The sequence below is a fragment of the Blastomonas sp. AAP25 genome, assembly GCF_001295965.1.
GTDB lineage: Bacteria > Pseudomonadota > Alphaproteobacteria > Sphingomonadales > Sphingomonadaceae > Blastomonas > Blastomonas fulva.
Map to the genome: position 1 here is coordinate 1 of NZ_LJHP01000038.1, position 57,069 is coordinate 57,069.

A 57,069-nucleotide genomic window follows, 5' to 3' on the forward strand; every position below is an offset into this window, starting at 1 on the left:
CAGCGGGGTCGCGCCACCTTCACCTGCACACTATCTCGCCTCCCCTCCACCACCGACCTCCGGTCGGCGGTCCCCCTCCCCGAGACAAGCTCGGGGAGGATTTTTGAGTCGGCTTTACCCCAACACCTCGCTGACCCATTGCGGCACCAGCAGCGACGCCGGGCCATGGCGTGATTCGTGGAAGAAATGGCTGCCCTGGCTGGGCTCTAGGTTGAGCTCGAGTGTCCGGGCGCCGCGCGCGCGCGCCTCGCGGACCAGCCCGGCGGCGGGATAGACCGCGCCCGAGGTGCCGATCGAGACGAACAGGTCGCAAGCGCCCACCGCCTCGTAGATCCGCTCCATCTCGTAGGGCATCTCGCCGAACCAGACGATGTCGGGCCGCAGCTGCCCCGGCGTGCCGCATGCGGGGCAGGTAGGCCGGTCGATCAGCGTTCCGCGCCAGCCTGGCCGCGCGTCGCACGCCAGACACCAGGCGGTGAGGTGCGTGCCGTGCATGTGCAGCAGCCGGCTCGCGCCCGCGCGCTCGTGCAGGTCGTCGACATTCTGCGTCACGATCAGCAGCTCGCCCGGCCATGCCGCATCGAGCCGGGCCAGCGCCTCGTGCGCAGGATTGGGCTGCTTGGTCTGGATCGATTCGCGGCGCATGTCATAGAAGCGCAGCACCAAATCGGGGTCGCGCGCGAACGCCTCGGGGGTGGCGACATCCTCCACCCGGTGCTGCTCCCACAACCCGCCTTCCGCGCGGAAGGTATCGATGCCGCTCTCGGCGCTCACGCCGGCGCCGGTGAGGATGACGATGCTGGGAATCTTTGCCATAGCGGGCGCAATACGGCATGGACCGGCCTGGATACAAGCAAGAGCAGGAACGCGATGACGCGCATCGGAATTATCGGCAATGCAGGCCGCATGGGACAGGCGCTGGCGACGGCGATTGCGGATGCAGGTGCCAGCGTCTCGGGCGGGATCGACAAGGGCGGCGATCCGCTCAGCCTGGCGGCAGAAAGCGACATCCTTGTCGATTTCTCCTCTCCGCAAGCGCTGGAAGCCAATCTGGAGGCAGCGGTCGCTGCGAACATCCCGATCGTCATCGGCACCACCGGCCTCGTGGAACGCCACCACTGGCTGATCGACACCGCCGCCGACCGGATCGCGGTGCTGCAGACCGGGAACACCTCGCTCGGCGTCACTTTGCTCGCGCATCTGGTGCACGAGGCGGCGTTGAGGCTGGGCGAGGACTGGGACATCGAGATCGCCGAGATGCACCACCGCCACAAGGTCGATGCCCCCTCGGGCACCGCGTTGCTGCTGGGCGAGGCGGCGGCCAAGGCGCGGGGCATCGATCTGGCCCGCGACAGCGAGCGCGGCCGCGACGGCGTCACCGGCGCGCGGGCGCGCGGCGCGATCGGCTTTGCCAGCTTGCGCGGCGGATCGGTGGCGGGCGACCACACCGTCTACCTTGCCAGCGACGACGAGCGCATCGAACTGACCCATCGCGCCGAAAACCGCATGGTGTTTGCGCGCGGCGCGGTGAAGGCGTGCCTGTGGCTGCACGACAAGCCCGCCGGGCGCTATACCATGCCGCAGGTGCTGGGGCTGGCTTGACGGCACGCCAAGGCCCGACTAAGCCTGTATTATATACACAATACAGCGGGGAACGGCATGGCATTCAATCCGGAAGCGGCGACCAAGGCCTATATCGACGGGCTGGGGGCAGAGGCGCTCGCCAAGTCTGCGGCCTATACCATGGATGGCCACTGGATGATCCTGTGGGGGCTGCTGGTCTCGGCGCTGGCGACCGTCATTCTGGTCAAGCTGGGTATCACCGACCGGATCTGGGCGAAGCTCGAAAAGCGCGGCTGGGCGCTGCGCACCTTTGCCACCGCCGCAGGGCTGTTCATCGTCTCGGCGATCATCACCCTGCCCTGGAACATCTGGGCCGAATGGGGCCACGAGCGGATGTATGACCGCACCCAGCAGCCGCTGTCCGATTTCCTGATGCAGGATGCCATCGGCATGACCATCGCCACCATCGGCGGCGGGCTGTTCTTCCTGGGCATCTATGCGCTGATCCGCCGTACCGGCAAGCGCTGGTGGCTGTGGTCGGGCGGCTTTTCGGCGGTGGTCGTGTCGGTCATGCTGCTGCTCTCGCCGACGCTGATCGAACCGCTGTTCAACGATTACAAGCCGATCCCCGCCGGCCCGGTGCGCGATGCCGTGCTGGAAATGGCCAAGCAGGTCGATATCCCCGAGGACCGCATCTTCATCTATGACGGTTCGCGCCAGTCGAACAATTTCACCGCCAATGTCTCGGGCGTGGGTAGCGCGGCGCGGATCGCGATCTCGGATGTCGCGCTCAAGCAGGCCTCATTGGACGAGGTCCGCGCGGTCACGGGGCATGAGATCGGTCATTACGTGCTCGGCCATGTCTGGCGCTCGGTGCTGGTGCTGAGCGTGCTGGCGGTGATCTTCTTCTTCCTGGCCGACCGGCTGTTTGCACGGTTCGCACGGGCATTCGGCAGCAAAGTGACCGAGATCGGCGATCCGCGCGGCTTGCCGGTGTTCCTGTTCGTGCTGTCGTTCCTCGGCGTGTTCGCGGTGCCGGTGGCCAACAGCCTCACCCGGATCAGCGAGAGCGAGGCCGACGCCTATTCGCTGCAGATGGTCAACCTGCCCGACGCGCTCTCCGGCGCGCTCGTCAAGACCGCCGAGTACCGCTATCCGCGCCCGCACCCGGTGCAGGAGGCTTTGTTCTACTCGCACCCCTCGGTCGAACGCCGCGTGGCGCGCGCGATGGAGTGGAAGGCCAAGAATCCGCCGGGACCCCCGCCTGCGGCTTCCGCCAACCCCTGATGCGCACCATCGGGCTGCTGGGCGGGATGAGCTGGGAGAGCTCGGCGCAGTATTACCGGCTGATCAACCAGGAAACACGGCGGCGGCTGGGCGGAACGCACAGCGCGCCCAGCGTGATGGTGTCGGTGGACTTCGCCGAGATCGAGGCGCTGCAGCATGCGGGCGAATGGGACGCGCTGACCGACGCGATGATCGACGCCGCGCTGCAGGCCGAGCGCGGCGGCGCGCAGCTGCTGGTGATCTGCACCAACACCATGCACCGGATGGCCGATGCGGTGCAGGACGCGGTTGCCATTCCGCTGCTGCACATCGCCGATCCCGTTGGCCGCGCGATCGCCGCGCAGGGTCTGACAAAGGTCGGCCTGCTGGGCACCGCCTTCACCATGGAGCAGCCGTTCCTGCGCGACAGGTTGCAGCGCAACTTCGGCCTCGAGGTGATCACCCCGGACAGCGGTGATCGCAGCGACGTGCACCGCATCATCTATGACGAGCTGGTGCGCGGGGTGGTCACCGAGCCATCGCGCGCACTCTATCGCACGATCATGCAACGGCTGGCCGATCAGGGGGCGCAGGCGATCATCCTGGGCTGTACCGAGATCATGCTGCTGGTCGACCAGAGCGACAGCCCGGTTCCGCTGTTCGACACCACCACGCTGCATGCGCTTGCAGCGGTGGAGGCAGCTCTGGCACAAGGCGGCGCATGAACAAGGCCGATACCTTCGAATTCTACCGCCGCCTCGCCGAAGCCAACCCCGCGCCGGTGACCGAGCTGGAATATGGCAACCATTTCCAGCTGCTGGTCGCAGTCGTGCTCTCGGCGCAGGCGACCGATGTCGGGGTCAACAAGGCGACGCGCGCGCTGTTCGAGGGGATCAAGACGCCGCAGCAGATGGTCGATCTCGGCGAAGTCGGGCTCAAGGGGCACATCAAGACCATCGGGCTGTTCAACGCCAAGGCCAGGAACGTGATCGCACTGTCCGAAGCGCTGATCGCGCGGCACGCCAGCGAGGTGCCCAATGATCGCGACGCGCTCACCGCCTTGCCCGGGGTCGGGCGCAAGACCGCCAATGTCGTGCTCAACGCCGCGTTCGGGGCGGAGACCTTCGCGGTCGACACCCACATCTTCCGCGTCGGCAACCGCACCGGGCTGGCGCCGGGGCGCAATGTGCTCGATGTCGAACGCGCGCTCGACAAGGGCACGCCGGGGCCGTTCCGCGTCCATGGCCATCACTGGCTGATCCTCCACGGCCGCTATATCTGCAAGGCGCGCTGCCCCGAATGCTGGCGCTGCCCGGTCGCCGATCTGTGCCGCTTCAAGCCCAAGCCCGACGGGCCGGACGCGCCTGTGCCCAAAGCCGCGCTCAAGCACCGCGCCAACAAGCCCGCGCCGGCGCGCAAGAAGCGGGTGAAGGTGGTGAAGCCGGTCGAGATCATCGATCCCCAAGCGTGAACCGGTTCCCCTGCGCAGGCAGGGGCCCATCTCCCGACGGTACCTTTGCAAAGCCACCGTTTGACGAGACGCACCAGCAGGAGATGGGCCCCTGCCTTCGCAGGGGAACAACTTGGTGGCGCTTCGGCTCGACAACACCGCCTCAATGAGCCAGCGTGGCGCAATGACCCGCTTGAACACCCCGCTCGCCCTTGCTCCGCTGCTGTTCGCGCTCGCCGGTTGCACCACCACCCCGCCCGCCGATGATCCGCAGGCCGCGTTCCTCGCCAATCTGGCGCAGCATTGCGGCAAGGCCTATCCCGGCAAGCTGGTGAGCAACGACGCCGCCGATGCCGATCTGGCAGGCAAGCCGATGATCGTCCATTTCCGCTCGTGCAGCGCCGACCGGATGGAAATCCCCTTCCATGTCGGCACCGCAAACGGCGGCTGGAACCGCTCGCGAACCTGGATCATCACCCGGACAGGGACGGGTCTCCGCCTCAAGCACGACCACCGCCACGAGGACGGCAGCATCGACAAGGTCACCCAGTACGGCGGCGACACCGCCACCCCCGGCACACCCGGCCAGCAGACGTTCCCGGTCGATGCCGAAAGCATCGCGATGTTCCGCGCGCAGGGTCTCACCGGGTCGGTGACCAACAGCTGGATCGTCGAGATCGACGCAGACACCTATGCCTATGCCCTACGCCGCCCCGACGGACCCAATGCGCGCAACTTCCGCGTCGAGTTCGATCTGAGCCAGCCGATCGCCCCGCCGCCGACCCCTTGGGGCTGGTAGAAGTGGCGGCGGGAATGCGGGCATAAGCGCAAATTCTTTTGCCGACCCCGTTGCGGCTGTTCGCTGCAACTCATCCAAGGCTCGACATTCACCTCATTTGGATGCTCTAGCAAGTGCTAGATAGGTAAAAAGAGCTCCACTAACGATCCATACCGTTAGCAAGCCTATCGCCCAAGGAAAGTCTGCGACCGGACTTTTCCAGTGATAATTCAAAAGCGCGGTGGAGATTGACAATGCTGGAACAACACCAAGCGCATTCCATTTTGGGGCATTCTTGAAAAAGCCGCCCCAAACTAACAATCCGAGTACGGATAGGAAAACCGTTGAGACAAACGTGCCTATGCCCGCACCCAAGCGGGTGGCGAGGAGAGGGAGTGCAGATAATGCGCAGCTCATAAACATGAACTTCCCTAACTCCTTAATAAATTTATTATAAATTGAAGCCACCGCTCACGACCTTTGACCATACTGACTCAAGCCAGTGTATAGTCTCATACGTCGGCCATCCACCGAATTGCTGCCATTCGCGCTGTTTGAAATTTTCCCCAATAGTAGACATCAGCAAAAATCTCGCAAAACTGCGCTGCCGGATGGCTTCACTGGCATAACGCGCTGGCAAACCGGGCGCATGCAAGCCACGCGAATTGACGCGCTTTGCACGGCATTTAGCGCTATAGCCGCGCTCCGGGCGCTGCGCCTGGACAAGGAAATGACCATGGCAAAAGGCCAGAAGAAGACCAATCGCGAGACCCGCAAGCCCAAGGCCGAAAAGCCCAAGCCGCAGAACGCATCGAACCCGTCGACCAAGCCCGGCGGCCTGTCCATCGTCACGCTCAAGAGCTGAACCGACCGATGCACAGCGGCGACAGCGACGATTATGTCTATGACGAAGCGACCGGCGAATGGGCCGCCCCCGGCGATCTGACTATCGCGCCGTCCGAAGACGAGGCGGTCGAGGTGCGCGATTCGGCAGGCACCCTGCTCGCCGATGGCGACCAGGTGACGCTGATCAAGGACCTCAAGGTCAAGGGTGCGGGCCAGACATTGAAGCGCGGCACCGTGATCAAGTCGATCCGGCTGACCGGCGACGCGCAGGAGATCGATTGCCGGTTCGACGGCATCAAGGGTCTGGTGCTGCGCGCCGAGTTCGTCCGCAAGCGCTGACGCTGATGCCGCGCCAGTCCGCTGTCCGCACCGGATTTCGCTGGCTGCTGGCGCTGATCTATTTTGCCGCAGGCGTCATCCACATCCGCTCACCCGGCGGCTTCCTGGCGATTACGCCCGCCTGGGTACCGTTTCCCGACGAAGTGGTCTTCCTGACCGGCGTTGCCGAGATTGCAGGCGCGATCGGGCTGATGGTACCGCGGCTCCGCTTTGCCGCAGGGATCGGGCTTGCGCTTTATGCCTTGTGCGTGTGGCCCGCCAACATCAACCACGCGGTCAATGACATCGCGGTGGGCGGGCGGACTCTGCCTTGGGCCTATCACGCCCCGCGCCTGCTGCTGCAGCCGGTGATCATCTGGTGGGCGCTTTGGGTGGCCGGTGTAACCGACTGGCCGTTCCGGCGCGAACAAAACATGCCGTAACGGCAATTGATCTGCCCCGCACTTTGCGCCACTAGGCGAATCCAGTGACAGCGGCGCCCGGCCATCATGCCGGGCAAGAGCCCTGCATCAAGGTGTGGGGACGGATGATGAACGCGAGCGAGCCTGTGCCTTCCCCGTCGCGCGAGCCTTCGACCGCGCATCTTGGCTGGGCCGCGCGCGCGCTGTATGCGCTGATGATGTTCATCTATCGCCGTCACCGCTTCCAGGCGACCGGCACGCCGCCGCCCGAGCGCCGCTACATCATCATCGCGGTGCCGCACACCAGCAACTGGGACTTCCCCAACTATATGGGCGTCACCCGCGAATTGGGGCTCGAGACGCATTTCATGGCCAAGACCTCGCTGTTCCGCTGGCCGTTCCACAATTTCATGCGGCAGATGGGCGGAGTTCCGGTCGATCGCAGCGCAGCCGGCGACATGGTGCAGCAGATGATCGCCGAGTTTGCCGCGCGCGAGGACTTCATCCTGACGATCGCGCCCGAAGGCACGCGCAAGGCGGTGACCGCGTGGCGCACCGGCTTCTACCGCATTGCCTATGGCGCGGGCGTGCCGATCGTCTGCGGGTTCATGGATTATGGCAACCGCCGCGCAGGGCTTGGTCCGGTGATCCACCCGACCGGCGATTACGAGAAGGACATGGCGCCCGCCTTCGCCTTCTACGCGGCGATGGCGGGGCGCAATGCGGTGCATTCAGCCCCGAAGGGCTGAGCGCCCCAAGCCTGATGTGTCAGGCGTCAGGCCAGACGCATCAGTCCTGATGCGCCAGATCGGGGCGGCCAAGATCACCCTGCCCCACGGTGCTGCTCGCCATTTCGAGCATCCGGTCGAGCGACTTCTTCGCGTCGAGGCGCAGCGCCTCGTCGAGCTCGATCCGCGGCTCCAGATCGCGCAGCGCGACGTAGAGCTTTTCCATCGTGTTGAGCGCCATGTACGGGCAGATGTTGCAGTTGCAGTTGCCGTCCGCACCCGGCGCGCCGATGAAGGTCTTTTCCGGAACCGCTTTTTCCATCTGGTGGATGATGTGCGGCTCGGTCGCGACGATCACGGTGTCGCTTGTGGTTTCCTTGGCGAATTTCAGGATCGCGCTGGTCGATCCCACCATGTCGGCATGATCGAGGATGTGCGCGGGGCATTCGGGGTGCGCGGCGACAGGCGCATCGGGATGTTGCGCCTTGAGCTTCAACAGCTCGGTCTCGCTGAATGCCTCGTGGACGATGCACACGCCGGGCCACAGCAGCATCTCGCGGCCCAATTTGCGCACCAGATAGCCGCCCAGATGCTTGTCGGGGCCGAAGATGATCTTCTGGTCCGCCGGGATCTGGCTGAGGATCTTTTCCGCAGACGACGAGGTCACGATGATGTCGCTCAATGCCTTCACCGCCGCCGAGCAGTTGATATAGGTGAGCGCAATGTGATCGGGGTGCTCGGCACGGAACGCGGCGAACTTGTCGGGCGGGCAGCTGTCTTCCAGACTGCAACCGGCATCCATATCGGGAAGGATGACGATCTTGTCGGGGCTCAGGATCTTGGCGGTTTCGGCCATGAACTTCACGCCGCAGAACGCGATCACATCGGCGTCGGTCTCCGCCGCGATCCGCGACAGCTCGAGCGAATCGCCGACGAAATCGGCGATGTCCTGGATTTCGGGCTTCTGGTAGTAATGCGCCAGAATGACCGCGTTCCTCTCCTTGCGCAGCCGGTCGATTTCGGCGCGCAGATCCAGGCCGGACAGGTTCTCACGGGGTTGGGCGGTCATTGCAGATTGGCTCCCTGGTTGGCAATTCGCACGGTCACTACAGCATCTTGTATGCCTGCGCCGCTCAAATACGCACGCGCGTTGCGCTCGACGGCATCGCGCGCGCTGGCGCGGGCGATCGCCACCAGCGATTCGTTGCGCGCCAGCGTCTGCGCCTGTTTGAGCGCGGCGGCGGAGTTGGCCTTGAACAGGCGCTCCACGCTCGCCCCAGTGACCCACAGCCCGTCGCGATAATAGCGCGCCTGCTGCTCCTGAAGGTTGGGCGGCTGGATCATCACCGGCGGCACGGTGATTGTCATCTGCCGCTCGGTCTCGTTCCATGCGACAGAATCGGGGCCCATCTTCGCCATGTTCACCGAATAGCTCACGGTGGCCGGGATGATCGCGGTCTGCTCGGCATCGAACATGCCGATAAAGCCGGGGTCCTTGTTGGTGACCACGGGCACCACCTGCGCGACCAGCACGACCAGCTGGTTGCGCCGCTCGAACCCGGCGAGCATCGCTTCGGCCGACACCACATTGTCGTCCTCGATCAGCCCCGACGCCAGCCAGGTGCCGCCAGCGCCTAGCGCGAGCGCGCCTGCTAACAGCAGGCCGGCAGTACTGCCCTTAATCGCCATGGATCAGCGCCCAGACGTCGCCTTCGAGGCGGACCGCGCCGCGGTTTTTCAGATCGATCAGATGCGCGAGCACCGAACGGCCCGCCGCGCCGTACAGGCGTTCATCGATGCCCTTGTACATCTGCGGTACCATGTCGGGGATGGCCTGCGGGCCTGCCTCGAGCTGGCGCAGCACCTGCCGCTCGCGCTGCTTGCGGTGGCCCATCATGCCGCGCACCAATTGGGCCGGGTTCTCGACCGCAGGACCGTGCGCGGGATAATAGACGCGGTCGGAGCGCTCCTGCAATTTGGCGAGGCTCGCCATATAATCGGCCATGTCGCCATCAGGCGGCGAGATCACGCTGGTCGACCAGCCCATGACATGGTCGCCGGTGAACAGCGCGCCGCTTTCGACCAGAGCCAGGCACAGATGGTTGCTGGTGTGCCCCGGGGTCGCAACCGCCTGCAATGTCCAGCCATCGCCCGACACGCTCTCGCCATCGGCGAGCACCCGGTCGGGCGCGTAGGTGGTATCGAACGCCTCGTCGGAGCGCGGGCCGTCGTCGCTGAGAATCAGCGCTGCGCAGCCGATGATCGGCGCGCCGGTGCGCGCCGCGAGCGGCGCTGCGGCGGGGCTGTGGTCGCGATGAGTGTGGGTGCACATGATTGCGGCGATGCGCGCATCGCCGACGGTCGCCAGGATCGCCTCGATATGCGCAGGGTCCGCCGGACCCGGATCGATCACCGCGACATCTGCGCCCTTGCCCACGACATAGGTCTGGGTGCCGGTATAGGTGAACGCGGACGGGTTGCCCGCGAGCACGCGGCGCACCAGCGGTTCGATGGTTTCGGCAAGGCCGGTCGGAAGATCAGCAGGCAGTTCCATCGCGCCTAAGTGGCATTGATCGCCCCAAAGCGAAAGGGGCGGCGCAATATTTGCGCTGCCCCCGCTCGCCGCAACGGGCTGCGATCAGTTGCGTTCGGCAGGCGGCGCCGGCGGAACAGGCGGCGCAGGCATGGCGCGCATGTCGCGGCGGGCGTCTTCGAGATCCCGGTGCAGATCGCGCCGCGCCTCGGCAAGATCGGCGCGCAGCTCGCGCATTCCTTCGTCCAGGCCGCGCAATGCCTCGGCACGGTCCTCGTCGCTCAGCCATTTGTTGCTGCGAACTTCGGCACGAGCCACTTCCATGCTGCGGCGCGCCTCGGCCATTCCCTTTTCGATATTGGCTAGAATTTCCGCCTCGTTGGGCATCACCTGTCCACAGGTGACGACCTTGGTACGGGTGACGTTGCCGTTCCTGGTTTCGGTATGGGTCATGAACGCGGCGGACTTGGGCTTGCCGTTGCAGTCGTTGGTCCGGACGCGCAATTTGTGGCCCTTGCCCATCTCGATGACGTAATTCTCGGGCGATCCGGTGCGCACGATCATGCGCTGTGCGCGGTCCATGGAGTGCGCGCGGTTACGCTCGGCCCTGTCCATTGCCGTGGCGCGGGCCTCGGTGGCTGCAGACATGGCGTCTGCGGCAGCAATTGCGCGATCGGATTGCGCAACCGCCAAATCGGCTTCTGCCATCGCGCGCGACGCTTCGGCTTCGGCAACCCTGCTGTCTATCTCGGCGCGGCTGGTGGGGCCATCAAGACGCAGCGTGACGGTGTTGTCACCGCGTTTGACGGTGTAGATGTACACGCCATCCTTGATCACCGGAGGGATGGGTGCGTCGGGGGCCTCGGGTGCCGCCCAGGCGTCTGCCGCATCCGGTGCTTCGGGCGCAAGCGGCGCTTGCGGCGCCCGGGGCGCGTCCGGCGGCGAGACCGGCTGCACGGCATAGCTGACCGTGGCGGTCATCGCCATCGCGGTAATCAGACCGCCGCCGATCAGCGTGCCGCCCAGCCATTTGCGGGTGCGCGATGTGTCCTGCTGCTTCATGATCTTGAGACGCTCGACGATCTTTTCCTTGGGGTTGAGCGGGCTGGCAAAGGCCAATGTGTGGCCGGTCGCCGCCTTGGCGATGGCGCGGGCATAAGCGGTGCGCTCGGCCGACGAGCGGCGGCGCAGCACACGGGCATCGCAGGCAGCTTCCTGATCGAAGCGGAACGCGCGCCATGCCATCCACGCGACGGGGTTGAACCAGTGCAGCGACAGCATCGCGAGCGCGGCAAAGTTCGCCCACAGGTCGCCCGCCCGGTGATGCGAGCGCTCATGCGCCAGCGCCAGTTCGCGCTCCATCGGGTTGTACGCCTGGGTAAAGCCGATCGGCAGCGCGATGTACCGCCGCCACAGCCCGAAGGCGAAGGGTCCGGCGATCCCGGCGATCTCGATCACGCGAATGTCGTCCATCCGCGAGACCTCGACAGCGTCCTCGAGCAGTTCGCGCCGGTTCTGCAGATAGGCGGACAGCTGCGCGATCAGGAATATCGCCGCACCGCATAGCCAGATGGTGACACCGATCGCAAACCAGTCGGCATCGACCAGCAAGCCATTGGCGAACGCTGGCTCGGGCATCGCATCGACCGGGCTTGCGATGTCGGCGACCGGCATCGCCATCGCGGCGGTGCCCGGCACGTCCTGCGCAGATGGCGCGCTCACCGGAACCTCGATCGTCTGCACCACCGGCGGCATGAACAGCCGCGCAAGCGGGATCGCCCACAGCAGATAGGCGATCTCCGCGCCGAAATGCCGCGCGACGGGTCGCCGCAGCACCAGCACCAGCGCCATCAGCGCTGCGGTGACGATCAACGTTTCGACCAGCCACTGCCCGGTCACGCCATGCGCGAAATCCTGCAGCCACGCACTCACCTGTCCATCCCCGATCATGACTTCAACTCCCCGATCAGCCGCTCGATTTCGGCCAAATCCTCCGCCGTGAATTTCTGCTGTTCGGCCAGATGCGCAATAAGCGGGGCGGCACGGCCGCCAAAAAGCCGATCGACCAACCGCCGTGATTCATCGCCGACATAATCCTCGCGCGCCAGAATCGGGCTGTAGAGATAGCGGCGGCCGTCCTGTTCGTAGGAAACCGCACCCTTGTTCGCGAGCCGCGAGAGCAATGTCTTGACCGTCTGCAGCGTCCAGTCGCGCGCATCGGCGAGCGCTTCGGCAACATCGGCTGCGGTCAAGGGGGATCGCTGCCACAGCACCTCCATCACCGCATGTTCGGCATCGCTGATACGTTCGGGGGCCATGAATCGGGTCTCTCTGCAACAGTTCGACCACGGGTGTAATCGATTCGACTACGCCTGTAAACGGCAAAGTGCGATTTCTCCCCGATCGCGCCGGGTCTTTTGGGCCGGGGCGGAACATTTCCGTGGCTGAGGGTTTTCTGTCTTCTGGAGCTTCACGGGCTTTGGGGTCGCACCGAAGGCTTAGGGGGATAATGACAACTATGGACTCCCCGACAACAGAGCCGCTGCTGATGCAGCCGGTCGGCGCGTTCGATTTCAGCTCGGACATCATCATCGGGCTGGCCGAGGACGGGACCATCCGCGCCTGGAACGCCGCTGCCGCCGATTCGCTGGGATACTCGCCGGCGGATATCATCGGCCAACCGGTGACCGAGGTGCTGCCCGAGCTTGATGCGGCCTCATTGCGGGCATGCCTCGAGCGAGGAATCGCCAACGGCACGGGCGGTTGCGACATGGTCGCGCATCATCGCAACGGCGTTCCCACCAGCCTGAGCCTCAGCATTTCCCCCGCTTCGACCCAGGGTGATGGCTCGGACGGATTCTGGATCGTGGCCAAGGACATGTCGCGCAAGCTGCGGATGCGCAACATCCAGCAGCCGCTCATCGATTGCGCTCGGCTGGTGGGCGAGCCTTTCCTGGAAAAGGCGGTGGAGGTGCTCGCCGGCGCGCTGAGGGTGCGATGGGTGACGATCGCCGAGATCGACCCCGACAACCCCGTCACCGCGCGCACCGTCCGCTTCTGGGCGGACGGCAGCCTGCAGCCCAGCACCGATTACGCCCTGCGCGGAACGCCTTGCGAAGATGTCGCGCAGAACCGGATCTGCTTCGTGCGATCGGACGCGATAGCGCAGTATCCCGATGACCACATGCTGGTGGAGATGGGCGTGGAGAGCTATCTCGGCGTCCCGCTGCATTCGAGCACCGGCAAGCTGATCGGCCTGCTGTCGGTGATGCACGATGCCCCGATCGACGAGCATATCCAGCCCGCACTAATCCTCGAACTGTTCGCCGGTCGCTCCGCCGCCGAACTCGAACGGCTCAAATCCTCCTCCAGCGTCGAGCGGCTGGGGCGGATTGTCGAGGATGCGGTCAGCGAGGCGTTCCTGTTCGATGCGGACACGCTCAACTTCATCCTGGTCAACCGCGGCGCACGGGACAATCTGGGCTATTCGATGGAAGAGCTCCGGTCGCTGACCCCGATCGACATCAAGCCGATGATCGATGCGGACACCTTCCGCGCGCTGATCGCACCGCTGCTCGCGGGCGAACAGCAGATGCTGACCTTCGAGACGGTGCACCGCCGCAAGGATGGCACCGACTACAACGTCGCGGTCCGCCTGCAATTGCTTGTCGATCAGCAGCAGCGGCTGTTCTACGCCGCGATCGAGGACATCACCGAACGCGACCGCACGATGCGCGAGCTGCAAAGCGTCACCAACCGCCTCAACACCGTGCTGGGCAACACATCAATGGCGGTGTTCCTGATGGATGACCAGCAGCAGTGCGTTTACCTCAACGATGCGGCCGAGCGACTGACAGGCTACCGCTTCGCCGAAATCGAAGGCCGCATTCTCCACGATGTCATCCACCACACCCGGCCCAGCGGGCAGCCATTTCCGTTGGCCGAATGTGCGATCGACCGAGCATTGCCCGAGGTTAATCAGGTGCAGGGCGAAGAAGTGTTCATCCACAAGGATGGCAGCTTCTACCCGGTCTCCTATTCCGCCAGCCCCATCCAGGACGGCTCGGGCATTGCCATCGGGACCGTTCTGGAGGTCAAGAACATCACCGCCGAGCTAGAGGCGCGGATGGCGCGCGAGAATTTCAACGCCGAACTCAAGGCACAGGTTGAAAAGGCGCTGGCCGAGCGCGATGCCGCCGAGGCGCAGCTGCGCCATGCCCAGAAGATGGAAGCGGTGGGCAAGCTGACCGGCGGTGTCGCGCACGACTTCAACAATCTGCTACAGATCATCGGCGGCAGCCTGGAGCTGCTCGGCCGCGATGTCGCGGGCAACGAGCGCGCGCGCCAGCGGCTTGACCTGGCGCTGTCGGGCGTGGCGCGGGGCACGAGGCTGGCGCAGCAGCTGCTCGCCTTCAGCCGCAAGCAGCCGCTGGCGCCCAAGCCGGTCAACCTGCCGCGCCTGGTCGGCAATCTGGAAGACATGCTGCGCCGCGCACTGGGTGAACACATCGGCCTCAAGACCACCGCTCAGACCGGATTGTGGGATTGCTTCGTCGACGATGGCCAGCTGGAAAACGCGATCCTGAACCTGGCGATCAACGCGCGCGATGCGATGCCCGGCGGCGGACTGTTCACCATAGAGATGGCCAATGCCGCAGTGGACAACCTGTTCGCCTGCAAATACCCGGACATGCAGGCGGGCGACTATGTCATGGTCTCGGTAACCGACACCGGCAGCGGAATGCCGCCCGATGTGCGCGACCGGATCTTCGAGCCGTTCTTCACCACCAAGGAGGTGGGCAAGGGCACAGGGCTCGGCCTCAGCATGGTCTATGGCCTGATCAAGCAATCGGGCGGGCATGTCACGGTGTACAGCGAACCGGGAATCGGCACGACCTTCCGCATCTATCTGCCGCGATCAACCACCCCCGACACCGCAGCGCTTGAGCGGCGCTCCGACACCATATCGGGCGGCAGCGAGACGATCCTGGTGGTCGAGGACGATGACGATGTCCGCACCACCGTCACCGCATTGCTGGGCGAGCTGGGCTATACCACCCTCACCGCGCGCGATGCCGCCGCCGGCCTCGCCATCGTCGAGAGCGGCACCGCGCTCGACATGCTGTTCAGCGATGTCGTGATGCCGGGACCGGTGCAGAGCCACGAGCTTGCCAAGCGTGCGGTGCAGCTGATCCCGCAACTCGCGGTGCTGTTCACCTCGGGCTATGCCGAAAAGGGCATCGTCCATGGCGGCACTTTGGAAGCAGGCGTCAGGCTGCTGAGCAAGCCCTACACCCGCGAGATGCTGGCGCGCAAAGTGCGCGAGGCGCTCGACGCGCGCGCAACGGCCTGAGCCTTACCAGTAGCGTGCGCTGGCGATGGCGGCACCTTGTGACAGCGCGGCGAGCTTGGCCCAGACGATCTCGGGGTCGAGGCTGTTGCTGCCGGCATGGACCGAAAAGCCGCAGTCCACGCCCGCCATCACCCGCTCGCGGCCCAGCAGATCGGCATAGCGGCCGATGCGCTGCGCGATGAGCTCGGGATGCTCGATATACGGGCTCTGCGGTTCGACCATTCCGGGGCACAGGATCTTGCCTTCGGGGAGTGGGTGCTCCTCGAAAAAGGCGAACTCATGCGCGTGGCGAGGGTTCGCGCCCTCGATCAGCACGGTCTGCGGCTTGGCGGTCCAGACGATATCGGCAATCTCGCCCAGCGCTACGTCGCAATGGTGCGGACCCGGGTAATTGCCCCAGCACAGGTGCATCCGCAGCTGCTCTGCCGGGATGTTCTGCACCGCGTGGTTGAGCGCCGCGATGTTCATGCCGATCCGCTTGCGGAAGTCCTCGAGGCTCAGGTGCGTGAACTGCACGTGGCGGCCCATCGCAAGGTCCGGACAATCGACCTGCAAGGTGATCCCGGCAGCGGCAATCGTCTCGTATTCGTGCCGCAGTCCCTCGGCGAGCGCGAAGACATACTCCTCGTCGCTGGCATAATATTGGTTGGGGAAGAACAGGGCGGTCACCCCTGGCGAAGCCGCCGACATGAAGGTGGCGTGGCCGTTTGCGAGCCGCTTCAGCCGCTCGGCATCGATCCGCGGGGCTTCCATGTCGATCACGGTGATCGGCGCGGTGCACGCCGGGGCCGACCTTTTGGCGCGGCCCGTGTTGCCGAAAACCTGCGCCTTTGCGCCAGGAAAGGCTTCGAGATCGGCGAATTCATACTGCCCCGCCTCGCCGCCGAAGCCCGAGAGCCGGTGCTTGATATAAGTCGCATAGCTGGGCTTGGACTGCTCGCCATCGTTGACGATGCTCACCCCCGCCTCGATCTGGCGCTTGATGACATAAGCGGTCGCATGCTCGACCGCGGCATCGAAGTCCGCCTCGGACACCTGCTCCCCGCCCTCGCGCGCGAACACCAGATCGAGCAGGGCTTCGGGCCGCGGCAGGCTGCCGACATGGGTGGTGCAGAAACGGTCAGGCGCGGCCATCGGCGGGATACTCCATTGCAAGGTCAGTCGTTCACGGCATCGGGCACCGGCATCAGCGGCCGGGCAAGAAAGGCGCACAGCGCGGCGTTGTATTCCAGCCCGTGCGAGAGGTTGCACAGATGGCCTGCGCCGCGCACGAAGCGCGCCTGGCCCAGCGGCGCACTGCGCGCCAGCGCCTGGGTCACGGTGCGCCGCCAGGGGGTGTCGGCATCACCGGTGATCGCCAGCACCGGCACGGAGAGCGCGGCCATGCTGTCCAGCCGCGCCGAAGGTCCTGCGGGACCTGCGAGCAGGTCGCTGCCGTCATAATCGGCCAGCATGGCGGCGCCGATGTCCGCCGCCTCGCCCGTCAGGCCCGCCATCAGCGGATGATCGGCCCAGTGCCGCTTCATCTCGGCGAGCCGCCCGGCCCGCACCATGTCGGCATAATCGGCGAGCGGTATGGTGTCCGATGCGTTCGAATGATCGGGGATTCCGGCCAGCGAGATGCCCTGCAGCACCAGGGTGGCGATGCGGTCGCGGTGCGCCATCGCATACGCGATCGCGGTCGCGCCCGCCTGAGACATGCCCACCAGATGGAAGCTTGCCAGCTGCAGACGGTCGGCAAGCCTGGCCAGATCTTCGACCTCGCGCGCGCGGCAGGGCGACAGGGCCGACTGGCCGAACCCCCGCCGGTCGATCGCGATCAGCGTGAACCGGTCGGCCAGCGCGCGGGCCTGCAGCGTCCACATCCGTCGGTCGAGCGTCCAGCCGTGCAGCAGAACGACCGCAGGCCCGCGCCCGATCGTCTCGACCGCCAGCCGGCCGTCACCGACATCGAGCCAGAACGTCTCTCCGCCCAGCACGGCGGCAGGCGGGATCGTCGCAAATGCGGCGCCCAGCCTGCCAACCGGGCCAGCCATCAATCAGGCCGCTTCGACGCTGCGGAAGGTATTGTTGTTGCTGTGGTCGCCCGCCAGCCAGCGTGCGAGCTCGGTCCGCGCCTTGGCGCGCACATCGGCCTCGATCGCCAGCGCCTCGGGCGCATCGCAGGTGAACTCGATGATCATGCCGTTGGGGTCCTTGACATAGACCGAGCGGCAATAGCCGTGCTCAAGGATGTAGGTCTGCGGCTCGACGATGCCGGCAGCAGCAATGCGCCGCTCGAGCTCGATCTGCGCATCCTGATCGACATGCAGCGCGATGTGATGGAACGGCGATTCGGGGATTGGCGGGCTGAATTCGGCCTGGTCGTCCTCGTTGGCGAACTGGAAGAAGGCAAGCGCGCTGCCATCCTTCATCGCGAAGAAGCAGTGGCAATAGGTCCGCTCCTTGCCGAACAGCTCGTCCATCTCGCAATAGGTCGCGACCAGAGGAAAGCCCAGCACGTCCTCGTAGAACGCGCGTGTCGCCTCGAGATCGCGGGTGGTGTAGGCAGTGTGGTGCAAACGGTTGACCAATACGCTCATCGCATCCTCCTCAATATCTCTCACACCGCCGGCAGGCCGCGGTCAGGCCGCCAGCTTCAGCGTGATGCGGGCGACATGCTCGCCCTGGAAGCGCGCGCCTGCAAGCTCGTTTTCAGATGGCATGCGCGATCCGTCGCCGCCTGCGATCGTGCTCGCGCCATAAGGCGTGCCGCCGCTGATCTCGCTCATGATGGTGTTGCCGGCAAAGCTGTAGGGCAGGCCGATGACGATCATGCCATGGTGGAGCAACGTGGTGTGGAACGAGGTGATCGTGGTCTCCTGCCCGCCATGCTGGCTGGCGGTCGAGACAAAGACGCTGCCCGGCTTGCCGACCAGCGCGCCCTTGGCCCACAGCCCGCCGGTCTGGTCGAGGAAGTTGCGCATCTGCGCGGCCATGTTGCCGAAACGGGTGGGCGTGCCGAAAATGATGCCGTCATAATCGGCAAGCTCATCCGGGCTGGCGAACGCAGCTGCCTGATCGATCTTCATGTGCACGGCCGCAGCAACCTCGTCCGACACCAGTTCGGGCACGCGCTTGACCACTGCCTCGCAGCCCGCAACCGCATTGACGCCATCAGCGACGGCACCCGCCATCACCTCGGTGTGACCATAGCCCGAATAGTAGAGGATGAGGATGCGTGCCACTGGTGGTTTCCCGTTATCGTGAGGATCAGAACTTGTAGAGCGCTTCGAGTCCAAAGACGCGCGGGCGGCCCTTGAACACGAAGCCGCCGGGCGAGAACTCGGCATTGTAGCGCTTGTTGAACAGGTTGTCGGCAAAGCCTGTCAGCGACCAGGCGCCGCCATCGAGCGTCAGCCGCGCGTTGACGAGGTCCACCGGCCGCCGCACGGTCGAGTTGGGCACATCGAACCAGGTCTTGCCGGTGCGGTTGTAATCCACCCGGATACGGCCCTTGAGGTCGCTGTCGCCCAGGTTGCTCTCGTACTGGGTGCCCAGGTTGATCGTGTAGCGCGAGATGAACGGGGCTTCGTTGCCGATCACGGTGGGGTCGGGGAATTCCTTGATCTCGCTGTAGGTGACGCCGAGGCCGAAGTTGATGTCCAGCCCGCGCGCGGGACGCAGCGTGCCATCGATCTCGAAGCCCTGCAGCTGCACCTCGGGCACATTGCCCAGGTTCTGCGTCGAGTTGGCGGCGAGGAAGACGAAGAAATAGCCGTTTTCAGACTTGGTGGTGTAGGCGCTGGCGTTGAGCGTCAGCATCCGGTCGAACAAAGTGGTCTTGACGCCGATCTCGAAGGTGTCGGCGACCTCGGCCTCATAGATGTCCGCGACACCCACCACGCCGGTGCCCGCCGCCACTGCGCCGACGCCGGTCTGGTTGAACCCGCCCGAGCGGAAGCCTCGGCTGTAGCCGCCATAGATCGTGACATTGTCGACCGGCTTGTAGGTCAGCGTGATCTTGGGCTGCCATTCGTCAAAGGTCTCGCGGCGCACTTCGCCGGTGCGACCAGTGGGGAAGCCCGGGACCACCGGGATGAACGCGGTCGGGGTCAAAGTCCGGTTGCGACGCTTGTCGCGGTCATAACGCAGCGAGGCATCGACGCGGAAGGCTTCGGAGAATTCATAGCCGACATTGGCGTAGAGCGCCCAGGCGAAATTGCTCTGCGAATCCGCCAGGAAGGTCGCCTGCGGATTGAGCGGATTGGTGCTGGGGGTGCGGAACACCGGGAACACGCCCGCGCCGGTATCGACCATGTTGCCGGTCGAGATATAGCGGTTGGTGTCGATGAAATAGCCGCCCACCGACCAATTGAACTTCTGCCCGTCCGCCGACTGGATGCGCAGATCCTGGCTGATCGCCTCGACATCGAGGAACTGGCTCTGGTTGAGATCGAAGCCGAAGATCGCGAAGAAAAGCGATTCCTGGATCGGAAGGAAGTTGAACGCGTCGCCGGTCAGAATTTCGGACAGCGTGTCGTACGAGGTGACCGAGGTGATCGATCCCCAGTCGGCCTTGTAATCGATCTTGGCAGACACGTTGTAAATGTCGCGGTCGTTCTGCCCGGCATTGTTGACGCGCACCGGCAGGCTGGTGTCGTTCACGTCGGCGACGATGTTGTAGTACAGCGCCTGGGTGCGCAGCAGCGACATCGAGGCGCGCAGATCGACGGTCAGCTTATCGGTCGGGATCCACAGCAGTTTGCCGCGCAGCGAGATGTCCTCGAGCGGATCGGCATCCTCGCCCAGGAAGGTGTTGGGGATATAGCCGTTGGTGTCGCGGTACGATCCCGACAGCCGGAACTTGAGCGTGTCGCTGATCGGGCCTGAAACGCCTGCGCGCAGCGTGTAGCCGAAGCCGTTGTCGATCCCGGCGAACACCCGGCCCTCGAACTGGTCGCTGGGCTGCTTGGTGTTGATGATGATCGCGCCGCCGATGGCGTTGCGTCCATACAGGCCGCCCTGCGGACCTTTGAGGATTTCGATCTGCTCGATATCGAACAATTCCTGGCTGAACTGGGCAGCATTGACCTGCTGCACTCCGTCAACCACCACGGCGACCGAGGGCTCGGAATTGCGGTTCTGGGTGATCCCGCGGATGATGACGAAGGCGTTGCCCGCGTTCTGCGTCTCGATCAGTTGGACGTTCGAGGTCAGGCCGATGAAGTCCGCGGCCTTGTCGATCCCGGCATTCTCGATCGTCTCGGCGTTGAACGCGGTGATCGCGGCGGGGGTGTCCTGCAGATTGGTGTCGCGGCGCAGAGCGGTGACAACGATCTCGCCTTCGTCGTCAGCCGGGGCAGCCTGGCTCTGCGCCAGGGCCGGCGTTGCACATGCCAGCGCCAGCGCCGACGTCGATCCTGCCAGAAGCAGCCTGTTCCACAATCCGGACATATCCACCAGTACCCCTCATCCTGTGATGTCCCGCCACGGTCGCTGCCGCGGCCCTTGAGGGCTCTGCGCGCGGGTTATGATTTGAGGTAAATTGTTCGTATTACGAAGTCAAGTTCGATATGCGAAGTTTCCTGCCACTGTGCGAAGCAGGCAACACCAGCCCGCCCGCCCCGCCGGGGCAGCCTCTTGCGTCCATCGATTTTCAGAAGATCAGTTGTGTTGCAGCGAGTGCATCAGGGTCGGCCAGCGCTGCAGCGCGTTGCCGATTTCGGCCGAGGCCTCGCGCAGCATCGGCAGCCGCGTGCGGACCAGTTCGTCCTGCGAGATGCGGGTGGTCGAGGTCGAGCAGTTGATCGAGGCGATCGCCTTGCGATTGGCATCGAACACCGGCACCGCGACCGAGACGATGCCATAATCGAGCTCGTCGAGCGCCGAATCATAGCCGGTCTCGCGCGCGCCCTGCAGCCGCTGTTCCAGCGCCGCGTGGCTGGTCACGGTCCGCTCGGTGAAGCGCTGGAGATCGACCGCGGCCATATACTGCGCGATCACCGCTTCGGGCTGGAACGCCAGAAGCACCTTGCCCAGCGACGTCGCATGTACCGGAAAGCGCGTGCCGACATTCGCGCCCAGCCGGATCCGGCGGTTGGTCGAGACGTGCGCGACATAGAGGATATCGGTGCCCGACAGCACCGCCATGGAAGCGCTGTCGCCGGTATCGTCGCGCAATTTCTGCAGCGGCGGCAGGATCACCTGCTCGACGTTCATCGAGGAGAGATAGGCGGTACCGAACGACAGCACCTCGGGCCGCAGCAGGAACTTGCGCCCGAATTGTGCGACATAGCCCAGTTGCACCAAGGTGTTGAGGCAGCGCCGCGCCACTGCCGGGCTCAAGCCGGTGACCTGCGCGACTTCGCTCAGCTGCATTTCGGGATGCGTCGCATCGAACGCGCGCAGCACCTTGAGCCCGCGTTCGAGGGTCGAGAGATACTCGCTGTCTTTGCCGGGCTTTGCCGCGTCTTCCATCGCTCCACCGCTAGCCTGTGCCAGGGCTACAGGCAAGGCGGTGCTGTCGATGGGGGTCAGCAGGCTCACTCGGCCGCAGCGGACGTATCGGCCAGCCCCAGCACCTCTTCATTGTGCTGACCCAGCACCGGCGGCGCGGTAACCGAAGTCGCGCGCTCGCCATCGAAGCTCACCGGCGAGCGGATGGTGCGGAAGCGGCCATGCGGGCCATCGGGGTCCTCGACGGTAAGGCCCAGATGCTGCGCCTGCGGGGTCTCGACGACTTCTGGCGCGGAATAGACCGGCGAATGTGGCACTTCGAGCTGCTCGAGCGTCGCGCACCATTCGGCGCGGCTGCGCGCGGCGAACAGCGGGGCGAGAAAGGCTGCGACCTTTTCGTAATTGGCGATCCGCGCATCGCGGCTGGCGAATTCGGGCCGCTGCAGCATATCGGGCTGGCCGACAGCGGTTGCCAGATTCTCCCAGAACTTGGGCGGTGACGACATATGCAGCGCCAGCCAGTCGCCGCCGGCGCACTGGAAGACATAGGATTGCGATACATTGGGCCGGCTGTACGGGCCCATGACCTCGCCTTCCGAGAAATAGTGCGTGAAATCGTCGAGGTTGAAATGCGCCATCGCCTCGAACATCGAGACCTCGACCAGGCGCCCCTTGCCCGTGCTTTCCCGCTCGTGCAGCGCCGCGAGCACGCCATAAGCGCCGTAGAAGCCGGTGATCGCATCGGCGAGCGCCGGGCCGACGACGCGGGGGTTCTCGGGGTTGACCAGCAGTCGCAGAAAGCCGCTGGCTGCTTGCGCGACGGTGTCGAAGGCGGGGCGGTCGCGGTCGGGGCCGGTCGCGCCGAAGCCCGAGATCGACAGATAGATCAGCCGGGGATTGATGCCGCGCAGCCGTTCGGGGTCGACATTGAGCTTGTCGGCGACGCCGGGGCGGAAATTCTGGATGAAGACATCGGCGCTGGCGATCAGCCGGTCGAACGCCTCGAGATCGGCACCGCCGCGGGTATCGAGCGTGACCGAGCGCTTGTTGCGGTTGTAGGTCTGGAAATGGGGGCTGTAGAGCCCGCCGCGAAACGCGCGGAACGGATCGCCGCCATCGGGCCGCTCGACCTTGATGACATCCGCACCCATGTCGGCGAGCATCATGCCAGCGGCGGGCCCGGTGATGAACGTGCCCATTTCGAGCACGGTGACATTGGCAAGCGGCTTGGCCATATTGACTTCTCCCTGACACGCACCCATAGAAAATTCGATATACGAAATCAACTTCGTAAATCGAATTTATCTAACCCGGGGCCCCGGCCCGGCAGCAGAGCAACGCAAAGGACTCTTTTCATGCGCATCGGCAAGCAGGACGCTCCCTACACCGCCATCTGCACATCGGATGCCAGCAGCATCACCGTGCGCGGGCGCGATCTGTGCGACGACATCATCGGCAAGATGGACTTCACCAGCTATTTCTGGCTGCTGGTAACGGGCAGCGAACCGACCGAGGTGCAGAAGCTGTTCGCCAACGCCGTGCTGGCCGCGATCGCCGAACACGGGCTGGTGCCCAGCGTCGTCGCCGCCCGGATGACTTACGCCGCCGCGCCCGAAGCGTTTCACGGTGCGGTCGCTTCAGGCCTGCTGGGCTGCGGATCGGTGGTGCTGGGCAGCGCGGAGGTTGCCGGGCGCTTCTATGCCGATCTGGTGGCCAAGGTGCGCAGCGGCGAGGGAACGCCGGCCGAGATCGCATCGGAAGGCGTCCGCACGCTGCGTGCGACCAGACAGGCGATCCCCGGCTTCGGCCACCCGCAGCACTCCGCAGGCGATCCGCGTGCGCTGCTGCTGCTGAAAATGGCCGAGGAGCACGGCATCGTCGGCGAGCATATCGGCATGCTGTATGCGCTGCGCGATTGTCTTCCCGAAAGCCTGGGGCGTCCGCTGCCGATCAACGTCAACGGCGCGATCCCCGCGGTGATGCTCGATGTCGGCTTTCCGGTCGGAGCCCTGAAGGGCATCTCGCTGCTCGCGCGCACCGCAAGCCTGATCGGGCATCTGCACGAGGAAATCGACCGGCCGATCGGCTTCATCATGTCCGGCGCAGCGGCCGCAGCGATCGATTATGACGGCCCGCAAAGCACCGCTTCTTCCGAAGGCTGATCAGTTACCGCGTGCAGGCGTCGAGCCCGTCGCGCTGGACGATCCGGATGCGCCGCGCGATGTTGTTGCCATAGCGCCGCACAAAGCCGCTCGGGCTCTTGACCGACCGCTTCTTGGGGAGCGGCAGCGCTGCGGCCATGCGCGCGGCCTCGTCGCGGCTGAGCGAGCCTGCGCCCTTGCCGAAATAGCGCTGCGCGCCCGCCTCGACCCCATAGGTGCCGATTCCTGTCTCGGCGACGTTGAGATACACCTCCATGATCCGGCGCTTGCCCCAGATCGTCTCGATCAGCACCGTGAACCAGGCTTCCAGCCCCTTGCGGAAGAAGCCGCCATTCTGCCAGAGGAACACGTTCTTTGCGGTCTGCTGGCTGATCGTCGATCCACCGCGGATGCGGCCGCCCTGCGCGTTGCGCCGCACCGCAGCCTCGATCGCCTCACGGTCGAACCCGCTATGGGTGCAGAACTTGCCGTCCTCCGCCGCGATCGCGGCTGCCACCATGTTGCGGTCGATCCGCTCGATCGGAGTCCAGTCGCGGGTCGCACCATTGCTGTCGGTCAGCATGGTAATCGTGGTCGGCGGCGGCACGAACCGGTAGATCACCACCATCAGCAGCGACAGCGCGACGAAGCCGAAGATCAGCTTGAACACCAGTGCGATCAACCGGGCCAGAAACCCGCGTTTGCGTGCGGCCATGATGCGGTGCTCAGCGCCTGGTTTGCCATTTGACGATATCGCCGGGCTTGATCCCCAGCTGTGCTGCGCGGCCGCCGGCAAGCTCCAGCACCGCAGCCACCGGTCCCTGCGAACTCACCGCATCGAGCGAATAGGGCGTGGTGTTGTCCGCGATGCTCTCGATGCTGCCATCGGCACGCACGAAGATGATGTCGAGCGGGATCACGGTGTTCTTCATCCAGAAGCTGGCGGGCTTGAGGGTGGGGAACGGGAAGATCATCCCCGCATCTGGCGCGAGTTCGGTGCGGAACATGAGCCCTTGCGCCTGTTCCTGCGAGGTGCCTGCGACCTCGACCGTGAAGGTGTGGCGCTTGCCCTTGCTATCAATGGTCAACGGTACGAGCTGCAGCCCGGCGGGCGACAGCGCGGAAGCGTCGGCCGCGGGCCGCTGCGCGATCGCATCGCTGGGGGCGGTGGCGTTGCAGGCGACCAGTGCGAGTGTCGCAATCGTGGTCGCACACCATTTCATGACCATCATTCTCTCCCAAAGTCCTCTTCCAGCCCCGCAATCTCTTCCATGCTATCGGCGAAAACGATGCGCCGGGCGAGTGCAAAATCATGTCCCGCCCTGATAAATGCCTGCAGCTGCTTGCGGCGTTTGTCCGGATCGGCGGGCTGGTCGGCAAAGGCGCCGACCCGCTTGCGTTTGGCGAAGGCCAGCGCGGCGCTCACCGCCTGGTCCCTGCCCGCGCTGCGCATTTCGTCGCGATCGGGCTCCTTGACGCCTGCCGCCTGCAGCGCCTGCTCCACCCGCCGCGCGCCATAGCCCCGGCGCAGCAGCGCCCCGCCCTTCATCGCGGCATAGGCAGCATCGTCGACATAGCCCAGTTCCGCGCACCGGTCGGCCAGCGCCACCAGATCGGGCGGGGTATCGCCATCCCAGCCGCGCTCGCGCAGCTTGCGCTCAAGATACTGCACCAGTTTCGCGCGGGTCGAGGCAAAGCGCCCCAGATAATGCAGAGCAAGATCCTTCAGGCTCGTCTCGTTGAGCGGCTTGGGCGGGCGGCGTTCGGCCCGGTCGGATCGCGATCTGGAAAACATGCGCCTTTTTTGTGCCACAGTCGGGCCGAAATTAGAACGCCTGTCGTCGGCTAGAGCGGCGGCTGGAGTATTTTGGGGATGGACCTGCGCGCGCCGCGCCCTGTTCATCGCCGAGCCATTGAACACGGGGCAGACCGCACACGATCTGCCCATCATGCGTGAGATGCAGGACAACAGGCACCGCGCACAGGAAAGCAACGGGTTAAAACGCATGACTGAATTGCAGCCGACACCGACCGCCGATACTCTGGCGCGACGCTTTGCCGATTTCGCGACACTGGGCGAAGCGCTCGATTATGCGGCGGGCGGGACACGCGGCTTCAACTTCCACGATCCGCGCGGCACCCTGGTGCGGCCCTACCCGTTCAGCGAGCTGCGCAGCGATGCGTTGGCGCATGCGCGGCGGCTGATCGCGCGCGGCGTGGTGCCGGGCGATCGCATCGCCATCGTCGCCGAAACCAGCGCGGAGTTTGCCGCCTTGTTCTTCGGCGCGGTCTATGCCGGTGCCTGGCCGGTGCCGCTGCCTTTGCCGACCAGCTTCGGCGGCAAGGAAAGCTATGTCGAGCAGCTGGGCGTGCAATTGCGCTCCAGCGACCCCAAGTTCCTGTTCTATCCGGCCGAACTTGCCGAGATGGGCGGCGAGGCGGCCCAGCGCTGCGGCGTTGCGGGGATCGACTGGGAAGGCTTTACCACTGACGCCGTCACGGATGTCGCGCTGCCGCAGGCAAGCTCGAACGATATCTGCTATCTGCAATATTCCAGCGGATCGACCCGCTTCCCGCACGGCGTTGCGGTCACCCATGCCGCGCTGCTGAGCAATCTGGCGGCGCACGCGCACGGCATGCACATCGCGCAGAGCGACCGCTGCATCTCGTGGTTGCCCTGGTATCACGACATGGGGCTGGTCGGCTGCATGCTCTCGATGGTCGCCAACCAGGTCTCGACCGATTACCTCAAGACCGAGGATTTCGCGCGGCGTCCCCTCGCCTGGCTCGATCTGATCAGCCGCAACCCCGGCACCTCGTGCAGCTACTCCCCGACCTTCGGCTATGACATCTGCGCGCGTCGCATCGGTAGCCAGTCGCGGGTCGAGGAACGCTTCGACCTGTCGCGCTGGCGGCTGGCGGGCAACGGCGCGGACATGATCCGCCCCGATGTGATGCAGAGCTTCGTCAACGCGTTCGCGCCCGCAGGCTTCAAGGCCAGCGCCTTCCTGCCCAGCTATGGCCTCGCCGAAGCGACGCTTGCGGTCACTTTGATGCCGCCGGGCGAAGGCATCGTCGTCGATCTGGTCGAGGAACAGCGCCTGTCGGGCGCGCCGGTCGATGCGAGCAAGCCCAAGCGCTACCGCTCGATCGTCAATTGCGGCAAGGCCTGCCGCGGCATGTCGATCGAGATCCGCAATCCCGATGGCGTGGTGCTGGCAGATCGCGAGATCGGCAAGGTTTGGACCGCAGGCCCCTCGATCATGCACAGCTATTTTCGCGATCCCGAGGCGACCGAAGCGTGCCTGATCGACGGCTGGCTCGACACCGGCGACATGGGCTACATGGTCGATGGCTATCTGTATATCGTCGGCCGCGCCAAGGACATGATCATCATCAACGGCAAGAACCACTGGCCGCAGGACATCGAATGGGCGGTGGAGCAGCTGCCCGGCTTCAAGTCCGGCGACATTGCCGCGTTCTCGATCACCACGCCCGCAGGCGAAGAGGCGCCCGCGGTGCTGGTGCAGTGCCGCACCACCGACGAAGGCGAACGCCGCCGCCTGCGCGACGAGATCCGCGAAAAGGTGCGCTCGATCACCGGCATGAACTGCGTGATCGAGCTGGTGCCGCCGCGCACGTTGCCGCGCACCTCCTCGGGCAAATTGAGCCGCGCCAAGGCGCGCAACCTCTACCTCTCGGGCGAAATCCAGCCCTACGAACTGGCGGCCTGACCGCCGGTCCCACAGCCCGGCCCGGGCTGCACGGGTTTACCGCCGGTGCCCACGGGCCTATAGGTCTGGCCATGCCCGAGCCCCAGTCTCCGATGCGCCGCGTCGCGCCTGAGCCGGATTCTCCGCTCGCGCGGCACCGCGCCTGGGCGAGCGGGCTTATCGTTGCGCTGTTCGTCGCGCTTGCCAGCGCCTTGCTGCCCGGCGCGCTGCCCGCAAGCCAGATGGTGGGCTCGGCGTTCAACCCGGCCACGACCCAGGTTGCGCTCAACCGCGATGAAAACGAGCAGGCCTTTGCCAGCGCTTCGCAAGAGGCCCGCCAGCGGTCGGCGCTGACCGGCGGCAATGGGCTGGCAACGCTGCCGCCGACACCGTTCGGCCCGCTGCCTCGACTGCATTTCGCACCGGCAGACCCCGCGTTCGACCGGCCGCAGGCGGCGATGCCTGCCTTTGTCCGTGCAGGATCCGGCCCGCGCGCGCCTCCTGCGCTCAGCTGACCTCAGGCGCTTCCCGCTTCTGAACGACGAACCCCCGCGACACTGGTCCGGGGTTCTGGCGCCTGCGCGTCCCGCGCGGGGTGGCGCGCGCCTTTCGCATTTTCACGACATTTTCATCCCGAAAGACACGACATGATCGATCAACAATCCGTGCCCGCTCTGCCCGGCACCCCCGACGAGCAGGACGACACCGCCCGCAAGCAGCGGGTCAAGGCGCTGTTCAGACGCTACCCCGATATCACCAGCGAGGAGCGGCGCGAGCTGACGGACTATCTGAAATCGGGCCCACTGCTCGAGATCGGCCTGCTCAAGGGCGACGAGACCATCCGCTACAAGATCGCGGCGTTCGAACAGGAGCAGGCAAAGGCGCTGTCGCATGCTCCCAAGGAGATCGCCGTGCTGCTGGTGATCTTCGTGCTGCTTGCGGTGGCGTGTTCCGCATTGTGGGACATGGGCGCCTGACGGATATGCGGGGTGCGCGCCCTTTGAGGTGCGCACCCCGCAGCCCCTGTGACGCCTGCGCCAAGGCACCTGGAGCGCTTGTGGAACCGGTTGCGCCACCAGCTGTTGGATGTGGCGCAAAATTGGTGATCAAACCGGAGGAAACATGTTAGCTGTCAATCCGTGACATCGATTGCGCCGCCCGACCGCAGCCCGCCCCCCGGTTGGACCGAGTCCGACCGGCTGGCTGCGCTGTTGCGATACGGCATTCTCGACACGCCGCGCGAGCCCGAGTTCGAGGACATAGTCCGGCTGGCCAGCGATGTGTTCGACGCCCCCATTTCAGTGGTCAACCTGATCGCGTCGGACCGGCAATGGTTCAAGGCGGAGATCGGTATCGGCGCGCGCGAACTGCCGCTGGATGTCTCGATCTGCGCGCATGCGCTTCTGCAGGACGACATGTTCATCGTCCCCGACACGCTGCTCGATTCGCGCTTCGACAGCAATCCGCTGGTTCAGGCCGAAGGCGGCCTGCGCTTTTATGCCGGCGCGCTCCTCAGGACCGAGGAAGGCCTGCCGCTGGGTACGGTGTGCGTGCTCGACAGCAAGCCGAGACCCGAGGGCATCACCGCGCGGCAGAGGCTGACGCTTGAGGTGCTGGCGCGGCAGGTGATGACGCAGCTGGATTTGCGCCGTGCGATCGTCCAGCGCGACGAGCGCTCGGCCGTTCTGGAAGCGGAAATCGCCAGCCGGATTGCCGCCGAAACCGCGCGCACCGCCAGCGAGGAGCATTATCGGCACCTGTTCAATGCCGTCGATGCCGGCATCTCCGTGCTCCAGATGCGCTATGACGATGATGGTCGCGCCGCCGATTATCGCTTTGTCGAGGTCAACCGGGCATTTTCCACCCATACCGGCCTGAGCGACGTCGAAGACCGGTGGGTTCGCGATGCGTTGCCCGGTGTCGAACAGTACTGGCTGGATCTGTACGGAGAGGTCGACCTGACCGGGCAGTCCAGGCGGGTGCAGCACATCGCCAGCGCGCTGGACAACAGGTGGTTCGATGTCCACGCGTTCCGCATCGGCGATCCTGCCGATCATCACGTCGCTGCGCTGTTCACGGATATCACGGACCGACGCCGTTCCGAGCAGGAACTGCACCAGCTGAACGAGACGCTCGAGCAGCGCATCACTCAGGCGTTGACGGAGCGCGAGGCGACCGCAGAGGCACTTAGGCAGGCGCAGAAGATGGAGGCGATTGGCCAGCTGACCGGCGGGCTGGCGCACGATTTCAACAATATGCTGACCGGGGTGATCGGCAGCATCGACCTGATCCGCCGCTTCCTCGAATCGGGACGGATGGATCAGGTCCATCGCTATCTCGAGGCGGCGGAGACTTCGGCGCAGCGCGCCGCAGCGCTGACCGCGCGGCTGCTGGCCTTCGGGCGGCGGCAATCGCTCGATATCCGCCCCACCGACGTCAACCAGCTGGTGCGCGGGATGGAAGACTTTCTGCGGCGGACGCTGGGGGAGCAGGTGAGCCTCGCGGTGGCGCTCGTCCCGGGGCTGCCGCCTGCCAGCACCGATGCCAACCAGCTCGAAAATGCGCTGCTCAACCTGTGCATCAACGCGCGCGATGCGATGCCCGATGGCGGGCACCTGACCATCGAGACGACCACGATGCAGCTGGATCCCGGCTTTGCCCAGACCGGCGAGGACCTGCAGCCGGGCGACTATGTCGTGCTCAGCGTCTCCGACGACGGCCAGGGGATGAGCGCGCAGACCATCACCAAGGTATTCGAGCCGTTCTTCACCACCAAGCCGATCGGCCAGGGTACCGGGCTGGGGCTGTCGATGATCTACGGCTTCCTCAAGCAATCGGGCGGCCATGTGCGCATCTACAGCGAGCTGGGCGTGGGCACGAGCGTCAAGCTGTTCGTGCCGTGCAGCGACGCGCCGGTCGTCGTCGCAGAGCCGCGGGTCACCTCGATGCCTGTGGGTGCGGGCGAGACCGTGCTGGTGGTCGAGGACGACGCCGCCGTGCGCATGGTCATCGTCAACGTGCTCGACGAGCTGGGCTATACCGCCTGCGAGGCGGAGCACGCCGAGGAAGCGTTCGCCATCCTGCAGACCAGCCGCCAGATCGACCTGATGATCTCCGATGTCGGGCTGCCCGGATTGAACGGGCGCCAGCTTGCCGAAATTGCCCGCCAGACCCGGCCGGGACTCAAGGTATTGTTCGTCACCGGCTATGCCCAGGGCGCAGCGGTGCGCAGCGGCTTCCTCGACCATGGCATGGACATGCTGACCAAGCCGTTCCAGATTGACACGCTCGCGATCAAGGTGCGGCAGATGCTCACGCCGTGATGCGCAACAGCTGCGGTATTCCGCTTGCGCTGGCTTACTGTATTGATATATTAACACAGTAACACTTATCGCTTGCCTGAAAGGGCAACTCGCCTCATTTTGGGCGAAAAGCGGAAACGGGAGCGCACACGGCATGGCAACGCAAACTGCGATTGCGGACAAGAAACTGACCCTGGAGGCACCCGAACCGGTGCCCGTGGTGACGGCTGCGGAAGCCACCGGCCTGGTGCCGGTGTCCGATGACGTGAAATCGAAGCTCGACGAGAAGGTCGAGGGTTTCATCAGCGATCTGGTGGCGCAGGACGTCAACTCCCCCGAATTCGGCAAGCGTGTCGACCAGATCACCAATATGGGCCGCAAGGAAATTGGCGATGCCGCAGGGCAGTCCAACCGCTTTCTCGATCGCCCGGTCAAGGCGATGGACTCCGACAATTCGGTCGGCGCCAACCTCGCGCAATTGCGCCGCACGGTCGAGGATCTCGACCCGGGCAAGAAGGGCGATCTGTTCACCCGCAAGAAGATCTTCGGCATCATCCCGTTCGGCAACAAGATGCGCGATTACTTCGACAGCTACAAAAGCTCGCAGGGGCACATCCAGTCGATCCTGGGCAGCTTGCAGAGCGGCAAGGACGAGCTGCTGATGGACAATGCCGCAATCGACGTCGAGCGGCAGAATCTTTGGGCGGCAATGGGCAAGCTCGAGCAGATGATCCACGTTTCCAAGACGCTGGATGCCCGGCTGGAGGAAAAGGCCGCCGAGCTCGACATGACCGATCCGGCCAAGGCCAAGGCGATCCGCGAAACCGCCTTGTTCTATGTCCGCCAGCGCACGCAGGACCTGCTGACGCAGATGGCGGTGACGGTGCAGGGCTATCTCGCGCTCGATCTGGTCAAGAAGAACAACGTCGAATTGGTCAAGGGCGTGGACCGTGCCAGCACCACCACCGTCGCGGCGCTGCGCACGGCCGTCACGGTGGCGCAGGCTTTGGTGGGCCAGAAGCTGGTGCTCGACCAGATCACCGCGCTCAACACCACCACCGCCAACATCATCGATTCCACCGGAACGATGCTGAAAGAGCAGACCGCCAAGATCCACGAACAGGCGGCATCGGCGACGATTCCCGTCGAGACGCTGCAGCGTGCGTTCCAGAACATCTACGACACGATGGACAACATCGACACCTTCAAGGTCAAGGCGCTCGACAGCATGAAGACCACGGTCGACACGCTGAGCAAGGAAGTCGAGAAGTCCAAGGGCTATATCGCCCGCGCCGAGGGTGCCAGCCAGGCAGGTTCGGGCGGCGCGTCGTCGGGCCCGTCGCTGCTGAGCTCGCTGGAGGCATGAGGCAGCGGTCCGCATGAGCAAATCCCTGACCAGCCAGTCCGACCAGATTCTCGCCGACGCCGCAGCGGTCAAGCGCCGGGCGCAGATGGGACCGTCGATCGGCAGCAAATCGCGCGCGCTCAAGCGCGAGCATCTGTGGAAGAAAATCGCCGCAATCGCGATTTCCATCGGCGTGATCCTGGTCGCCGCAGGCGTGGTCGGCGCGATCATCGACGGCATCGGCTTCTATGGCGTGCTGCTGACCGTGCTCGCCGCAGTTGTTGCCACCGTGGTGCTGGGCAGCGGCATGAAGCTCAAGGTCCCGACGCCCGAGAAGCTTGCCAAGGAACCGCTCAAGGTGCTGGCGGGCAAGACCGAGATCTGGCTCGAAAGCCAGCGCCCGGCGCTGCCCGCGCCTGCGGTCAACCTGATCGACAATATCGGCGTCCAGCTCGACATGCTCGCGCCGCAGTTGCAGACGCTCGAGGAAAACAGCGAGCCTGCCCGCGAAATCCGCAAGCTGGTGGGCGAGCACCTGCCCGAACTGATCACCGGCTATCGCAAGATCCCCGCGAACATGCGCAAGGAAAAGCGCGGCGAGCGCACTCCCGACGAACAGCTGCTGCATGGTCTGGGGGTCATCGAACGCGAGATCGCCAGCGCCACCCGAACGATTGCCGAGGGCGACGCCGACAAGCTCGCCATCCGCGGCCGCTTCCTCGAGCTGAAGTACGACGGTTTGGCGGACAGCCAGTAGCGATCGTCCTTGCCAGTACTCTACCGTTCGTCACCCCCGCGTTTGCGGGAATGACGAGCGCAGCATTGGCGTCACCGACCCGGGCCCGTGAGAATGCCGGCAATCGCCCCTCTCAGCCAGCCGCGCCCAGCCAATCACCGGTCGCTATCCGCTCGAGCCCGTCCACGGACAGGTTCCAGACATAGACCAGTGCGGTTGCAGGTCCGGCTGCCGTCATGACCATCGCAATCTCGCGGCGATAGTCGTGCGGTGGCGGATCGTCGGGGCTGCAGCTTTCGAAAGCGTCGAGCCAGGGCAGGCTGGCGGCGGGATCATGCAGCCGCAGCAGGTCGCCGGTGACCGGGTCGCTGCCCTCCAGCACCAGCGCCGGGTGCCAGCTGACGCGATAGAGCATGCCGCTCAACGTCGCCAGACCCAGCCAATCGCTCTCGCGCGCCAGCCGCGCCGCATTGGCGTGCGCACTGCCACGGCGCAGCGTGCCATAGACGAAGATCAGGTCGGGCAGCAGGTCGGGCTGGATCGCAGGCATGATCTGTGCCTATCATGGCTGCGGGAGAACATCGATATGCAGCGCTACACCAGCTTCGCCGAATTCTGGCCCTATTACCTGTCCGAACACAGCCGCCCGCTGACCCGCGCCTGGCATTATGCGGGAACCTCGCTGGTGGTGCTGCTGGGGCTGGCGGCGCTGCTCACAGGCAACTGGCTGCTGTTCGCTGCTATGCCGCTGGCGGGCTATTTCTTTGCCTGGGTCAGCCACTGGCGGATAGAGCGCAACCGGCCGGCCACCTTCACCTATCCGCTCTGGTCGCTGGCGGCGGATTTCCGGATGTGGGGGCTGTGGCTGACCGGTCGGCTGGGGCCCGAGCTCCGGCGCGCCGGGGTGAGCTGAACGCTGCACCACGGAACCCGCGTGCCATCACCGGCGTAGGCTCATCACCAAGGAGAGCCTTATGACCGATCATCAAGACCCCAAGCCCGCCGCCAACGATCCCGTCGATTGCACCGAGGAAACCGCGCAGCGCGCCGGCGCCAAGCACAGCAGCCTGAATACCGACGAGCATGACGCCAAGCCCGATGTCGACAAGGACGATATCAGCGAGAAAGATCTGGATGATGCGCTCGACGATTCGATGGATGCGTCGGACCCGCCGTCCTCGATCCAGCCCTGACGCCACCCCGCCCCTGATGATGCTCAGCCCCCGGGGTTTCTGACCATCAGGGGCAGCATCGCGAATATCAGCTGCCCCGCCAGACCGATGGCGCCGGGCAGCGTCGCGAGGCTCGCCAGCCAGCCTTGCGATCCCTGGCCCAGCACCAGCGCCAGCCCCCATTCGCACACCATCAACAAGGCAAATCCGGTCAGCCCCATGGCGATGCGCTGACGTGCGGTGTCGATGCTACTGCGCCGGATGATCGCCCTGGCGCGTAGCAGCATCGCGGCCAGCATCACCGGAATCTCGCACAGCACCGCAGCGAATTCGCCTATAGCCGGAACCAGCAGCGGGATCCGGACAAGCGCGAGCGCAAAGCCCAGCGCGAAAGCCTCAGCCCCGTATCTCAGCCCTGCTCTGATGGCGGGGCCCAGCATCGGTCACACCGTGATCAGCAGACCCGCCAGCGCGGCGCTCATCAGGTTGGCGAGGCTGCCGGAGGCAAGCGCCTTGAGCCCGAGCTTGGCGATCATCGGTCGCTGGCTGGGGGCGAGGCCCCCGGTCACCGCCATCTGGATGGCGATCGACGAGAAATTGGCAAAGCCGCACAAGGCGAAGGTCACGATCGCGATGGTCCGCGCCGAAAGCCCGGAATCGGGTCCGCCCAGATCGATAAATGCGACGAACTCGTTGAGCACGATCTTGGTGCCGAACAGCCCGCCTGCGCGCAGCGCCTCGTCCCACGGCACGCCGATCAGGTACATGATCGGCGCGAAGACATAGCCGACCAACTTCTGGAACGACAGGTCGGCAAAGCCGATCCAGCCGCCGACCCCTGCGAGCAGGCCGTTGGCCATCGCCACCAAAGCGACGAACGCCAGCACCATCGCGCCGACCGCGACCGCAAGCTTGACCCCCGTCTGCGCGCCCATCGCGGCGGCCATGATGACATTGGCGGGGCGTTCGTCCTCATATTCGACATCGAGCGGCATCACCGCTTCGGGGCTCGCATCCGCCGGATCGTCGGGCATGATGATCTTGGCCATCAGAATACCGCCGGGCGCGGACATGAACGCGGCGGCGAGCAGGAAATCGATGCGGATGCCCATCGCGGCATAGGCCGCCAGAATGGTGCCCGCGACGCCCGCCATGCCCACGCTCATCACCGTGAACAGCTGCGAGGGCTTCAGCGCGGCGAGATAGGGGCGGATCACCAATGGCGATTCGCTCTGGCCGACGAAGATGTTGGCCGCCGCACACAGGCTTTCAACCTTGGAGATGCCGATCAGCTTCTGGATCGCGCCGCCCACCCACTGGATCACCCGCTGCATGATGCCCAGATAATAGAGGATCGACACCAAAGCCGAGAAGAAGATGATCACCGGCAGCGCGGCGATGGCAAAGCTGTTGCCGCCGACTTCGGGGCTGGCGAGCGGGCCGAAGATGAAATTGGTGCCCGCCTGCGCATAGCCCAGCAGGTTGGAGACGCCGCGCGCCATCGCCTGGATCGCGGTCTTGCCCGCGGGCACGTACAGCACCAGTACCGCGATGCTGGCCTGCAGCGCAAACGCGGCGCCGACGACGCGCAGCCTGATCGCGCGCCGGTTGTTGGACAGCAGCAGCGCGATCGACAGGATCAGCGCAATGCCTGCCAGTCCCAGCAAAATCCGTGTCATGCTTTGCGCCCGTGCCCCCGATAAAGGAAATGTCTGGTTGGTCCCCGATCCTGCCTAGCCAGAATGCCGCGATGGGGGAAGCGCGAACTGCGCCCGCCGCGCCGAGCCGATCGCTGCCGGTCAGGGCCTGGGCTGGCGCGCGACCAGCCAGCAGCCGGTGACGATCAGGCCTGCGCCTGCCAGCGTTGTCCAGCCGATGGTCTCGTCGAACACCAGCCAGCCGAACAGCGCGCCCCAGATGAACATGGAGTATTCGAGCGGCAGCAGCGCCTGCGCCTCGGCCCGCGCATAGGCCCAGGACAGCAGCAGCAGCGACAGGATGGAGAGCACCGCGGACAGCGCGAGCAATCCCCAGCCGACCGGCGCGGAGAGCAGCTGTTCGCCCGGCAGCGTCCCGACAAAGGGCATCGCCAGCGCCATCCAGAAGCCGATGATCAGGTTCTGCGCGAGCACGATCTCCTGCGGGCTGGTAAGCTGCGCCTGCTGGCGCTGGAGGATGAGGTTCCAGGCATAGAGCACGGCAGACCCGGTGATCGCCGCGATCCCCGACCATTGGGCAACGCCGGTGTCCTGGCCTGCGGCTTGTGCTGCGCCGCCCAGCAGCCCGAGCCTTCCGCTTGCGATGACCGCCACCCCGGCAAACCCCAGTACCGACGCCATGATGGCACCCGAGCCGATGCGCTCCTTGAGCACCACTGCTGCAAGGAACAGCGCGATGATCGGGGCGATGAAGCTGATCGCGACCGCCTCTGCCATCGGCGTGCGCGCCAGTCCCCAGAAGAACAGCACCGCCATGGCCGCAACCACCGTTCCGCGCAGCAGATGCAGCCGCAGCACCGCTCCGCGCGGGATGGCAGGGCTGCGCTGGGCGAGGAACAGCGCAAGGGCGAGCACCACGCCGATCATGCAGCGCCAGAACAGCGCGGCGACGACGCCCATGTCGATCGTGACCGTCTTCATCGCGGCATCCATCGCGCCAAACAGCAGCATGCCGCCCAAACAGGCGGCGATCGCGACCAGAGGCGCTGCGTTCACCGCGCGGGAAGATGCAGGTCCTGATGCCATGGCAGCGCTGCTATCGACGCCGACGCAGGCGCTGTCCAGCCCCGAGCTTCGCCCGCCGGTCAGCGATCCATGATCGCCAGCGCAGCAGCGGTCGCGTCGCGATAGGCGCTGCCGTCATGGCGGTGCGCGCCGACGAAGTGCATGAACCGGCAGTCTGCGTCCCAGGGTTCGGCCCAGTAATTGCCGTAATGGCGATAGGGCAGCAGCACCGGATCGGGATCGTTGGCGACGACGAAGCTCGAGGTCACCTGTTCGCTGCCCCATTCGCGCATCGCTTCGGCGCCGAGCAGGCCGGTCATCTCGCCGGCAAATCGGCGGGCAAGCGCGCGCCCGTCGCCGCCCTTCGAAAAGCCGGCGAACCCGGCACAGCCGCGGATATAGCGCAGCGTCTGCGCATCGCCGATGCGGGCGAGCGCGCGCTCCATGCGCGACTGGATATGCGCGTCTGCCGATGCGCTCAGATCGGTCGGGGGCACGAACGCGGCGCAGGTCTGCGCGCCGATCTCCCATTCCGGGCCGCCGAGCAGCGTGAAGCTGCGGTTGGCGGTGATCGCGTCGATCACCGCATCGGGGCGACCCAGGGTCACGGTGTCGCTGTCCAGCTGGATCACATAGTCATCGCCGCGCCGGTCGAGGATCGACAGGAACCGCTCCCACGCGCCGCCGGTCGGGAAGCCGCTGGTATCGACATTGGCGATATCGATGATCTCGGGGTTGCCGCAATGCTGCGCAAGCACGGCTCGGTCGGCTGCGGTCAGCGTGCCGTCGGACAGGATCACCACCCGCCCGCGCCGGACATGGTGCCACAGCGACTTGACCGCGACCAGATAGGGCAACAGCACCGCGGTCCCCATCATCGAGAACAGCACCAGGCCATCATCGGCAGGGATGATCGGCGCGGTACCCAGCACCGGGCGGCAGGCAGCGTCGTGCCGCCAGTTGTCCAGCCGGCTGCGAACGCGGAAGGGCAGAAGATCCATCAACATGGGCACCAGCCGATCGAAAGGGAAACCATCGCCCAGCCTATAGCCTCCATGAGGTTAATGCGACGCAAACAATATCGGCGCATCGCCCGGCTGCCACGGTACCGGGCGGATCATCGCGGCGGCAAACAGATCGGACTGCACCAGGCTTTCAAGCCAGCGCTGCACCCGGGGCAGGTCTTGGGCGGCGAACCAGTCGGCATCTGTGGCGGCGAACTGGCGCACGAACGGGAACAGCGCGATATCGGCCAGCGCGCGCTGGTCCCCGCACAGATGGGGCTGATCGGCCAGCCGCGCCTCCAGCGCTTCCAGATGTTCAAGACCCCCGGCGCGGTGGTCGACGCTGTCGCCAGGATAGCGCGAGGGGTATTTGTAGCGGTCGAGATGGTGCTTGAACGGACCGTCATTGGCCGCGATCAGCGCGGCGTCATCGCCTGCCAGCCAGTCTTCGGGATCGCGCGCCGCCAGCGCCCAGCGCATGATTTCCAGGCTTTCGGCGATCACCTGCCCGTTGGCCAGCACGAGCACCGGCACCGTGCCCTTGGGCGAGGCATCGAGCATCGCCTGGGGCTTGGCGCGCAGGATGATCTCGCGCAGCTCGACCTCCTGCCCGCTCGCCAGCAGCGCCATCCGCGCGCGCATGGCATAGGGGCAGCGACGGAAGCTGTAGAGGATAGGGAGAGGGGTCATCGGCAAGGGTCTATACCATCACCCATTCCATCGTCACCCCCGCGCACGCGGGGGTCCCGCTCTCCTGAGCCCCAGGGGCAAAAGCGGGATTCCCGCTTTGGCGGGAATGACGGGCATTGGCTGGCAGGCTCAGCCCGCCAGACGCTCGGAGATTTCGAGCATGGCGATCGCGGCGCGTGCAGCATCGCCGCCCTTGTCCTTCTCGCTCATCTTGGCGCGGGTCAGCGCCTGCGCTTCGTTCTCGACCGTGAGGATGCCGTTGCCGATCGGCATGCCGTCGAGCGTCAGCGCCATGATCGCGCGCGCGCTTTCGTTCGAGACGACCTCGAAGTGATAGGTCTCGCCGCGGATGATCACGCCGATCGCGACATAGCCATCGAAGCGCTGGGTATCCGATGCCATCGCGATAGCGGCGGGTATTTCGAGCGCGCCGGGCACCGTGAGCACCTCGCAGCTGTGCCCGGCCTTCTTGATCGCGGCCTTGGCACCCTCGATCAGCAGGTCGTTGAGATGGTCGTAGAAGCGGGCCTCGACGATGAGGAAATGCGCCATGGTTTCAGTATCCCGTACAAATCACAAAAAGCAAAAAGGAAGGTCAGCCCGCGACCCAGGCCGCAACCTGCACCGCGACGGTGTTGGCTGCCTGGTTGAGCGCTGCGCCGACGCTGACCGCATCGACCGTGGCGACCGGAACGCTCGCCTCGAAGCGCTGCTTGCGCAGCGGGGTGCCGGGCTTGCGGATCACCGCATCATAGCGCACCACGACGGCACGCGCGCCCTCGTCATAGCCGAAGCGCTGCAGCTGGCCCGAAAGCATCATGCCGCGTTCGGAGCCGGTTTCGACCTGATCGAGCACCAGCCGTCCGCTCTTGGCGGCAAGCGTCTCGGCAAGCACGCCACGGAACAGCCGCGCGGGCTTGTCGGCCCACACCGCATCCTGGACATAGGCGATCGCGCTGTCGCTGACCTGGACCGGCACGCGTACCTGATCGAGCGTGCGCTCGACCGTCGGTACGTCGACGATGATCGCCTCGGTCACCGAAGCCGATGCCATCGATCCTGCGGTCGGCGCTGCGTCCGAGGTCAGGGTAAGCAGCTGCGGCGGAGCCTTGTCGCCAAAGCTGACACAGCCAGCCAGCAGCAGAACGGTCGCCCCGGCGGCGAGAACGGGGCGGAACATCTGGTTCACAAGGCTGGCTCCGGTTGTCGGCATCGCGGTCATGGCTCGCCTTCTCAGTTCTTGGGCTTGTAGTCGGGAAGCGGCGGCCCGCCGAGCAGGCCGGTTGCGCCTTCCTGATCGATCTTCTCGGTGATCGCCGACAGCGCCCGAGCGGTGACGCGCAGATCGCGCACCAGCGCCTCGGTTTCGGGCAGCGTGGTGGTGGAGAACTGGCGCAGGCCCGGCCGTGCCTCTTCCATCGTCTCGGTCAGCTTGGCGAGCGTGCGGTCGGTCTCTGCCAGCGTCTTGGCGAGCTGCTTGGCGAGCGGGCGGCCTTCGGAATCGAGCACATCCTTGGTCGATTGCGCAGTGAGGCCAAGCTGCTCGGCGGCAACGCCTGCCTTGGCGAGCGTCACGCGCAGCTCTGCGAGCGCAGCGCGCATCTGCGGCGCGGTGTCGGACAGTTCGCCGGTCAGGCGGCCCGAATTCTTCAGCAGCACCGAAATCGATTTCTGGTTTTCGTCCGACAGCACCTGGGTGAACCGTTCGGTCAGCGTCGCCAGCCGCTCGAGCAGCAGCGGCGCGTTGTTGAGCAGTTCGCCCAGCGCGCCCGGCTTGGTCGGGATCACCGGCACACCTTCAGGGCCAGGTTCGGTGAGCGCAGGCGCGCCCTGCTTGGCGCCATCGAGCTGGATTTGCGACACGCCGGTAAAGCCAACGCCCTGAATGGTCGCGGTGGTGCCCTCGAGGATCGGCACTTCAGAGTTCACCTCGATGCGCACGCGCACGAACTGCGGGTCCTTGGCCCACAGCGCGATCTCGGTCACCTGGCCCGATGGCACGCCCGAATAGGCGACGACCGAGCCCTTGGCGATGCCGTCCACCGATGTCTTGAAGAAGATATCGTATTTGTTGCGGTCGGTATCCCCCAGCCCTGCGAGCCAGATAACGAAGGCCGCGATGCCTGCGAGCAGCACCAGGGTGACGGTCCCCACCCAGACATGATTGGCGCGTGTTTCCATGGCGTTGGTTATGCCCCTGATCTTTTGATGCTGTCTACCGACAAAGCGGCGCGGTCGTTCCCCAAGGCGTGTTCCGGCGTCATCGCTTGAACCCCCGGCTCTTGCTCTGGGCGGGATGCCGGTTTTGGCGCCGCTCCTCGTCTGCGTGGCTCACGGCAGCGGCGCGGCCGCGCGGGCCGTTGAAATATTCCTGGATCCACGGGTGGTCGGTCGCAAGCAGCTCGGGGATCGTGCCAATGGCGATCACCTTGCGGTCGGCGAGCACCGCGACCCGGTCGCAGATCTCGTGCAGCGTATCGAGATCGTGCGTGATCAGGAACACGGTAAGGCCCAGCGTGCGCTGCAGTTCCAGCGTCAGCTCGTCGAACCGTGCCGCACCGATCGGGTCGAGGCCGGCGGTCGGCTCGTCGAGAAACAACAGGTCGGGATCGAGCGACAGCGCGCGGGCAAGGCCGGCGCGCTTCTTCATCCCGCCCGAAAGCTCGGACGGGTATTTGTCGGCCGCCTCTTCGGGAAGGCCGCTGAGCGCGATCTTGTACATCGCGATCTCGCGGCGCAGCTTGGAATCGATCTTGGGATAGAATTCCGCCAGCGGCACCATCACGTTTTCGGCCACCGTGAGGGTGGAGAACAAGGCCCCGCCCTGGAACAGCACGCCCCAGCGGCTGCGGATCGAGACATCCTCTTCCGCCTCGTCGAGCATGGATTCGCCCAGAACCTCGATCCGCCCCGAATCGGGGGTCTGCAGGCCGATGATCGAGCGCATCAGCACCGATTTGCCGGTGCCCGATCCGCCGACCACGCCCAGAATCTCGCCATGGCGCACATCGAGCGACAGATCGTCATGCACCACGTCATCGCCAAAGCTGTTGGTCAGCCCGGTGATGCGGATGGCGACATCGCATTCTTTCTGTCGGGCAGCGCTCATCCCCAGCCGATCTCGGTGAAGAACACCGCAAAGAACGCATCGAGCACGATGACCATGAAGATCGCCTGGACGACCGCTGCCGTCGTGCGTGCGCCGACCTCCTCGGCGTTGCCGCGCACCTGCATGCCCTGATAGCAGCCGGCCAGCGCGATGATCAGCCCGAACACCGGCGCCTTGACCATGCCGACATAGAAATCGGTGATCGGCACGACTTCCTGGATGCGCACGATGAAGGTCGCCACCGGGATTTCTAGCACGATCCAGCACAGGAAAGCGCCGCCGACCATCGCGACGATCATCGAATAGAAACCGAGCAGCGGCATCATCAGCACCGCAGCGGCGACGCGCGGCAGCACCAGAGCCTCGACCGGCGACACGCCGATCGTCCGCATCGCGTCGACCTCTTCGGTCAGCTTCATCGTGCCGATCTGCGCGGCAAAGGCGCTGCCCGAACGGCCCGCGACCATGATCGCGGTCATCAGCACGCCCAGTTCGCGGATCGTCAGCCGCCCGACAAGGTTGACGGTGAACACTTCGGCCCCGAACTGGCGCAGCTGCACCGCTCCCTGCTGCGCGATGACGATGCCGATGAGGAAGCTCATCAGGCCGACAATGCCCAGCGCCGATGCGCCGACCAGCTCGAAATGGCGGATGATCGCGGCCCAGCGGATGCGGCGCGGATGAACCGCAAGCGACAGCAGCGCGCGCACGATCGCGCCGAAAAAGCTCAGCATCCCGACCATCGACGTCAGCGCAAGCATCACGCCTTCGCCGATGCCGCCGACCGCGCGGGTGACGATATCGGGGCGAGGCGGAGCGTCGACTTCGCCGACGTCGGACTTGCCGACCGCCTCGACCAGCCTGCCGCCCGATTCGCTCAGATTGACGATTTCACAGTTGTGATCGCGCGCCAGCCGATGCACGATCCACGCTCCGACGGTGTCGATATGCCCGACATCGGCCATGTCAATCAGCGCCGGAGACTGGTCCAGCGACTTGAGCCTTTTGTCGAGCGGACCGATGGTGGCGATATCCAGATCGCCGGTAAAGCGCAGCACCGCGCCGGTGTCGCTACGCTGTTCAACGGAAAAATCGGCCGGGACACCCATATCGGTGGCATCTTTGTGCGATAAAGCGCGCAATCACAAGCATCTTGGCGCACGGCCCGTCGCAGTCTTGCCCGATCAGACAAGCTTACACGGTGTTACAACGGCGCGCTTGTTTCCCGCCGATTTGGCTTTATGGCCTAGCAGCGTGGGGGAACGGCTAGCCTTTTACGACATGGACCGGACGATTACCGTCCATCCGACATATGCGCGCTTCCTGTTGTGGATGGCGTTGCGGCATGACCCCAAGCGGCTGCTGCTGTTGCCGTTCTCCGCGCTGGCGGGGCTTGGCTATCTGCTGCGCATCGTCAGCCGCGATTCCCTCAAGCAGATCAACCAGCGGCTGCTGCTGGGCTCGCTTCGCCTGTCGCGGCTGGCCGCGCCGATGGCGGGGCACGCCGAATTCGTGTTCGCCAAGAACATCCGCCCCGGCGCGATCGAGCAGATCGCAGCGGACCGCGAGGCGGGCTATCGCATCGTCATCGCCACCGCATCCTACCGGCTTTATGTCGATGCGATCGCCCGGCGGCTGGGGATCGATGATGTCATCGCGACCGATCTCACCGCCTCGCGCGGGCGGGTGCAGCCGCGCATATCCGGGCACAATTGCTACGGCACGCACAAGGCCGAGATGATCGCGGCGTGGATGGCCGAGCACGGGCTCGACCGTGCCGCCTGCCACATCCGCTGCTATTCCGACCATGTCTCGGACCTGCCGATGCTGGAAATGGCGGACGAGGCGTTTGTCACCAACGCGCATGTCCCGATGCGGCTGGTGGCGCGGGCCAAAGGCTGGCCCGAGCTCGACTGGCCTGCGGGCAACGGCCATCTTGCGGTGGCGCTGCCCACCCTGCCGGGCTAGCGTGGCCCCCGAACCGCGCCGCAGGGGAGCCACATGAACACCACCGCCCATATCCTGTCCTCGATCGCCGCCGCGCTGCTTGTCTGTGCGCCTGCAGGCGTGCTGGCGCAGCAGGCCGGCAACACGGCAGAGGCCGAGGCGCCCGTTTATCCCGATATCCTGCCGCTGCGTGAGCAGGCCAAGGTGCGCGACAGCTGGCTGGCGCAGCGGCTGGAGAGCGTGGTGCCGGCGCTGATGCGCGAACAGGGCGTCGACATGTGGGTTCTGATCGCGCGCGAATATGTCGAGGACCCGGTGGTTGCGACCATGCTCGATGCGCGCTCGATGCACGCGCGGCGGCGCACCATCTTGGTGTTCTTCGATCCGGGCGAAGGCAAGCCGGTCGAGCGGCTGACGGTGAGCCGCTATGGCCTTGCCGGCATGTTCACGCCCGTATGGACGCCCGAAACGCAGCCCGACCAGTGGAAGCGCCTCGCCGAGGTGATCGCCGAGCGCAACCCACACAAGATCGCGCTCAACATCTCGGACCAGACCGCGCTTGCCGATGGCCTTACCCACAGCCAGCACGAAGAGCTGATCGCCGCGCTGCCCGAAGCGCTGCGCAGCCGCATCGTGCCCGCCGGGCCGCTCGCGATCGGCTGGCTGGAAAGCCGCATCCCGGCCGAGCTGGAAGTCTATCCCTCGATCGTCCGCACCGCGCATGGCATCATCGCCAAGGCATTGTCCGATGCGGTGATCACGCCGGGCACCACCACTGCCGAGGACGTGCAGTGGTGGATGCGCGACAAGGTCAGCGCGCTGGGGCTCAAGGTCTGGTTCCACCCTTCGCTTGCCATCTTCCGCGCAGGCCAGTCGGGCGAACTGACGGGCGATGCGGTGATCGAGCCCGGCGACATGCTGTGGACCGATTTCGGGATCACCTATCTGGGGCTCAACACCGACACCCAGCACCTGGCCTATGTGCTCAAGCCCGGCGAAAGCGATGCGCCTGAAGGTCTCAAGGCGGGGCTCGCCGCCGCCAACGCGGTGCAGGACATCCTGACCGCCGAGTTCCGCGTCGGCCTGACCGGCAACGACCTGCTCGCAGCAACCCGCGCGCGCGCGATCGCTTCGGGCTATCAGCCCAGCATCTATTCGCACCCGATCGGCTTTCATGGCCATGGCGCGGGTCCGGCGATCGGCTTCTGGGACAATCAGGAGGCCACCCCCGCAGGCGACTATCTGGTCCGCGGGAATACCGCCTGGTCGATCGAACTGGCGGTCACCAACAACGTTCCCGAATGGGGCGATCAGGCGGTCTCATTCCGCACCGAGGAGGACATGGTCTTCGACGGCGAGCAGGTGCGCTATCTGGATGGACGGCAGGACAGGTTCCACCTGATCAAGGGCGCTGCGGACCGGCCTGTGGAGGTGCCAGCACCCGCGCCCGAAGCCCTGCCTACCGAGCCGGTGGTGGATGGGGTGCAGGAGTAACCTGCCCACATACGCTCATCCTGAGCCTCTCGAAGGACCCGCGCCCACGCCGGCCGAATAGCGGGGCCTTCGACAAGCTTAGGCTGAGCGGATTTAGATCGATCGGGTCTGATATCCGCTATTGATGCTCGCGTCCGAAGTCGGGCTTTGCATCATCCTGGCCCTGCTCGATGATCGAGCGACGGATGGTGCGGGTGCGGGTGAAGAGTTCTTCGAGCTCGTCGCCCTTGTCCCAGCGGATCGCGCGTTGCAGCGCCGAGAGGTCCTCGGAGAAGCGCTGGAGCATTTCGAGCACCGCGTCCTTGTTCGACAGGAACACGTCGCGCCACATTACCGGATCGCTGGCGGCGATGCGGGTGAAGTCGCGAAAGCCGCCTGCCGAATATTTGATCACCTCGCTCTGCGTCACGCCCTCCAGATCGCTGGCGGTGCCGACGATGGTGTAGGCGATAAGGTGCGGCAGATGGCTGGTCACCGCGAGCACGAGGTCATGGTGCGCGGCGTCCATCGTCTCGACATTCGCCCCCAGCGCCTGCCAGAAACCCGCGACGCGCGCACACGCGCCTTCGTCCGCGTCGGCATCTGGCGTCAGGATGCACCAGCGCCCCTTGAACAGGCTGGCGAACCCCGCTTCCGGCCCGCTGTTCTCGGTCCCCGCCACCGGGTGCGCGGGCACGATGATCGCGTTGGGCAGCGCGCCGCGCAGCGCGGTGAGCACGCTCGCCTTGCACGAGCCGACATCGGAGATGATCGCCTGCGCGGACAGATGAGGTGCCATCGCCTCGGCAGCAGCAGCCATCGCGCCGACCGGCACGCACAGGATGACCATCTCGGCCTCGGCCAGCTCCGCTCCGAACGCGCTGTGATAGCTGTCGCACAGCCCGATCGCCTCGGCGCGCGCGCAGACTTCGGCGTTGCGGTCATAGCCCAGGATGCGCGTTTCGGGCAGGCTCTGGCGGATCGCGCGCGCGATCGACGATCCGATCAGCCCCAGACCGACGATGGCAACCGCGGCGAAAGGAGCGCTCATGCGCTGACCAGATCGCGCAGCACGGCGGCGATGGCGCGCATGTCCGCCTCCTGCCCGATGGTGATCCGCAGCGCATGGCCAAGCCCCTGCCCCTTGGGCCAGCGCACGATATAGCCCGCCTGCATCAGCGCATTGAACGCGGTCTCGGCGCTGACCGCGCCTTCGAACAACACCAGCACAAAGTTGGCGTGGCTGGGGATGACGGTAAGCCCGTGATTGCCCAGCTGCGCGATCTCGTCCGCCAGCCACTGCCGCCAGCGGGAGTTGTGAGCGCGCGACCGCGCCACGAAGTCCTGATCGCCCAGCGCTGCCAGCGCTGCGGCCTGCCCGCCAAGCGTGACGTTGAACGGGCCACGGATGCGGTTGAGCGTGTCGATGATCGCCTGCGCCCCGAAGCCCCAGCCGATGCGGTCTCCGGCCAGGCCATAGATCTTGGAAAAGGTCCGCGTCACCAGCACGTTGTCGTGGTTGCGGGCCAGTTCCAGACCCAGATCATCCTCTTCGGGCGACAGATATTCGGCATAGGCCTGGTCGAGCACCAGCAGCACGTGCGACGGCAGCGCCGCGTGCAGCCGCGCGATTTCGCCGCGCGCGGTCAGCGTGCCCGTGGGGTTGTTCGGGTTGGCGAGATACACCACGCGGGTCGCATCGGTGATGCAGGCGAGCAGCGCGTCGACATCGGTCGCATAAAAGTTGTCTGGCGCAACTACCGGGGTCGCGCCGCAACGCCGGGCGGCGATGTCATAGACCGAAAATCCGTAGCGGACATAGACGACCTCGTCCCCCGGCCCGCAATAGGCCTGCGCGGCCAGGTTAAGCAATTCGTCCGATCCGGTGCCGCACACCACCCGCGCGGGGTCCAGCCCGTGCAGCATAGCGATCGCCTGGCGCAGCGCGGTGCTGTCGGGATCGGGATAGAGCGAGGGGTGCTGCGCCGCGCCTGCCGCGCGCGCTGCCAGCGCCGCCGGGCTGGTGCCGAGCGGGTTCTCGTTAGCGGACAGCTTGACCAAAGGCACACCATCATCCCCTGTCGATTTTCCGGGGACATAGGCGTGGATCGCCTGGATCCAATCTTTGGGCTGGGGAAGTCGGGTCATGGCCCGCGCGCATAGCGTGAGTCGCCCGGGATGGGAAGCGTCGAGCGTGGCTGCAGGACCTCGCCCGAGCCGACACCCCCTCGCTGTGGCTGCAACTGGGGGCCAATTCCTTCAAAAGATTGCCAAATTACCCCCCCGTTACAAGCCATGTAACGCTCGCCCCTACGTCCAACCCAAAGCCATGTTAACTTTGGACAATTGCGGGACGGACGCGCATTAGCGGGTTGCCCCCAGTTTGAGGCTGGGTTAAGGCTTTCACCAAGGTCGCCCTTGGATAGCAGAAGCGCAAGAACCGCTATGCTGTCCGTTACTCGGTTCAGGGTAATGCGGCCCCAGCCAAATTCCCCGCATCCGCAATGCTTAAAGGGGGTGACTTTGGCGACGCGCAACAATCGCACGAAACAGGTTTTTCTGGGCTCTGCCATGGTGGCAGGGCTGTTCGGCGCGACCGCGGGCCATGCCCAGCAGATCAACGTCCCTTCTCCCCCCACCCGCGAGGAAATCGAGCGCCCCGTGCAGCAGCGCGCCGACCGGCCCGCACGGCTGACCGTCGAAGGCGATATCGAGCGCGCACCCTGCCCGCTGGCCGACCCTGCCTATGCCAATGTCCGCCTGACGCTGACCGAGGCCCGGTTCAACAACCTGGGGCCCGTCGCTCCGGCCGAGCTGCGCCCGCTGTATGAGCCCTATATCGGCACCGAGCAGCCGGTCGCGGTTCTGTGCGAAATCCGCGACGCGGTCGCCACCAAACTGCGCCGCGATGGCTATATCGCCGCAGTGCAGGTTCCCACCCAGCGCATCGACAACGGCATCGTCCAGTTCGAGGTGCTCTACGCCAAGCTGACATCGATCCGCGTGCGCGGCGATGCCGGCAATGGCGAGAAGCTGGTCGCAGGCTATCTCGAGCGGCTGACCGAAGGCACCGTGTTCAACCAGCGGCTGGCCGAGCGCTATCTGCTGCTCGCGCGCGACCTGCCGGGATACGACATCCGGCTCACCCTGGTGCCTGCGGGCACCGGCCCCGGCGAGCTGATCGGCGACGTGACGGTGCGGCGGACGCCGTATGAGGTCGACCTCAACGTCCAGAACCTCGCCGCGCGCGACGCAGGGCCCTATGGCGCGCAGCTGCGCGCGCAGTTCTATGGCCTCACGGGCATGGGCGATCGCACCTATATCTCGGCCTATTCGACGCTCGACTTCGACGAGCAGCAGATCGTCCAGGCGGGGCACGAATTCCGGGTCGGCAAGGAAGGCCTGACGCTGGGCGGGCGATTCACTTATGCCTGGACCAAGCCGCAGCTCAACCTGCCCGCAGGCGTTGGCGCGACGATCGATGCGACGACTTTGCTCGCCAGCATCGAGGCGCGCTATCCGCTGCTGCGCACCCAGGCTGCATCGCTCTACAGCACCATCGGCCTGGATTACGTCAACCAGGACATCGATTTCATCGGACCGCTGTCGCGCGACCGGATCCGCGTGGCCTATGCCCAGCTGGCGGGCGAGGCGATTGACATGGACAATGGCGCTGCGCCGCGCTGGCGGCTGGGCGGGCAGATCGAGCTGCGCCAGGGGCTCGATATCCTGGGCGCGAGCGAGGCGTGCAATTTCGTCTGCGCATTGGTCCGCACCCCCACGACCCGCGGCGATGGCGACCCGACCTCAACGCTCATCCGCGGCGAAATCGCTGCCGAAGCGGCGCTGGGCGACCAGTTCTCGGTGTTCGTTCGCGGACGCGGCCAGATCGCCTTCGATCCGGTGCTCAGCTTCGAGGAGTTTTCGGGCGGCAACTTCACCATCGGGCGCGGTTACGATCCCGGCGTGATCGTCGGCGATGACGGCGCGGGGTTCTCGGTCGAGTTTCGCGGGCCGCAGATCGCCCCGATCAAGCAGACCGATTTCTCGTTCCAGCCGTTTGTGTTCATGGATGTGGCGTGGACCTGGGACGATGGCCGTCCCGGCGATCCGCAGCGGCTGAGCTCGGTCGGCGGCGGCGTGCGCGCCCGGCTCGACGACCGGTTCCGGCTGGACGTGACCGTGGCGGTGCCCACCGAAAGGTCCGGCCTGCTGGTCGACACGCCTGATCCACGCATCCTGTTCACCCTCACGACCTTGCTACTGCCCTGGGGAGCCCGCTGATGGCCGATAACCGCACCATGATCGCCCGCCGCATCACGCTGGCCAAGGCGACCTCCGCGCTCGCGCTCGCCACCGGCCTGGCTCTCGGCGCATCGGGACCGGCGCATGCCCAGGCGTTCGAAGGCAACCCCACCGTGATATCGGGCGGGGTTAACATCGTCCGCACCCCCGGGACGGACACCATCCGCGTCGACACCAACCAGGCGGTGATCAACTGGACCACCAACGACGCCGCAGTCACCGGCGGGCCGATCAACTTCCTGCCCAGCGGGCGCACCGCCTTCTTCCGCAACAACCCCACTGCGCAGAACTTCTTCACCGTCCTCAACCGCATCATCCCCACCGGCACCAGCCGTGCAGTCCAGTTCAACGGCACCATCATCAGCCAGCTGCAGACCGCAGCCGGGCTCGTGCCCGGCGGCAATGTGTGGTTCTACAGCCCCGGCGGCGTGGTCGTGAACTCGACCGCGGTGATCGATGTCGGCGGCCTGCTGCTGACCAGTTCCGATCCGGTGCGCGACGGCAATGGCGATTTCATCAACGCGGCAGGGTCCTTCACCCTCAGCCAGGCTGCATCGCCGTCTTCGGTGATCGTCCAGCCGGGCGCCCAGATCCGTGCGACCTCTGAAAACAGCTACATCGCGATGGTCGCGCCGACCGTGCTGCAGGGCGGCAACGTCACCGTCAACGGATCGGCGATGTATGTCGGCGCAGAGGCTGCCACCATCACCTTTGGCGGCAACGGCCTGTTCGATATCCAGGTAACCACGGGCACCGACGGAACGGGCGGTCTTGCGGTCGGCCATGGCGGCGTGACCACCGGCCCGGCGAGCACCGGCGTGAACGACAACCACCGCATCTACATGGTCGCAGTGCCCAAGAACAACGCCATCACCATGGCGATCGGCGCCGGCAGCCGGCTGGGATTCGACATCGCGGGCGCTGCCGATGTCCAGGGCAACTCGATCATCCTGTCGTCGGGCTATAACGTGTTCGGCGATTTCGTGGACACCAGCGCGGCGGTCAATCCGGCGCAGGCGGCGGACATCAATGTCGCGCCGGCAGATATCACATCGTCGTTCATCGCTGCGGCCTCGCGCAACTTCCTGGGCCAGTCGCTCAGCGGCGATCTCAATTTCTTCAGCGATGTGCAGGCCTTTGGCGCCAACTCGGCCGTCCTGAACGCCGATGGCACCAGTGCCTCGATCAATGTCGGCGGCAACCTGACGCTGTCTGCCAACGATTTCCGCTTGGTCCAGGGCGCCAACGCACAGGCCGGAACCGTGCGTCTGCGTGCGAACAACGGCGGCGTGATCAGCCTTTCGGGCAATGCCAATCTGGATGCGGTCGGCATCGGCGGCTCCAACTCGACCAGCGGCACGGTGGGCAGCGGCACCGGCGGCGTGATCGAGATTCTGGCCAATGATGGCGGGCTGATCGCGATTGCGGGCAATCTGCGTGCGGATGCGTCCGGCTTCTCCGGTCAGACCGAAACCACCGGGGTTGGCAGCAACTTCGGCCGCGGCGGCAGCATCGGCGTCTTTACGCTGGGCAGCGGCGGAACGCTGCTGGTGGACGGGGGCACCGAACTGTTCGCCCAGGGTCTGGGCCTTGACGATGCGGGATCGGCGAGCGGCACCGGCGGCGCCGGCTTCGGCGGACGGATCGACGTCTTCGCGCAGGGCTCTGGCCATCTGATGCGCTTTGGCGATGCGTTTCTGGCCGATGTCACCGGCTTTGGCGGTAGTGGCGCCAATGCCGGCAACGGCGGCGCTGGCCAGGGCGGGCAGATTTTCGTCAGCACCGAAGGCGCCAGCACGCTCGATTTCCTGAGCGACCTGTCGCTGCTGGCCTTCGGCTTCGGCGGGACGGCAGGCGTGACCTCGGGCGCTGCGGGCGGCGCTGCCACGGGCGGCACCGCCAGTCTCAGCATGGGAGGCACCGGCGGGCTGATCAATGTCGGCGCGGATGCGATTTTGCGTGCCAGCGCGAATGGCGGCATCGGCGCACACACCGGCAATCTGGGCGGCAATGCCACCGGCGGCGGCGCGATCATCTTCCAGAACGCCGCAGGCGGCAATCTCACGATTTCCGGCACCACGCAGGTTGAATCCTTCGGCATCGGCGGCATGGCGACCTTTGGCGGCAACGGGCTGGGCGGCAACGCGCAGGTCATCGTCCAGAATGGAGGGCAGCTCAACCTGCTCAACGGTCTGACCGTGGACAGCTCGGGCCTGGGCGGCACCGCGAGCACCCCGGGCACGGGATCGTCCGGCAACGGCGCCGGCGGCGCGATCGCACAGCTGATCGCGCTCACCGGCGGCGTGGTCAACATCACCGGCGATGTCACGGTCTCGGCCAATGGCGCGGTGTTCGGATCGGCGCTGTCGGGAATCGATGGCGGCAACGGCACCGGCGGCAACGCCTCGATCTCGCAGAACACGCTGGGCCAGATCACCATCAACGGCAACGCCAATGTGACCGCGACCGGCACCGGCGATGCAAACCAGGGCGGCGGCGACGGGATTGCGGGCAATGGCGTGGGCGGCGACGCGCGCATCGTGGTCAACGATTTCAACGTCACCATCACCGGCAACGCGACAGTGGATGCGAGCGGCTTTGGCGGCAACAATCTGGGCGGAACCCGCGGCGGCAACGGCACCGGCGGGCTCGCCAATCTGGGCGCGGCAGTCGGCACGCTGACCATCGGCGGCGATGGCATCGCCCGGGCGTCCGGCCTTGGCGGCGATTCCGTAAGCTCCGGTTCGGGCGGAACCGGCATCGGCGGCCAGGCGCTGATCGGCACCGTCACATCGACCGCGCTGATCCAGATCGCAGGCATCGCGGATATCGCAGCCAATGGCGAGGGCGGCGACGGCTTCGGCACTACCGGCTCGGGCGGGGCGGCAACCGGCGGCACCGCACAGCTATTTGCGCAGAGCGGCCGGGTCAACGTCACCCGCAGCAGCTTCCTCAGCGCCTCGGCCTTTGGCGGCAACGGCGCCAGCAATGCGGCAGGCGGCGCAGCCCAGGGCGGCAATGCCAGCATTCTTTCGCTGGGTGACGGCCGCATCACGCTGGGCAACAGCGTGTTCATGGCGGCCTTCGGAGGCGCGGGCAGCAGCGCGGGCGGAACCGGCAACACCGGCACCGCCACCGGCGGCAACGCCGTCATCCAGGCGCAGACCTCGGGCAGCTCTGTCACCGTCAACGGCAGCGTCTTTGCCGATGCGAGCGCGGCCGGCGGTTCCAGCGGAACGGGCGTGATCGGGCTGGCGACCGGTGGCGCCGCGTCCGCTACCGCGCAATCGGGCCTGTTGCAGATCAACGGCGACGTCGTACTCGATGCCTCGGCCACCGGCGGCGATTCGACCGTTTCGGGAATTGGCGGCGCGGCCACCGGCGGACGCACGCTGATGGTGGTGTTCGGCACCGGCGGCGGCACCGCCAGCGCCACGGGCGCGTTGACCCAGCAGGTCAACGGCGTCGGCGGCAATGCCAATGTCGGCACCGGGGGCGTCGGCACCGGCGGCCTGGCCGAGTTCGGCACTTTGGGCATCGTCGGTACCGTGACGATCGGCGGCAACGCCAGCCTGTCGGCCAACGGCTTTGGCGGAACCGCCTTTGTCGCGGGCAATGGCGGCAATGGCGTGGGCGGCCAGGCGCGTTCGGGCGTCAACGGTGCAACGCTGCGCGGCGCGGACATCCTGCTCAGCGCGGTCGGTGCGGGCGGCAACGGGTCTGCGGGCGGCAATGGCGGCAACGGCACCGGCGGCGGCGCATCGCTGATCGCGGGCAGCGGCCCGGTGACCGGGCTGGTCGATTTCGACAATGTGCTGATCAACACCGCAGGCTTCGGCGGCGCGGGCGGCGCTGGCACCACCGGACCGACCGGCGGCACCGGCGGCAATGGCGGCATCGGCACCGGCGGCACCATCCAGCTGCTCGGCACGGCGGGCAACGGACAGCTCGATGTTCTTGACGTCCAGCTCAGCGCCGACGGCATCGGCGGCGCGGGCGGGCTTGGCGGCGCAGGCAGCGCGGGCCGGGGCGGCAATGGCGGCGCAGGCGGAGCGGGTATCGGCGGCCGGGTCGATTTGGGCACCCAGAGCGGTACCGGAGCGCTGACCGTCAATGTCGGCTTTGCGGATATCGGCAATGTCTCATCGGCGGCGCAGGGCTTTGGCGGCGCAGGCGGCAATGGCGGCTTGGGCTCGACCGGAAGCGGCAATGGCGGCAACGGCGGCGCAGGCTTTGGCGGCGACAATATCCTGATCGTGCGCGGATCGCGGGTGACTGCGGACGATATCACGATGGTGGTCGGCGGCGCTGGCGGCACGGGCGGCGCGGGCGCGGTCGGCGGCAATGGTGGCAACGGCACCGGCGGCGGCCTGGGCTTTGCGATCACCGACCGGTTCCAGATACCGGCAAATCGCGGTCTGCTGCAGGCGGGCAACGTCCTCGGCATTTCCACCGGCATCGGCGGCGCCGGTGCGGTGGGGGGCCTGGGCTATTATTCCACCGGCAACAATGTCGAGCTGCGCAATGCCGACGCTACGGTGACCAGCTTCGTGATCAATGTCGGCGGCGATCTTCCCGATCCGCTGCTGCAGCTTGAAGACTCGATCCGGATCAGCGACGGCACGTTCAACGCGGGCAACAGCTTCACCTATCTGACGCCCAATTCGCTCTCGGTGCTGATCGGCAACGCCTCGCTCAATGCCAGCGCGGTGGGTCTGAGCGCGGGCACCTTCGTCGCCGATACCCTGCTGCCCACACCCACCAACATCGGCACGATCACGGCGAATGCAATCAGCCTGCAGTCGGTCGGCAGCATCGTCGTCACGGCCAATTTCGCGACGCCCGGCGGTCTGACAGCGGTGGGCAACGGCGCGATCGACCTGGGCAACATCAATGCCGGCGGCGTGATCGGTATCCAGGGCACTTCGCTGCAGCTTGGCAACCTCACATCCGGCAACCACATCAACCTCACATCGACCAGCGGCTCGATCAATGCAGGGGTCATCAGTGCGGCCAACTTCATTGCGATGACCGCAGCGAACGGCCTGACGCTGACCACCGCGACATCCGGCACCGGCCATATCGATCTGCTGGTCAATTCGGGCAACCTGACCATCGGCAACCTCGCGGCCGGAACCTATATCGTGCTGGATACCCGCGCTGGCAACATGGCGCTGGGCAACATCCAGTCGGGTGCCGAAACCGAGATCGAAGCTGCGGGAAGTGTCCAATTCGGCAACGCCGTCACCGGTCTTGAATTTGCCATCGAAGCAACGGGCAACATTACCGGCGGCAATGTCAACGCTGCAGGGGCTGTGCCGACAACAAGCTACAGCGTCGGCCTGCTCTCCCGGACCGGCTCGATCCAGGTCGGAAACCTGACAGGAGCGCGCAACATCGGATTGGTGGCGCCAGGCACCATCACTACCGGTTCCCTGACGAGCGGCGAGAACATCATCGCCCTCGGCAACGGCAACATCCTGTTCAACGGTCCAGTCACTGGCGGAACGGGCGCAGCCAACTATTTCTATGTCGGCAACATTTCAATGGTGTCGCTGCTCGGCGCAGATTTCAATCCCGCGCCGCTGTTTGGCGTGACGCCGGTGCGCACCACCGGCAGCCTGACGGTCAACGGCCCCATCCAGACCGGCAATCTACTGGCCGGCGTCGGCACCGCGTTCTCGACCACCGGAGCGATCACCGCCACCGGCGGACGCGTCGCCATCACCGCCAACAGCATCACTGCGCAGGCGATCAACTCCACCCAGGGCACGGTCCTCAACGCCACCAACGGCAACATGACCGTCGGCAACATCGTCGCAGGTGGCCCTGTGTCGCTGCAGACCACCACCGGGCTGATCACAACCGGCACGCTGGCGGGCAGCCAGGTTGGCGTCGATGGCCAGGGCGCGGTCAGCATTGGCGGGGTCACCACCACGGGCGCGGCGCAGCTGCGGTCGCGTGCGAGCACGTTCACCTCCACCGGGGCGATCACCGGGGGCACGGTGAACATCGGCGGCACCGCAATTGCGCTCACCAACGTCACCAGCACGGCGGGCGCCATCGCGATGGGGGCGACTGCAGGCAATCTCACCTTCGGCACGCTGACATCTTCGGCCAACACCCAGTTCTCGGCCACCGGATCGGTGACCGGCGGGGATATCACCGCGGGCAGCTGGATCGGCACGATCGTCGGCGGCAACATGCAGCTGGGCAATCTGCGCACCACCGGTCCCGGCGTTGCGCCGACCAGCGGCTTCAGCATCGGCCTGGGCGCCAATGGCGCGATCACCACCGGCACCGTCAACAGCTTCGGCTCGGTGGGCATCGGGTCGGATGATGGCCAGGGCAATGTCGGCAACGCGGCCAGCATCACCACCGGCGCGATCACCGCAGGCGGCAGCGCGTTCCTGCGCAGCACGCAGGGACTGACCACCGGCGCGATCACATCGACCAACGAGATCCGCGTGCGCGGCGGATCGGTGACCACCGGCGCGCTGCAGGCGACCAACGCCATCCTGGCCGCGGCGATGACGGGCAATCTCAACACCGGCAACATCACCACCGGCACCTCGGCGGTGCTGCTTGCAGCCCAATCGGTCAACACCGGCGCAATCGGCACCGGCACCACAGGCACGACGCTGATCGCCAACAGCTCGGCCATTTCGCCGACCGGACTGATCTCGACGATCGACCTGGGCGCGCTGCTGGCGGCAACGCCGGTCCGCGTCGGAGGCAGCGTCTCGATCGGCGCACCGGTCACCACCGGCACGCTGCTCTCCGCCTCTACCGGCAGCTTCTCGGCCAGCAGCACGATCACGGCAGGCACGCGGATCAGCCTCGACGTCGGCGGTACTGCCGTCTTCGGCGGGCTGGCGGTCGCGCCCACCATCGCGATCAGCTCGGGCGACATCGCCTTTTCGCAGAACGGCGGTCTTGGCAACGCCAGCACCGGCACGATCACGCTGACCGCCAACCGCAGCGGAGCGGTGATCATCGGCGGCACGACGAGCGACAGCCAGTCGCAGCAGGGTGGCTACACGCTCGACGGCAGCGAGATCTCGCGCATCCGCGCGCAGAACATCGTGATCAACGCGCCCAACGTCTCCTCGACCGGCACCGGCGTGGAAATCCGCGCGCTGACGATGAACGGATCGGCTGCGGCCAGCGGGGTCAACCTCAACGGCTCGGAAGGCAGCCTGACGATCAACACGGCTGGCACCATCCGCGTCAACGGCAACGCCGTCTTCAATTCGATGGCATCGACCAACCGCGTGGCGCTCAACGCTGCGCGGGTGGAGATCAACGCCGACACCGGCGGCATCTTCCTCAACGGCAGCTCGCCGGGCGGGGTGCTGTCGATCACCGCGAACAACATCCACATCGCCAGCGCGTCGCTGCTGGATCAGCTGGCATCCAACGTCAACTTCACCGGACGCGACACCGCGCTCAGCCTGCCGATCGCGACATCGCGGCCAGACGGGGTGATCCAGGCATCGCGGCTGCAGTTCAATGTCGGCAGCACGCTGCTGATCCAGAACACCGGCACCAGCCTGCTGAACGCCGGGTTCTTCGGTCGGGTGGGCAGCGTCGAGATCGTCCCCCGGTCCTCGCAGAGCTCGTCGGGCCTGATCGACATGGTGATCTATGGCCAGTTGCTCGACACCGGCGATATCGTGCGCAACGGCAGCTCGGTGCGCGACCTGATCTTCCC

At 65.8% G+C, this 57,069-nt stretch carries 53 protein-coding genes (1 of these 53 only partly in view); 23 read left to right on the forward strand and 30 right to left on the reverse strand.

What is annotated here, in order from left to right; all coding sequences use genetic code 11:
• Positions 1-114: 114 nt before the first annotated feature.
• A complete protein-coding gene (locus tag IP68_RS18065) occupies positions 115-816 on the reverse strand; it encodes an NAD-dependent deacylase (protein ID WP_054136419.1) in 702 nt (233 codons plus the stop codon).
• Positions 817-870: 54 nt separating this feature from the next.
• On the opposite strand from IP68_RS18065, the gene dapB reads away from it, so the two are divergent.
• The 5 genes from dapB (at position 871) to IP68_RS18090 (ending at position 5,078) form a co-directional block, all read left to right on the forward strand.
• Positions 871-1,602 (forward strand): 4-hydroxy-tetrahydrodipicolinate reductase, encoded by a 732-nt coding sequence (dapB, locus tag IP68_RS18070; RefSeq protein ID WP_054136420.1) that lies wholly within the window; start codon positions 871-873, stop codon positions 1,600-1,602.
• Positions 1,603-1,659: 57 nt separating this feature from the next.
• Positions 1,660-2,850 (forward strand): M48 family metallopeptidase, encoded by a 1,191-nt coding sequence (locus IP68_RS18075; RefSeq protein ID WP_054136421.1) that lies wholly within the window; start codon positions 1,660-1,662, stop codon positions 2,848-2,850.
• Positions 2,850-3,554, forward strand: coding sequence for an aspartate/glutamate racemase family protein (locus IP68_RS18080; protein WP_054136422.1), 705 nt, complete (start codon positions 2,850-2,852; stop codon positions 3,552-3,554). Before IP68_RS18075 ends, IP68_RS18080 begins: the two co-directional genes overlap by 1 nt.
• The gene (gene nth, locus IP68_RS18085; protein ID WP_054136423.1) at positions 3,551-4,300 is read left to right on the forward strand and encodes an endonuclease III; all 750 of its coding nucleotides are present in this window, start codon (positions 3,551-3,553) and stop codon (positions 4,298-4,300) included. The genes IP68_RS18080 and nth overlap by 4 nt, the downstream gene beginning before the upstream one ends.
• A 163-nt stretch (positions 4,301-4,463) precedes the next feature.
• Positions 4,464-5,078 (forward strand): hypothetical protein, encoded by a 615-nt coding sequence (locus IP68_RS18090; RefSeq protein ID WP_054136485.1) that lies wholly within the window; start codon positions 4,464-4,466, stop codon positions 5,076-5,078.
• Positions 5,079-5,171: 93 nt separating this feature from the next.
• Here IP68_RS18090 and IP68_RS20360 read toward each other — a convergent pair whose 3' ends face one another.
• Positions 5,172-5,525, reverse strand: a complete 354-nt coding sequence (locus tag IP68_RS20360) for a hypothetical protein (protein WP_156318263.1) — start codon at positions 5,523-5,525, stop codon at positions 5,172-5,174.
• Positions 5,526-5,793: 268 nt separating this feature from the next.
• Between IP68_RS20360 and IP68_RS20765 the strand changes: the two genes are divergently transcribed.
• From IP68_RS20765 to IP68_RS18110, 4 genes are read left to right on the forward strand one after another with little or no spacing between them, the layout of a single operon-like run.
• Complete coding sequence (locus IP68_RS20765; RefSeq protein WP_255352559.1) at positions 5,794-5,922, forward strand: hypothetical protein; 129 nt, start codon at positions 5,794-5,796, stop codon at positions 5,920-5,922.
• An 8-nt stretch (positions 5,923-5,930) separates the two neighbouring features.
• A complete protein-coding gene (locus IP68_RS18100; RefSeq protein WP_054136425.1) occupies positions 5,931-6,242 on the forward strand; it encodes an alkylphosphonate utilization protein in 312 nt (103 codons plus the stop codon).
• Positions 6,243-6,247: 5 nt separating this feature from the next.
• On the forward strand, positions 6,248-6,664 hold the full coding sequence (locus tag IP68_RS18105) for a DoxX family protein (protein ID WP_054136426.1): 417 nt from the start codon (positions 6,248-6,250) through the stop codon (positions 6,662-6,664).
• 44 nt (positions 6,665-6,708) lie between these two features.
• On the forward strand, positions 6,709-7,392 hold the full coding sequence (locus IP68_RS18110) for a lysophospholipid acyltransferase family protein (protein WP_231684144.1): 684 nt from the start codon (positions 6,709-6,711) through the stop codon (positions 7,390-7,392).
• Positions 7,393-7,432: 40 nt separating this feature from the next.
• Here IP68_RS18110 and nadA read toward each other — a convergent pair whose 3' ends face one another.
• From nadA to IP68_RS18135, 5 genes are all read right to left on the reverse strand, one after another.
• Positions 7,433-8,440 (reverse strand): quinolinate synthase NadA, encoded by a 1,008-nt coding sequence (gene nadA, locus IP68_RS18115; protein WP_054136428.1) that lies wholly within the window; start codon positions 8,438-8,440, stop codon positions 7,433-7,435.
• Positions 8,437-9,060, reverse strand: coding sequence for a DUF4230 domain-containing protein (locus IP68_RS18120; protein ID WP_054136429.1), 624 nt, complete (start codon positions 9,058-9,060; stop codon positions 8,437-8,439). Before IP68_RS18120 ends, nadA begins: the two co-directional genes overlap by 4 nt.
• Positions 9,050-9,925: an MBL fold metallo-hydrolase gene (locus IP68_RS18125; protein ID WP_054136430.1), complete on the reverse strand. Its 876-nt coding sequence runs from the start codon at positions 9,923-9,925 to the stop codon at positions 9,050-9,052. The genes IP68_RS18120 and IP68_RS18125 overlap by 11 nt, the downstream gene beginning before the upstream one ends.
• An 84-nt stretch (positions 9,926-10,009) precedes the next feature.
• Positions 10,010-11,854, reverse strand: a complete 1,845-nt coding sequence (locus tag IP68_RS18130; RefSeq protein WP_054136431.1) for a M56 family metallopeptidase — start codon at positions 11,852-11,854, stop codon at positions 10,010-10,012.
• The gene (locus tag IP68_RS18135) at positions 11,851-12,222 is read right to left on the reverse strand and encodes a BlaI/MecI/CopY family transcriptional regulator (protein ID WP_054136432.1); all 372 of its coding nucleotides are present in this window, start codon (positions 12,220-12,222) and stop codon (positions 11,851-11,853) included. The genes IP68_RS18130 and IP68_RS18135 overlap by 4 nt, the downstream gene beginning before the upstream one ends.
• A 200-nt stretch (positions 12,223-12,422) precedes the next feature.
• Between IP68_RS18135 and IP68_RS18140 the strand changes: the two genes are divergently transcribed.
• A complete protein-coding gene (locus IP68_RS18140; RefSeq protein ID WP_197275858.1) occupies positions 12,423-15,257 on the forward strand; it encodes a PAS domain S-box protein in 2,835 nt (944 codons plus the stop codon).
• A 3-nt stretch (positions 15,258-15,260) separates the two neighbouring features.
• Here the strand turns inward: IP68_RS18140 and IP68_RS18145 are convergent, their stop codons facing one another.
• The 7 genes from IP68_RS18145 to IP68_RS18175 all read right to left on the reverse strand — a co-directional run bounded on the left by IP68_RS18145 (position 15,261) and on the right by IP68_RS18175 (position 22,930).
• Positions 15,261-16,391, reverse strand: coding sequence for a cobalamin-independent methionine synthase II family protein (locus IP68_RS18145; protein ID WP_054136433.1), 1,131 nt, complete (start codon positions 16,389-16,391; stop codon positions 15,261-15,263).
• A gap of 23 nt (positions 16,392-16,414) precedes the next feature.
• A complete protein-coding gene (locus tag IP68_RS18150; protein WP_054136434.1) occupies positions 16,415-17,293 on the reverse strand; it encodes an alpha/beta fold hydrolase in 879 nt (292 codons plus the stop codon).
• A gap of 3 nt (positions 17,294-17,296) precedes the next feature.
• Positions 17,297-17,839 (reverse strand): VOC family protein, encoded by a 543-nt coding sequence (locus tag IP68_RS18155; RefSeq protein ID WP_054136435.1) that lies wholly within the window; start codon positions 17,837-17,839, stop codon positions 17,297-17,299.
• Positions 17,840-17,881: 42 nt separating this feature from the next.
• Complete coding sequence (wrbA, locus tag IP68_RS18160; protein WP_054136436.1) at positions 17,882-18,484, reverse strand: NAD(P)H:quinone oxidoreductase; 603 nt, start codon at positions 18,482-18,484, stop codon at positions 17,882-17,884.
• A 25-nt stretch (positions 18,485-18,509) separates the two neighbouring features.
• Positions 18,510-20,693: a TonB-dependent receptor gene (locus IP68_RS18165; RefSeq protein ID WP_054136437.1), complete on the reverse strand. Its 2,184-nt coding sequence runs from the start codon at positions 20,691-20,693 to the stop codon at positions 18,510-18,512.
• 210 nt (positions 20,694-20,903) lie between these two features.
• Positions 20,904-21,785, reverse strand: coding sequence for an IclR family transcriptional regulator (locus tag IP68_RS18170; protein ID WP_231684146.1), 882 nt, complete (start codon positions 21,783-21,785; stop codon positions 20,904-20,906).
• Positions 21,782-22,930: a CaiB/BaiF CoA-transferase family protein gene (locus IP68_RS18175; RefSeq protein WP_054136439.1), complete on the reverse strand. Its 1,149-nt coding sequence runs from the start codon at positions 22,928-22,930 to the stop codon at positions 21,782-21,784. Before IP68_RS18175 ends, IP68_RS18170 begins: the two co-directional genes overlap by 4 nt.
• A 120-nt stretch (positions 22,931-23,050) precedes the next feature.
• Here IP68_RS18175 and IP68_RS18180 point away from each other — a divergent pair, with 120 nt between their 5' ends.
• The gene (locus tag IP68_RS18180) at positions 23,051-23,857 is read left to right on the forward strand and encodes a citryl-CoA lyase (protein WP_054136440.1); all 807 of its coding nucleotides are present in this window, start codon (positions 23,051-23,053) and stop codon (positions 23,855-23,857) included.
• A gap of 4 nt (positions 23,858-23,861) precedes the next feature.
• On the opposite strand, the gene mtgA is transcribed toward IP68_RS18180, so the two are convergent.
• Genes mtgA through IP68_RS18195 form a run of 3 tightly spaced genes read right to left on the reverse strand, consistent with a single transcriptional unit; the run spans position 23,862 to position 25,631 of the window.
• Positions 23,862-24,551 (reverse strand): monofunctional biosynthetic peptidoglycan transglycosylase, encoded by a 690-nt coding sequence (gene mtgA, locus IP68_RS18185; protein ID WP_054136441.1) that lies wholly within the window; start codon positions 24,549-24,551, stop codon positions 23,862-23,864.
• 10 nt (positions 24,552-24,561) lie between these two features.
• Positions 24,562-25,065 carry a DUF192 domain-containing protein gene (locus IP68_RS18190; RefSeq protein WP_369814877.1) on the reverse strand — a complete coding sequence of 168 codons (504 nt, stop codon included), beginning with the start codon at positions 25,063-25,065 and terminating at the stop codon, positions 24,562-24,564.
• Positions 25,065-25,631: a regulatory protein RecX gene (locus IP68_RS18195; protein ID WP_054136442.1), complete on the reverse strand. Its 567-nt coding sequence runs from the start codon at positions 25,629-25,631 to the stop codon at positions 25,065-25,067. The genes IP68_RS18190 and IP68_RS18195 overlap by 1 nt, the downstream gene beginning before the upstream one ends.
• 211 nt (positions 25,632-25,842) lie before the next feature.
• Here IP68_RS18195 and IP68_RS18200 point away from each other — a divergent pair, with 211 nt between their 5' ends.
• The 6 genes from IP68_RS18200 (at position 25,843) to IP68_RS18225 (ending at position 32,953) form a co-directional block, all read left to right on the forward strand.
• Positions 25,843-27,570 carry a fatty acyl-AMP ligase gene (locus IP68_RS18200; protein ID WP_054136488.1) on the forward strand — a complete coding sequence of 576 codons (1,728 nt, stop codon included), beginning with the start codon at positions 25,843-25,845 and terminating at the stop codon, positions 27,568-27,570.
• Between the two features lie 71 nt (positions 27,571-27,641).
• The gene (locus tag IP68_RS18205) at positions 27,642-28,064 is read left to right on the forward strand and encodes a hypothetical protein (protein ID WP_156318265.1); all 423 of its coding nucleotides are present in this window, start codon (positions 27,642-27,644) and stop codon (positions 28,062-28,064) included.
• Between the two features lie 132 nt (positions 28,065-28,196).
• A complete protein-coding gene (locus IP68_RS18210) occupies positions 28,197-28,526 on the forward strand; it encodes a hypothetical protein (RefSeq protein WP_054136444.1) in 330 nt (109 codons plus the stop codon).
• A 162-nt stretch (positions 28,527-28,688) separates the two neighbouring features.
• Positions 28,689-30,872, forward strand: a complete 2,184-nt coding sequence (locus IP68_RS18215) for a response regulator (RefSeq protein WP_082382486.1) — start codon at positions 28,689-28,691, stop codon at positions 30,870-30,872.
• Between the two features lie 133 nt (positions 30,873-31,005).
• Entirely contained in the window at positions 31,006-32,217 is a 1,212-nt protein-coding gene (locus IP68_RS18220; protein WP_054136445.1) for a toxic anion resistance protein, read from the forward strand.
• A 13-nt stretch (positions 32,218-32,230) separates the two neighbouring features.
• Positions 32,231-32,953, forward strand: a complete 723-nt coding sequence (locus IP68_RS18225; protein WP_054136446.1) for a hypothetical protein — start codon at positions 32,231-32,233, stop codon at positions 32,951-32,953.
• Between the two features lie 112 nt (positions 32,954-33,065).
• Here IP68_RS18225 and IP68_RS18230 read toward each other — a convergent pair whose 3' ends face one another.
• A complete protein-coding gene (locus tag IP68_RS18230; protein ID WP_054136447.1) occupies positions 33,066-33,482 on the reverse strand; it encodes a gamma-glutamylcyclotransferase in 417 nt (138 codons plus the stop codon).
• A gap of 36 nt (positions 33,483-33,518) precedes the next feature.
• Here IP68_RS18230 and IP68_RS18235 point away from each other — a divergent pair, with 36 nt between their 5' ends.
• Together IP68_RS18235 and IP68_RS18240 are read left to right on the forward strand one after the other, a co-directional pair.
• Positions 33,519-33,845 carry a DUF962 domain-containing protein gene (locus IP68_RS18235; RefSeq protein WP_054136448.1) on the forward strand — a complete coding sequence of 109 codons (327 nt, stop codon included), beginning with the start codon at positions 33,519-33,521 and terminating at the stop codon, positions 33,843-33,845.
• A gap of 61 nt (positions 33,846-33,906) precedes the next feature.
• The gene (locus IP68_RS18240) at positions 33,907-34,125 is read left to right on the forward strand and encodes a hypothetical protein (protein ID WP_054136449.1); all 219 of its coding nucleotides are present in this window, start codon (positions 33,907-33,909) and stop codon (positions 34,123-34,125) included.
• A 23-nt stretch (positions 34,126-34,148) separates the two neighbouring features.
• Here IP68_RS18240 and IP68_RS18245 read toward each other — a convergent pair whose 3' ends face one another.
• The 10 genes from IP68_RS18245 to IP68_RS18290 all read right to left on the reverse strand — a co-directional run bounded on the left by IP68_RS18245 (position 34,149) and on the right by IP68_RS18290 (position 42,739).
• Positions 34,149-34,544, reverse strand: coding sequence for a hypothetical protein (locus IP68_RS18245; RefSeq protein WP_054136450.1), 396 nt, complete (start codon positions 34,542-34,544; stop codon positions 34,149-34,151).
• Between the two features lie 3 nt (positions 34,545-34,547).
• Entirely contained in the window at positions 34,548-35,783 is a 1,236-nt protein-coding gene (locus tag IP68_RS18250) for a NupC/NupG family nucleoside CNT transporter (RefSeq protein WP_054136451.1), read from the reverse strand.
• A 120-nt stretch (positions 35,784-35,903) separates the two neighbouring features.
• Positions 35,904-36,848 (reverse strand): DMT family transporter, encoded by a 945-nt coding sequence (locus IP68_RS18255; protein WP_082382487.1) that lies wholly within the window; start codon positions 36,846-36,848, stop codon positions 35,904-35,906.
• A gap of 59 nt (positions 36,849-36,907) precedes the next feature.
• On the reverse strand, positions 36,908-37,834 hold the full coding sequence (locus tag IP68_RS18260; RefSeq protein ID WP_197275859.1) for a hypothetical protein: 927 nt from the start codon (positions 37,832-37,834) through the stop codon (positions 36,908-36,910).
• A gap of 54 nt (positions 37,835-37,888) precedes the next feature.
• Positions 37,889-38,521: a glutathione S-transferase gene (locus IP68_RS18265; protein WP_054136454.1), complete on the reverse strand. Its 633-nt coding sequence runs from the start codon at positions 38,519-38,521 to the stop codon at positions 37,889-37,891.
• A 129-nt stretch (positions 38,522-38,650) separates the two neighbouring features.
• Positions 38,651-39,073: a 6,7-dimethyl-8-ribityllumazine synthase gene (gene ribH, locus IP68_RS18270; RefSeq protein WP_054136455.1), complete on the reverse strand. Its 423-nt coding sequence runs from the start codon at positions 39,071-39,073 to the stop codon at positions 38,651-38,653.
• A 43-nt stretch (positions 39,074-39,116) separates the two neighbouring features.
• On the reverse strand, positions 39,117-39,743 hold the full coding sequence (locus IP68_RS18275) for an ABC-type transport auxiliary lipoprotein family protein (protein ID WP_231684149.1): 627 nt from the start codon (positions 39,741-39,743) through the stop codon (positions 39,117-39,119).
• Between the two features lie 11 nt (positions 39,744-39,754).
• On the reverse strand, positions 39,755-40,702 hold the full coding sequence (locus tag IP68_RS18280) for an MlaD family protein (protein WP_054136456.1): 948 nt from the start codon (positions 40,700-40,702) through the stop codon (positions 39,755-39,757).
• A gap of 79 nt (positions 40,703-40,781) precedes the next feature.
• Complete coding sequence (locus IP68_RS18285) at positions 40,782-41,630, reverse strand: ABC transporter ATP-binding protein (RefSeq protein WP_054136457.1); 849 nt, start codon at positions 41,628-41,630, stop codon at positions 40,782-40,784.
• Complete coding sequence (locus IP68_RS18290; RefSeq protein ID WP_054136458.1) at positions 41,627-42,739, reverse strand: ABC transporter permease; 1,113 nt, start codon at positions 42,737-42,739, stop codon at positions 41,627-41,629. The genes IP68_RS18285 and IP68_RS18290 overlap by 4 nt, the downstream gene beginning before the upstream one ends.
• 145 nt (positions 42,740-42,884) lie before the next feature.
• On the opposite strand from IP68_RS18290, the gene IP68_RS18295 reads away from it, so the two are divergent.
• Entirely contained in the window at positions 42,885-43,598 is a 714-nt protein-coding gene (locus IP68_RS18295) for an HAD family phosphatase (protein WP_156318267.1), read from the forward strand.
• A gap of 33 nt (positions 43,599-43,631) precedes the next feature.
• Positions 43,632-45,071: a M24 family metallopeptidase gene (locus IP68_RS18300; RefSeq protein WP_054136460.1), complete on the forward strand. Its 1,440-nt coding sequence runs from the start codon at positions 43,632-43,634 to the stop codon at positions 45,069-45,071.
• Between the two features lie 118 nt (positions 45,072-45,189).
• Here the strand turns inward: IP68_RS18300 and IP68_RS18305 are convergent, their stop codons facing one another.
• Together IP68_RS18305 and hisC are read right to left on the reverse strand one after the other, a co-directional pair.
• The gene (locus tag IP68_RS18305; protein ID WP_054136461.1) at positions 45,190-46,101 is read right to left on the reverse strand and encodes a prephenate/arogenate dehydrogenase family protein; all 912 of its coding nucleotides are present in this window, start codon (positions 46,099-46,101) and stop codon (positions 45,190-45,192) included.
• Positions 46,098-47,198 (reverse strand): histidinol-phosphate transaminase, encoded by a 1,101-nt coding sequence (gene hisC, locus IP68_RS18310; RefSeq protein ID WP_054136462.1) that lies wholly within the window; start codon positions 47,196-47,198, stop codon positions 46,098-46,100. Before hisC ends, IP68_RS18305 begins: the two co-directional genes overlap by 4 nt.
• A 375-nt stretch (positions 47,199-47,573) precedes the next feature.
• Between hisC and IP68_RS18315 the strand changes: the two genes are divergently transcribed.
• Both IP68_RS18315 and IP68_RS20770 read left to right on the forward strand, forming a co-directional pair.
• Positions 47,574-49,334: a ShlB/FhaC/HecB family hemolysin secretion/activation protein gene (locus tag IP68_RS18315; protein ID WP_162892490.1), complete on the forward strand. Its 1,761-nt coding sequence runs from the start codon at positions 47,574-47,576 to the stop codon at positions 49,332-49,334.
• Positions 49,334-57,069, forward strand: the 5' portion of a protein-coding gene (locus IP68_RS20770; RefSeq protein WP_054136463.1) for an S-layer family protein. It continues 403 nt past the right edge of the window; the window shows 7,736 of its 8,139 coding nt (coding positions 1-7,736); it begins with the start codon at positions 49,334-49,336; its stop codon lies beyond the right edge, outside the window. The genes IP68_RS18315 and IP68_RS20770 overlap by 1 nt, the downstream gene beginning before the upstream one ends.

Bases quoted from the DNA above. Each gene is read 5' to 3' on its own strand.
- IP68_RS18065 (WP_054136419.1), bottom strand. From the start codon at position 816: ATGGCAAAGATTCCCAGCATCGTCATCCTCACCGGCGCCGGCGTGAGC.
- dapB (WP_054136420.1), top strand. From the start codon at position 871: ATGACGCGCATCGGAATTATCGGCAATGCAGGCCGCATGGGACAGGCG.
- IP68_RS18075 (WP_054136421.1), top strand. From the start codon at position 1,660: ATGGCATTCAATCCGGAAGCGGCGACCAAGGCCTATATCGACGGGCTG.
- IP68_RS18080 (WP_054136422.1), top strand. From the start codon at position 2,850: ATGCGCACCATCGGGCTGCTGGGCGGGATGAGCTGGGAGAGCTCGGCG.
- nth (WP_054136423.1), top strand. From the start codon at position 3,551: ATGAACAAGGCCGATACCTTCGAATTCTACCGCCGCCTCGCCGAAGCC.
- IP68_RS18090 (WP_054136485.1), top strand. From the start codon at position 4,464: ATGACCCGCTTGAACACCCCGCTCGCCCTTGCTCCGCTGCTGTTCGCG.
- IP68_RS20765 (WP_255352559.1), top strand. From the start codon at position 5,794: ATGGCAAAAGGCCAGAAGAAGACCAATCGCGAGACCCGCAAGCCCAAG.
- IP68_RS18100 (WP_054136425.1), top strand. From the start codon at position 5,931: ATGCACAGCGGCGACAGCGACGATTATGTCTATGACGAAGCGACCGGC.
- IP68_RS18105 (WP_054136426.1), top strand. From the start codon at position 6,248: ATGCCGCGCCAGTCCGCTGTCCGCACCGGATTTCGCTGGCTGCTGGCG.
- nadA (WP_054136428.1), bottom strand. From the start codon at position 8,440: ATGACCGCCCAACCCCGTGAGAACCTGTCCGGCCTGGATCTGCGCGCC.
- IP68_RS18120 (WP_054136429.1), bottom strand. From the start codon at position 9,060: ATGGCGATTAAGGGCAGTACTGCCGGCCTGCTGTTAGCAGGCGCGCTC.
- IP68_RS18125 (WP_054136430.1), bottom strand. From the start codon at position 9,925: ATGGAACTGCCTGCTGATCTTCCGACCGGCCTTGCCGAAACCATCGAA.
- IP68_RS18130 (WP_054136431.1), bottom strand. From the start codon at position 11,854: ATGATCGGGGATGGACAGGTGAGTGCGTGGCTGCAGGATTTCGCGCAT.
- IP68_RS18135 (WP_054136432.1), bottom strand. From the start codon at position 12,222: ATGGCCCCCGAACGTATCAGCGATGCCGAACATGCGGTGATGGAGGTG.
- IP68_RS18140 (WP_197275858.1), top strand. From the start codon at position 12,423: ATGGACTCCCCGACAACAGAGCCGCTGCTGATGCAGCCGGTCGGCGCG.
- IP68_RS18145 (WP_054136433.1), bottom strand. From the start codon at position 16,391: ATGGCCGCGCCTGACCGTTTCTGCACCACCCATGTCGGCAGCCTGCCG.
- IP68_RS18150 (WP_054136434.1), bottom strand. From the start codon at position 17,293: ATGGCTGGCCCGGTTGGCAGGCTGGGCGCCGCATTTGCGACGATCCCG.
- IP68_RS18155 (WP_054136435.1), bottom strand. From the start codon at position 17,839: ATGAGCGTATTGGTCAACCGTTTGCACCACACTGCCTACACCACCCGC.
- IP68_RS18165 (WP_054136437.1), bottom strand. From the start codon at position 20,693: ATGTCCGGATTGTGGAACAGGCTGCTTCTGGCAGGATCGACGTCGGCG.
- IP68_RS18175 (WP_054136439.1), bottom strand. From the start codon at position 22,930: ATGGCCAAGCCGCTTGCCAATGTCACCGTGCTCGAAATGGGCACGTTC.
- IP68_RS18180 (WP_054136440.1), top strand. From the start codon at position 23,051: ATGCGCATCGGCAAGCAGGACGCTCCCTACACCGCCATCTGCACATCG.
- mtgA (WP_054136441.1), bottom strand. From the start codon at position 24,551: ATGGCCGCACGCAAACGCGGGTTTCTGGCCCGGTTGATCGCACTGGTG.
- IP68_RS18190 (WP_369814877.1), bottom strand. From the start codon at position 25,065: ATGGTCATGAAATGGTGTGCGACCACGATTGCGACACTCGCACTGGTC.
- IP68_RS18195 (WP_054136442.1), bottom strand. From the start codon at position 25,631: ATGTTTTCCAGATCGCGATCCGACCGGGCCGAACGCCGCCCGCCCAAG.
- IP68_RS18200 (WP_054136488.1), top strand. From the start codon at position 25,843: ATGACTGAATTGCAGCCGACACCGACCGCCGATACTCTGGCGCGACGC.
- IP68_RS18205 (WP_156318265.1), top strand. From the start codon at position 27,642: ATGCCCGAGCCCCAGTCTCCGATGCGCCGCGTCGCGCCTGAGCCGGAT.
- IP68_RS18210 (WP_054136444.1), top strand. From the start codon at position 28,197: ATGATCGATCAACAATCCGTGCCCGCTCTGCCCGGCACCCCCGACGAG.
- IP68_RS18220 (WP_054136445.1), top strand. From the start codon at position 31,006: ATGGCAACGCAAACTGCGATTGCGGACAAGAAACTGACCCTGGAGGCA.
- IP68_RS18225 (WP_054136446.1), top strand. From the start codon at position 32,231: ATGAGCAAATCCCTGACCAGCCAGTCCGACCAGATTCTCGCCGACGCC.
- IP68_RS18230 (WP_054136447.1), bottom strand. From the start codon at position 33,482: ATGCCTGCGATCCAGCCCGACCTGCTGCCCGACCTGATCTTCGTCTAT.
- IP68_RS18235 (WP_054136448.1), top strand. From the start codon at position 33,519: ATGCAGCGCTACACCAGCTTCGCCGAATTCTGGCCCTATTACCTGTCC.
- IP68_RS18240 (WP_054136449.1), top strand. From the start codon at position 33,907: ATGACCGATCATCAAGACCCCAAGCCCGCCGCCAACGATCCCGTCGAT.
- IP68_RS18245 (WP_054136450.1), bottom strand. From the start codon at position 34,544: ATGCTGGGCCCCGCCATCAGAGCAGGGCTGAGATACGGGGCTGAGGCT.
- IP68_RS18250 (WP_054136451.1), bottom strand. From the start codon at position 35,783: ATGACACGGATTTTGCTGGGACTGGCAGGCATTGCGCTGATCCTGTCG.
- IP68_RS18255 (WP_082382487.1), bottom strand. From the start codon at position 36,848: ATGGCATCAGGACCTGCATCTTCCCGCGCGGTGAACGCAGCGCCTCTG.
- IP68_RS18260 (WP_197275859.1), bottom strand. From the start codon at position 37,834: ATGTTGATGGATCTTCTGCCCTTCCGCGTTCGCAGCCGGCTGGACAAC.
- IP68_RS18265 (WP_054136454.1), bottom strand. From the start codon at position 38,521: ATGACCCCTCTCCCTATCCTCTACAGCTTCCGTCGCTGCCCCTATGCC.
- ribH (WP_054136455.1), bottom strand. From the start codon at position 39,073: ATGGCGCATTTCCTCATCGTCGAGGCCCGCTTCTACGACCATCTCAAC.
- IP68_RS18275 (WP_231684149.1), bottom strand. From the start codon at position 39,743: ATGACCGCGATGCCGACAACCGGAGCCAGCCTTGTGAACCAGATGTTC.
- IP68_RS18280 (WP_054136456.1), bottom strand. From the start codon at position 40,702: ATGGAAACACGCGCCAATCATGTCTGGGTGGGGACCGTCACCCTGGTG.
- IP68_RS18285 (WP_054136457.1), bottom strand. From the start codon at position 41,630: ATGAGCGCTGCCCGACAGAAAGAATGCGATGTCGCCATCCGCATCACC.
- IP68_RS18290 (WP_054136458.1), bottom strand. From the start codon at position 42,739: ATGGGTGTCCCGGCCGATTTTTCCGTTGAACAGCGTAGCGACACCGGC.
- IP68_RS18300 (WP_054136460.1), top strand. From the start codon at position 43,632: ATGAACACCACCGCCCATATCCTGTCCTCGATCGCCGCCGCGCTGCTT.
- IP68_RS18305 (WP_054136461.1), bottom strand. From the start codon at position 46,101: ATGAGCGCTCCTTTCGCCGCGGTTGCCATCGTCGGTCTGGGGCTGATC.
- hisC (WP_054136462.1), bottom strand. From the start codon at position 47,198: ATGACCCGACTTCCCCAGCCCAAAGATTGGATCCAGGCGATCCACGCC.